The organism is Catellatospora sp. NPDC049111 (assembly GCF_040648615.1).
Taxonomy (GTDB): domain Bacteria; phylum Actinomycetota; class Actinomycetes; order Mycobacteriales; family Micromonosporaceae; genus Catellatospora; species Catellatospora aurea.
On the sequence record NZ_JBEZEB010000026.1, the window covers coordinates 56,885 to 108,668 of the forward strand.

The window sequence follows — 51,784 nt, forward strand, 5'->3', positions numbered from 1 at the left end:
ACCGGCTCGGCCAGGGCTGACCGAGCCGGTAGGAGCGAATGCCTTCAAGACGCCGGCAGACCGGAAGAGGCGCGACCGATACCGACGGCGACACACTGTCCCGATTAGACTGCCGGATTCCACAGGTAGTGGGGAATCGAAGCGGGGGCGGGAATGAGCATCGACGATCGGATCGAACGGGCCAGGGAGGTCTATGCGCGGGCGGTGTTCGGAGGCGATACCGGAGCGCTGGGCGAGGCCGAACGGGGCCTGGATGCGGTCGAGGCTGATACCGCGTTGGCGCGTGGGCTGATCCTGCATGCGCGGTTCCAGAGCGCGGCCGTCGACGCCGCCGAGGATCCGGCGGAACTGCCGCTGTTCGAGCGCGCGTTCGAGCTGTACCGGGCCCTGGGCGACACACGCGGCGAGGCCGAGGCGTTGTTCTGGATCGGTTGCGTCCATCAGTTCATCCGGCGTGACGACGAGACCGCGGTGCCGTACCTCGAGCGGGCCGACCGGCTGGCGGCGCAGACCGGCGACAAGCCGACGCAGGCGGAGGCGCTGCGGCACCTGGGCATCGCGGCGCACGCGGCCGGCCGGCTGGACGAGGCGCGCGAGCGGCTGGAGGAGTCGTCCCGGCTGCGGCGCGAGGTGGGGGCGCTGCCGGGCGTGGCTTCCAACATGATCGGGCTGGCCTACATCGCCGCCGCGCAGGACCGCCGCACGGACGCGCTGGCGATTCTCGACGAGGCGGCCGCCATCGCCGGCGCGCACGGTGCCCACGCGATCGTGCGCCACATCGAGCAGGCCAGGATCCGGATTTAGACAGTCCGGGCCGCGCAGCGCCGGCGTCCGAATGCCGCCATCGGCGGCACGCCGGAACCGTGGTGCCGTGACCGTGAACGTTCGCCGTGTCGAGTGAAACCGCGCGGGCCGGCGGCCTCGCGGTCGCCGCGAATCCGGTTCGACGGCCATCCGGGCCCGGCCTACGATGCGGCGATGGGTTCCCCACCGACTGTCCGGCCGGCCCAGGTCGAGGACATCGCCCAGATGGCGCGCGTTCATGTGCGGTGCTGGCAGGAGACGTATCGGGGACTCATGCCGGATGCGGTCCTTGATGATCCGGGTTTCCCGACTGTTCGGGAGCGGTTCTGGACTGCCGCGTTGACCGATGAGCGGTACCGCGGGAACCGGTCGGCTGTGGCCGAGCGGGACGGCGGGTTGATCGGGATCGCGATGTCGGGACCGCCGCTGGACGTTGCGGCGGGGTGGCAGAGGCAGCTGTATGTGCTTTACGTGTACGCAGCCGACCACGGCACGGGTGTCGGGCCGGCACTGTTGCGGGCGGTGATCGACCCGGCAGAGTCGGCGGCGCTGTGGGTCGCCGATCCGAATCCTCGCGCGCAGGCGTTCTACCGCAGGCACGGCTTCGTCGCCGACGGGACGGCCCTGGTCGAAGACGGGGTACGGGAGATCCGCATGGTCCGCGCTGCGCGGGAGCCGTCGCCGGTGTGAGCGCGAGCGGTGCCGCCGGCACGATACGCGGCTGTGCGGGACGAGAAGATTCCTGCGTACGGCTTGACCGAGCCAGGAAATCTTTATTGGTTGAAGCTTGAAATCTGACGTGGCCGGTATAGAATTTCTGCTGACGGCGCAAGAGGCAACTTGCGGCCGATATCCTTACGGAGGTGTGTTGATCATGATCATGCGATTCGATCCGTTCCGCGACCTCGACCGGCTCGCCGGTGAGGTGTTCGGCGCGGCCCGCACGCCCGCGCTGATGCCGATGGACTGCCTGCGCACCGGCGACACGTTCGTCGTGCGGTTCGACATGCCCGGCATCGACGTCGACAGCCTCGACGTGTCCGCGGAGAACAACACTCTGACCGTGCGCGGTGAGCGCCGCCGCCGCGACCCCGAGGACGCCGCCTACCTCGTGTCGGAGCTGCCCTCCGGCAGCTACAGCCGCCAGCTGGTGCTGGGCGACGGACTCGACGTCGAGGCGATCAGCGCCGAATACCGCGACGGGGTGCTGACCCTGAGGATCCCCGTGGCCGAGCGCGCCAAGCCGCGCCGCATCGAGGTCTCCCACGGGGACCAGAAGACCCTCGGCACCACCGCCGGCCAGCGGATGATCACCGTCGAGGGTGGCGACAGCCGTACCGAACGCCGCCAGGTGAGCGCGGGCGCGCACACCTGATCAACCCGGTCCGCGAGCCCGGGCGGCGCCGACCTGGTGCGCCGACCCGGGCACCGGCCCCACCATGGAGGCGACTGTGGCCGAGCAGACACCGAAACGGCTCGCGGCGGCACTGGGTGACGCCGACTTCCCCGCCTACGCGATGGGCACGGCGGCGGAGGCGATCGGCGTGACTCCCGCGTTCCTGCGTGCCGTGGAGACCGCAGGCCTGTTCGCCTCCCACCGCTCCGGTGGCGGTCACCGCCGCTACAGCCGCGACGACCTCGAACGCGCCGATCGCGCGCGGATCCTGGCCGACGAAGGCCTGCGACTCGACGCCGTCGTGCGCATCGTCGACCTGGAGTACCGGCTGGCCGCCGCCAACGCCATGATCGCGATCCTGCAGAGCCGGCTGGCAGCCCCGCCGCAGCAGCCCTGAAGCGGGACCCATCCGGCTTCCCGGGGTCGACGGTTCGCCGGGAGGGGAGCCGTGTACATCGATGCCGAACACGAGCGCCGGCCGACACCGCCGGCCGCGCCGCTGGAAGTCACCGTCACGACAGGGACCGTGCGCGTGCGCGGTGAGGCGGATCTGTCCAACGAGCACCTGGTGGTCACGGCACTCGCCGACGCCATCACCGCCGGGACCCGTGACGTGCACCTGGATCTGACCGGGCTCGACTTCATCAGCTGCCGTGCCTGGCGGCTGCTTCTCCAGGCCAGCGAGCCGATGCGGCGAGCCGACGGACGGCTTCACGTCCACCTGAGGCCGGACGGCGTGGTCCGGCAGGTCGTGGACGTGCTCGCGCCCTGGGCGACGCCGGGTGTCGTGATCACCAGCAGTCGTTAGCGGCGGCCTACGCCGACTCGTCCAACGGCCACACCTCGACGACTCCGTGCGCGATCGCGCACGGAGTCGCGGACACGGCTTCGATCGCCTCCTCGATCGAGGCAGCCTCGATGAGGGCGAACCCGGCCACCGGAAGCGAGGCCGACATGAACGGGCCTTTCTCGACCACCACCCCGGCGGCGTCATGATTTCTCACCTGCACAGGCGAGCCGGCGATCCCCGACTCGGCACCGGCGTCGCGCAGCCGGGCATCATGGGCATGCGCCCGCGCGCGCAGCTCCGCAGCGGTACGGTCGTATCCGGCCTCGTCGCCGTATCCGATGGTCAAAAACTTCGCCATGACGGGTCCTTCCGTGGCAGAGGTCACCGAACCGGACCGGCCGGTGACACCTACCAACTCACCGTTCAGGCGGGCGGGCAAACCTACGAACCATGCCCGCGAGCTCCGCCGGCCCGCTGAGCCACGGGCGTTTTGCCCGGCGGCAGCCGCGCCCCTCGCGGCCGGATCTCACGTCCCGGCTGGTGAGGCCTTCACCACGTAGATGCACGCATCGACCCCTCCGCCCGGCGTGTGCACTCGGGCGACGACTCGCTCGTACTGCGGACCTTCGAATTCGTCGAGCCTCGCCCAATGAGCGGGCAGGTCGCGGGACTCGAATACGTGGACGCCGACGCGCCCGCCGCCGGGGTCGACGGCAAGCCCGGGGAACCCGAGGGCGCTGCCCCATCCGGCGTCCACGAGCCGGCCGTGCACGTGGCCCGGGAACCAGCGGCCGTCAAGGCCGTGCAGGTGATGATGGTTCGGCTTGCCCGGCGCGAGACTTCCGTACGTCGCCAGGCGGTGAGTCGGCCCTAGATCATCACTCACCGGACCAGACTATCCCCTGCCTTCACCGCCGGCCGGCGAAGCCGCGTGCGCCTGGCGTCTGCGCCCCGCCGCCACGTGCGCCCCGGCCCGGGGGAAGTCGTAGAGCTGCTGCTCGTACACGTCGAGCACGAGGTCCACGGTCGATGCCGGGACGCCGCGAGTGGCCAGCACGACGCGCAGCCAGTCCAGGAACGTCGTGAACAGCTCGGGGTCGTCGACGAACAGCCCCGCGCACAGGAACTCGACGATCTGGCCGAGGTCGAATTCGGTCGCCTCGCGCTGGAGCGGGCTGTAGCCGGCCAGTGCCGGGAAGCGTTGCGACAGGTCGTCCATCGCGGCGGCGACGAGCTGGGGGTTGCGCTTGGCGATCAGGATGTGCTCGTCGTCGCTGACGAACGACTCCCGCAGCGGGTCGGATCCGGCTATGGCGGGCAGCCAGGACCGCAGCAGCTCGACCGCGTCACCGGCGTCGGCTGCCACGCGGTCGGCGCCGAGTTTGCGGCCCCAGCGCGCTGCCGGGCCGAACCCGCGCCCGCCGGCCAGCACGGGTATCCCGGCGGCCTGCGCCGCTTCGATGACGCGATGTGCGGCGACCAGCCGCGTCGGCACCGAGCAGCTGACCGCAACGACGTCGGGACCGTGCCGGTGCAGGTAGGAGATCAGGTGGGGGCCGGGGACGCTGGCGCCCAGGAATCGCACGTCCCAGCCGTCCCAGCGGGCGACCTCCGCGAACAGCCGGGCGGGAAGGGCGTGCCATTCGCCGTCCACGCACGCGGTCACCAGTACACCGCGGGTGGTGGAGGTCTGCGGCCGGTGGCGGGCGGCCAGCGCGGCGACGACCTGTTCGCTGACATGGGTCGCGGCGTGCTCCTGCGCGACGCTCCACTCGTTGCGCGCCCACAGGTCACCGATGCGGGCCTGGGTCGGCGCGACCAGGTCCAGCAGGACGTCACGTGGCGGCACGCCGCGTTCGGCCAGGGCGAGGGCGAAGTCGACGGCGCTCGCCTGGGCGCCGTCGTCGACCAGCGCCAGGTACTGCTCGCGGTCTGCGGGGGATACGGCTGCGGTCATGGCCGGGTGTCCTTTGCGCCGGTCGCGGTGTCGGGTGGGGGCTCAGCCTGGATGACGAGCACGGCGATGTCGTCCTGGAGCCGGTCGCCGACCCAGTCGGTGACACGCTGGGCGACGCGTTCGGCGATGACGGCCGCGGGCGCGCCCCGGTATGCCTGGATCTCGGCGGCCAGCCGCTCGGGGCCGAACAGGGGGTGCTCGGTGGAACGGCCGCGGGCTTCGGTGACCCCGTCGGTGTAGAGGACGAGGGTCTGACCGGACCGCAGCGTCAGCCGGGTCTCCCCGAACGGTGCGTCATTCAGCAGCCCGATGGCCGTGCCGGACAGCTCGACCTCCGCCACGGTGCCGTCGGTGTGGAGCAGCAGGGGTGCCGCGTGGCCGCCCGTGGCGAGCGTGACGGTGACCTCGGCGTCGGCTCCGGTGGCCATCGTGCCGACGACGAGGGTGGCCATGGTCGGTTCGTCGCCGGCGAGAGTCGCCTGGTTGAGCAGGTCGAGCAGCCGCAGCGGGCGGCGCTCGGTCAGCCAGAGGGCGCGCAGGCTCTGCCGGGTGTTGCCGGACTGCACCGCCGCCTCGATGCCCTTGCCGCACACGTCGCCGAGCACGAACATCCAGGTGCCGCTGCCGTCGCCGGCGGGGCGTACGTCGTAGAAGTCGCCGCCGATGCGCAGCCGTTCCCAGGCGGGACGGTAGGCGGCTCCGAGCGCGACGCCGGGCACCTGCGGCAGTGCGGGCGGTTCGACGCTGCGCTGGACCGCTTCGGCGGCGTCGGCCTGCGCGGCGTACAGGGTGGCCGCACTGATGGCCGCGCCGGCGCGGGCGGCGAACTGCCGCACCAGGTGCACCTCGACGGTCTCGAACGGGGCGCGGCCGGCGTGCCGGGCCAGCACGAGTGCCCCGGCCGGGCTGGTGTGGCCCGGCAGTGGCACGACCATCGCGGAACCGACGGTGCCGAAGCCGGGTGCCAGCAGCGCGGCGATGTCGTCGCCGAGCCGGGGATCGTCGAGCACGCTGAGGCCGGTCATGGCCTGGTCGAGGGCGCTGTCGGGGCGCAGTGTCCGGCGGGACAGGCAGCCGGTGGTCTCGGTGCGGTCGTCGGGACCGACGTCGACACGGAACCAGGCCAGTTCACGCTCGTCGTCGAGCACGACGACGGCGCAGTCGGCCAGGGCGGGTACGGCCAGCACGGCCGTGGTCCGTGCCGCGCGGACCCGGTTGAGGCAGGAGCCGAGCCGGCGGCCGGCCTCGGCCAGGAACGCCGAGCGCCACCGTTCGGCCAGCAGCGCGTCGACGCGCATGACCTGGTCGGTGACGTCGCGTACGTACCAGCGGGTCCATTCGCCGGTCGGCGTGCCGCGGCCGCGCAGGCGGCGTTCGTCGAGGTCGAGGTCGAAGGAGCCGGGCGGTCCCTGTAGGACGCCGGCCAGCGGGAGGGTGGTCACGGTGTGGCCGACGGTGAGGCCGAGGGTGTTCACGGCGGCGGTGTTGGCGACCCGGACGACGCCTGCCCGGTCGACCATGAAGATCATCTCGTCGGAGCCGTCGAGCAGTTCGGCCCAGGGCGTTCCCGGGTGCACGTCGGGCGAACCCGCGGCGGCCGCCGGCTCGGCGACATCGAGGCCGGTGAACACGTGTACGTCGGAAGAGTCAGACGTGGAGGGATGAGGCGACCGCACCGTCGTGATCTCTTCTCGCATTCACCCACCCTGCCACGGCCGCCGCGGCACAGCGCATGGCCGCGGACTTTTCCGGCGTATACCCGGTCCCCGACCTCGCAATCGTGACGCCGGTCACTTTCAGGGAGCGTCGTACGGTGGCCGTAAACTGCCCGCGCCCCTGAAAGCCGGACGAGGCGGCAGCCTGGAATACGGATGCATCGGCATCGAGGCGTGACCTGCCGCCGGCCGGGTGCCGATGACTGGAAATCGCGGGTCGCGGGTACGTCAGCGGATGCCCGATCGAGGAGGCCGCGATGAGCCAGACGCCAGAAGAGCCGGAAATCGTCCGCGAGGACGACGAGGCCGAGATTCGCGAGCAGCGCGGACGCACCCCGCACCCGATCGAACCGGCGGAAGGGCCGGACGATCCGGAGTACACCGGCGGCTGACGGCGCCCGCGTTGCCGCAGCGCCCCGTCAGAAGGTCCGGATGGCGATTTCGGCGGGCGGGGGGTCGTGGGCCACCTGGCGGGACATGGGGGCACAGGTCTACGGTCGCGGCCGGGCGGACGCCGCCAGCGGTCCCGACGACCCGCGGATCACGAGCCGGGTGGGCAGCAGCACCGGGGCGGCGGGCGGCGGTCCCTCGTGGAACAACAGGTGAACGGCCTGGGCACCCTTGTCGTCGTGCGGCTGCCGCACGGTGGTCAAGGGTGGCCGCGCCGTGGCGGCGTCGGGCACATCGTCGAACCCGACTACGGACAGCTCGCCGGGAACGGTCAGACCGCGCTCGATCGCGGCCGAGATCGCGCCGAGGGCGAGCCGGTCCCCCATCGCCAGGATGGCCGTGGGCGGCTGCGGCAGGTCGAGCAGTGCGGCGGCCGCGGCGGCGCCGTCGCGTTCCTCGACTCCGGCGGCCGCGACGACGACGGCGGAACCGCCGGTGTCGAGCGCGGGCGCCAGGCCGTCGCGGTATCCGGCCAGGCGGGCACGGTTGGCGACGTAGTCGGTCGGGGCGGCCAGGCCCGCCGGGGCGATCCCGGGCGCGGACCCTCTGGCCAGCGGGAAGCTGATGACGCCGTAGTGCCGGTGGCCGAGCGCGGCGAGGTGGGCGGCCGCGGAACGGGCGGCGGCCCGGTCGTCTATGCCCACGTACGGCTCGCCTTCGGCGACCGGGGCGTCCAGGCCGATGACGGGCAGTCGGCGGGCGCGCAGCAGCTCGGTGCGCTCGGGTTCGAGCGGGTCGCAGAACGCGACGAACCCGTCGACCAGTGCCGAGGAGACGATGTCGGGCCGGCCGGGTTCGGTCCGCGGCACGAGGACCAGCGATGAGCCGTGCTCGCCGCAGGCGCGGGCGACTCCCGCCATGGTCAGCCGCGCGGTGGCGTCCTCGAACAGGTACTGCAGCGGCTCGTGGACGATGAAGCCGACGGCGCCGGTCCGCCCGCGGCGGAAGGTGTTAGCGAGCGGGTCGGGTCCGGGATATCCGGCTTCGCGTGCGGCGGCGAGGATCCTGTCGCGCAGTTCGGGGCGCAGCTGATCGGGCCGGTTAAACGCGTTGCTGATGGTGGCCTGGCTGACGCCGAGGGCACGGGCCAGGTCGGTCATCCGGGGCCGCGGAGCTGTACCCATGTGATCACTCTCTGAGCTGCAGGTGTCTTCTTATACGTATAACTGAGCTTGTTGGCGCGTTCTGATACGTATAAGTTTACCGCGTGGCCCTCGCCTCGAGCACCGCCGCCCGCAAGATCCCCCTCGCCGACTGGTCCCGGCCCGCGGCGGCGTTCGCGGTCAACGGCGTGCTCTACGGCAGCCTGCTGACCCGCTACCCCGAGATCGCGGACCGGGTGGGGGCCAGCGAGAGCGAGTTCGGCGCCGCGCTGTTCGCAGCGGCCATAGGCGGCCTGCTCGGCTCGCTCGTCGCACCGGCGCTGACCCGGGTCGCCCGGGAGTCGGGCGCGACGCTGGTCGCCGGTGCGGGATACGCCCTGTTGGCCGTCACCGTCGTCGGGGCGCCCGACCTGTTCCTGCTCGCGGCCGCGCTGCTGCTGGCCAACCTGTTCGACGGCGCGCACGACGTGACGATGAACGCCGCCGCGGTCAAGGTCCAGCAGGTCGCCGGCAGCCCGCTCATGGGCCGCATGCACGCCACCTGGTCGCTGTCGCTGACCGGGGCGGGGCTGCTCGGCGCCGCCGCGGTGGGTCTGGGCATCCCGGTCCTGGTTCACCTCGGCGTGGTGGCGGCCGTCGTGCTCGCGGTGCAGTTCGCGGCGACCACGTGGCGGCCACGCGCCGGTGTCGCGGCCGGCCCGCCGCCCATGCCGACCCCGCGGCGGCCGGACGTGCCAGCGCAGCGGGGCCGGGCGGTCCGGCTGCGGCACGTGCTGCCGGTGCTGGCCGTGGCGGCGCTGGCGGCCAGCTATGTGGAAAGCCCCGGGCAGGAGTGGACGGGGCTGCTGCTCAGCCGAGGGCTGGACGCCGCACCGAAGCTGGCCGCAGTCGCACCGGTGCTGTTCGCCGCCGGGCTGGTGCTGTCCCGCCTGGTTCTCGACCCCGCCCAGCGGCGGTGGGGTGCGCGGGCGGTCGCCGCCGGCAGCGGCGTGACGATGGTCCTGGCGGTGCTCGCCGGGTTCGCCGTCACCCTGGCCGAAGGGCCGGCCGGCGCGGCGCTGGTCGCGATCGCCGCGGCCGGGATCGGCGCCGGGCCGGTGTTCCCGCTGCTGTTCGGGGCCGGCGACCAGCTGTCGGCGCGGCACGGCATCCCCGCCGCGCGTACGGCGTCGATGGTCTCGGCCCTGTCGCGGGTCGGCGCGATCTCGGCGCCGGTCGTGGTGGGTCCGCTCACCGAGGCGTTCGGGATGGCGATGGTGTTCGCCGTCATGGCCGCAGGAGCGCTGCTGGTGCTGCTGGCGCTGCCGCGCGCGGTCCGGTGAGCACCGGAAACCGACAACCGAGGTCCACGATGTAGTACACCAGACTGGGCGGCACGGGCCTGGTGGTGTCCCGGCTCGGCCTCGGCTGCATCGGTTTCGGCGAACCGGACCGGGGCGCGTGTGCCGGCGGTGCCATAGAGCGCCGCGTCCATCTCCACCGTCCCCGAACCCGCGCCGCTGCGGCTACTCGGCGAGCAGCGCGGTCAGGCGCCCGGCGAACAGCTGCGCCTCGATGTCGCTCACCTCGATGCCCAGCTCGTGGACCAGCGTCCGCTGGGTGCACACCACCCTGTCCTGTTCCCTGACCTCGGCCTCGGGAATCACCACGAGCTCGCCGTCGACCACGGCCAGGACGGGGTCGGTGTCCCGGGACCGCGCCAGCACCCGCACATCGTTCGCCGTCACCGTCGTCATGTGCTCACGGTACCGACGGCAGGTCACCGACCAGGGCGGAATGGCCGCGATCCGGCGCTGCCGACCGGTCCGCACGCCACCATCGGAAAGCTGACGCTCCCGGCCTCTGGCCCGGCCACCCGATGCCCGCCACAGTGTATGGATGTTCCGGTTGCTTCGCCGCATCGGCCAGTACGCGTTCTGCCTGATGTTCGTCGGCATCGGGCTCGTCGCGTTCGTCGTGTTCGACCGCGACGACGAGCGATGGTGGGTGGGCCCCGCGTTCGTGAGCGTGGGCGTGGTTCTGATGGTGGTGTTCTTCCTGTTCAACCGCTGGAGCGACCAGCGCGAAGCCATCCTCCGGCACGGAGTGGACGGCCGCGGTCTGGTGACCGGGGTGAAACCCACCGCCCAGTGGGACAGCAACGACGTGCGCTACTTCCGCCTGACCATGACCGTCGAGGTGCCGGGCCGCACGCCGTACCCGGCGACCGCCCGCCAGCCCTACCACCGGACCCGCTGGGACCGCATCCGCCCGGGCATCGTGGTGCCCGTCCGGGTCCATCCCCGCGATCCCAGCCGCGTCATGGTGGCGACCGACATGCTCAACAACCCGAGCCTGCGCCGCGAGCCGACCTGAACCGTCACAGGCAGTTGGGGAACCTCGCGCCGACGAGGTTGCAGTTCGTGCCCGGCACCCGGGTGCCGAACTGGTTGAAGAACCGCAGGTTCCACGTCGTGCCGGTGTCGCGCAGCACGCCGTAGCCGAACCGGTCCACCGTGATCAGCTCACCGATGGCGACGCCGTCGAGCAGCCTGCCGATCAGGGCGCTGTCCTGCCACGTCTTCGGGTCCAGCTCGGTGCCCGACGCGCCGACCGTCACCACCGGCGGGCGGTGGAACTGTGTGCTCGTCTCGAAGGTCAGCATCTGGTACAGGTGGATGTGGCCGGCCAGGACCAGGTCGATCCGCCGGTCGAGGATGCCGAGGCCGGTCGCCGCGACGGCGTCGGACAGGATCTCGTCGATCCATACCGGGTTGCCCGCCGCGGTCTCGCCGCGCACCGCCCAGATGGGAGTGTGGCTGAGCAGGAAGTTGTCGCCGTCCCGCACGAGGCTGTTGTTCACCTCGTTGAACTGCGCGGTGTACCGGGCGGGTCGCTGGGCCAGGGCGCAGGACGGCGGGTTCGCCTCGTCGGAGGCGCAGGAGGTGTCCATCAACAGCAGGCCCAGGGTGCCCGCGTCGATGCGTACCGGCCGGCTGAAGTCCTCCGGGTTCGGCGCGCCGCACGCCGTCAGGCTCGGTGTGGGGGCCAGGTAGCGGAACCAGACCTCGCCCGAGCGGCCGCAGGTCTCGTGGTTGCCGCGCACGAACACGAACGGCGCCTGCTCCAGCAGCCGTGCCGCCGGCTGGAAGAAGTCCGCGACGAGGCAGCCCCAGGTGTGCATGCTCGGGCTGGTGCCCGGTCCGCCGCAGAACGGCGACGGCGTCGGGCCCGGCCGGGACCGGTAGATGTAGTCGCCCAGGTGCACGACGAGGTTCGGCGGTGCCGGTTCGTTCGCGGCGTTGGTCGCGACGCGCTGGAACGGCCAGCCCTGCGGCGTGCAGGCCTGCGGGGTGCCGGTCGCCGGGATGCGGCATCCGGTGTCGCCGATCAGGGCGATGTTCGCCGGACGGCTGGTCGGCGAGCCGGGCTGGGTCCAGTTCGGCAGCGGCACGGCGCCGTTCGCGTTCGGCCGCAGCGGAACGGGGCTGGTCGCCGTGTCGATGCGGGCGGCGGTGGCGGTGGCGGCGACCCGCCGGGTGCAGACGGTGGCGGTGGTCGGGTAGAGGGCGACGGTGCTTTCGAGGACCATCTGGTGCCGTACGACCTGGGCGCCGGTCGTGACGACCAGGATCGGGCAGGTGCTCGCGGGGGTGGCGACCCGGACCTGGGCGCCGCCCGGGATCAGCTGGGTCCACGCCCAGGCCTCCTGCGTCGGCGCCCCCGGAGGCGGCGGGGTGGGTGGCGTTGTCGGACCGTAGCCGCCGCCGTCCCCGCGGCCGCCGGAGCGTCCGCCGCCGCCCTGCGCCGCCGGGTCCGGTGAGACCGTCGCCGAGGTGAGAACCGCCGCGACCAGCAGTCCGGCAATGAGCCCCCACCGCGCGACATGCCGAGGTTTCTTCACGCTGTTCCCCTCACGGTCACACCTTGTTTGATATTTGAGTCACTTGCACCATTCGCACCTTATTTACATTTCTGGGCGATTTCTTCGGTTTGGCCACTTGCCTCAGCACCGAGGACCTGCACCGTCCAGGACTTGTCTCTCACACCTGGGAGTCCCCCATTTGGACGGCAGGGACAAGGGACGCCCCTCACCGAGGGAGATCAGCCCTGATCGTCCACGCGAGACCGCACCGGTCGGCGCAGCGGGAGGGTGGGAGGTTCCCTGTGGGCATTCAAGAACGTCGCCGTGACGTTAGGCTCGTCCCAGGACCGCGCAACGCGGCCGCCTAACTCCCCAATGCCGAGGTCGCCACCCACGATGCCCGACATCCCCCACCCGACCGACGTCGTCGTGCTGACGGCCGTCGACATCGAGTACGCCGCGGTCCGAGACCTGCTGACCGGCCTGGAGCGGATCACCCATCCTCGGGGGACCGTGTTCGAGCGGGGCACGATCACCGGCTCCGGGGTGCGCATCGGGCTGGGCATGGTCGGCATGGGCAATCGCGCGGCGGCGGCGATCGCGGAGCGGGCGATAGCCACGTTCCGGCCGAGCGCGGTCGTCTTCGTCGGCATCGCCGGTGCCCGGCACACCGACCTGCACCTCGGTGACATCGTCGTCGGTTCCCGCATCTACGCCCTGCACGGCGGGAAGGTCACCGAGTCGGGGTACGAGAACCGGCCACGCTCCTGGGACGCCCCGCACGACCTGTTCCAGGAGGCCAACCACCTGCTGCACACTCGCTGGCGGGACCGGCTGCCCGCGGGCAGGCAGCCCGCCGACGGCGCCAAGGTGGTGTTCCGCCCGATCGCCGCGAGCGACGTCGTCGTGAACGCCGCCACAGGCGAACTCGCCGAGCAGGTCCGGGTCCTGTACGGCGACACCGCCGCGTTCGACATGGAGAGTTCGGGTGCCGCCGAGGCCGCCCAGCTCAACCAGAACCTGCCCATGCTGGTCGTGCGGGGCATCAGCGATCGTGTCGGCGAAAGCAAGGACGCGTCCGACCAGCACGGCTGGCGCGAGGTCGCGGCTGCCAACGCCGCCGCGTTCGCCGTGGCGCTGATCGCCGCACACGCGGAGAGCCAGGCGGCACGCCCGCAGCACCAGGCGGGACCACCGGAGACCGGTCGCCGTCCGCGGCCACGGAGCACGCCGAGGCGGGTTCTGTTGGCGCTCGGCGTCGTGCTGGCCGCTCTGGTACTGCCGAGCGCCTACCTGGCGACCGGTGCCGGGGATTCCGGCGTCACGTCCTCACCACGGCCGCAGGCCGCCACCACGATGCCCGCCGCGGCGTCGACACTCGCGGGTCAGGGGCAGCCGGTCGGCTCAGGCTCGGCGCGACCGGCCAGGCAGAGCAACTCGGCGTCGGCCGTCGTGAACACGGCGACCGCACCGACGGTCGGGCCGAAGCAGTCGGTGGTGGTGACTCCCCCGTCGGGCGGGCAAACAGCGCGGTTCATGCTCAGCGGGCACTGCGGTCCGCCGTGCGACTCGTCGGCTGACGCCGAGTACATCAACGTCTACTGGATGGTCGGCGGCGACAGCTGTCTCAGCCAGCAGGTCGAGACGCGCCCGGACGGCACCATCGAGCCGACGGCGCTGCGCAACGAAGGCGACGGGATCGTCGAGTTCGACGGCTGCCCGCCGCTGACCCTGCAGCCTGGCAGCACCTACACCCTGCGCTTCACGCTCTACGCGCTCAAGCCCGGCATGGACCGCACGGCGACGATCACCATCAGCTGACCGTCCCGGTCATTTGAAGGCCTGTATAGCACCGAAGACCAGACCGAGCACGACCAGCGTCTGCGGGATCAGCACCACGAGGATGATCCGCGGCATCACGCGCAGCGGCCTGATGTGTGCGGCGTAGATCCGGTCGAGCTGGTCCAGCAGCACCCGGCGATCGGCCTGGTATTTCACCTCCTGGGCCGCCCGCTCCGCCTCGGGCTGGGCGGACGCGCGCATCTGCTCGAGCTGCCCGGTGATGATGGTCAACGCTTCCCTGAGCGGCTTGGCCTCGGCGTCCTTGGCCTGCTGCGCCGCGTTGCGGAAGATGACCCCCGGCACGATCAGGAACAGCGGCACGCTGACGATGCTGACCCAGATGAGGAAGCCGACCGGCGAGGACAGTGTGAAGCCCAGGACCGATCCGATGACGGCGATCGCGAAGCTGAGCAGCAGCAGCGCCTGCCACACCGTGCGATAGACCTTGCCCAGCGGTTCCCAGCCGAAGTCACGGTCCTCGCCGGCCCAGTCGGCACGCTGCCGGCAGGCGTGCTTCAGCCCGGCCGCGACGTAGATCGCGTAGACGCCGCCGGTGATGAACGACAGCACGACCGCGAACGCCACGAACGCCACCAAGAAGTACAGCGCGTTGCCCCACAACCGTTCGTCGCTGGCCCACCAGTCCGCATAGGTGGCCTGCAGCCACCGCTCACGCTGCTCGCCGGACAGCCCCGGTGGCACGATCTTGGAGAAGAGGCCGCCGTCACGCTGCCACTGCACCAGCCCGAACGCGAGCAGCACCGAGGCGAGGATGATCACGACGGTGACCGAGGACCGGACCGCCCGGGCCCGGGCGCGGACCGCGCCGAGGAACGCCGTCAGGGAGTTCTCCTCGATGGCGGGTCCGAGCGTCGGGCCGGGCGTCCGGTCCTGCGCCGAGAACAGCCACTGCGGGATCAGACGCGGTTTGCCGTACGTGCGGGCCGCGTCGACGACCCCGTCACGGAAGTGCACGGGACGGGGTTGCAGGACCCCGGCACGCACGAGATCGGGCAGGCAGCGCCTCATGCGATTCCATTCGTGGCGCAGCAGGACCAGGCTCACCGAGATGGTGACCAGCAGCAGCCAGCTGGGAACGTCGCGCACCAGCGGGAACGCGGGCGCCGAATCGGGCACGCCGGGGAAGCTGAAGATCCGGCGCAGGTCGTCGCCGAGCTGGAAGTCCGATGCCGAACCGATCGTGTCCTGATACACGTTGACCAGTACCAACGCGACTGCGGCGAGGGCTCCGAAGAGCCAGAACCAGCGCGCCCGGTGCCACCGCGCCGGGATCGTGGCAACGAGGTCCTGCGGATCGAAGGCCTGCGCCAGCGGCCGCGGCGGTGCTTCGGCGCTGGGTGCCGCCAGGCGTTCGCGTACGTCTTGACTCATCTGGATCCCCACTTCAGAAACAGCGCCACCAGCTCCTCTGTGCGCTCGATCATCGGCCAGTGCCCGCAGTCGCGGATCTCGTGGCGGTTGGCGACGTCACACAGCCCGGCGGCGGTGACGATGTCCTCGGCGTTTATCAGCCGGTCGTGCGCTCCCCAGACCAGGTCCACCGGGTGCGGGATCGCGCCCACCATGGCCGGGAAGTCGATGCGGCGGGCGTCGAGCAGGACGCGCAGCACGGTCGGGCTGCCGGAGCCTTCCAGCGCGCGGGCCACGCAGTGCGGGTCGAGCGCGTGCGGCGCGGCGACGAACGGCCACAAAGCGAGCCGGCGCACCCACCGCGACGCGGCGAGCAGTCGCCGGGCCGCCGCGCTCACCGGGATCATGCCGACCAGGAACTGCGCAGCGACCGTCAGCCCGAGCCGTCCGCGGGTCAGCATCTGCCAGGGCCGCTGGGCGACGCCGACCGCACGGAACAGGGTGCCGCTGACCAGGATGGAACGCTGGAAGCGCATGCCGCCGTCGGCGGCGAGCAGGGCCGCGACCGTGCTGCCGATCGAGTGCGATACCAGCACGCAGTCGTCGAGGCCCCGGTGCCGCACGAAACGCGCGAGTTTGCGCGTCGCGCCGTGCACGTCGAAGCGGTCGCGGGTGCGGCTGTCGCCGAATCCCGGCACGTCGACAGCGATCGAGTACGCGTGCCGCGCGAGCTGCTCCTGCACGGTGCACCATTGCCGCCGCGCCCCACCGAGCCCGTGCACCAGCAGGAACCGGGGTGAGCTGTCACGGTGCTCCAGCCCGGCTTCGGTGTAGGCGATGTCCTCGAGTCGCCACTCAGCGGCGGTGCGCAGCACGCTGCACCCCCTCAGCCGCTGGCGCCGGGCGGTGTCCGCAAGCCGACATCACCTTCACGAGCACGAGTGTCGAGGCTGGTCGCCGCCCGACCGTGGGATTGCCGCGATCGGGAGCCGAACGCGGTTGGCCGCGTCCGTCCCGCCGGTCGACAATGGACCGACGGCACGAGGGAGAGGCGGTGGCTGCGGTGGCGGTCGCGGGAGGCGGTCCCGATCCAGCGCGCATCAACGACCTCGGCCAGCTGGTCACCGCACTGGCGGCGTTGCGGCGGCAGGCGGCCGGGCCCGGCCGGGTACAGGTGTCGGGGCGGGAGCTGGCGAAGCTGGTGAACCTGTCGTCCAGCACGCTGAACCCCTACCTGCGCGGTGACCGTCTCATCCCCCGTGACGTGCTGGAGGACGTGCTGAGGCAGCTCGGTGTGCCGCCGCAGCGGTGGCGGCCGTGGTTCGACGCGTGGGAGCGCGTGGCCGACACGCGTCGGGCCCGCCGCCTGCTCGCACCACCGGACCAGCCCAGGCAGGTGCCGCCACTGGCCGCGGCGCATCAGGTCGCCCGCTACCGGTTCACCGGCGATCCGTCCAGGGACGCCTTCGTCGGGATCGTCGCCGGGGACATCCGCCGGGTCGACTTCGCCGACGTGTGGGTCAACTCGGAGAACACGTCGATGGAGATGGCCCGGTTCGAGGAGCGGTCGCTGTCGGCGATCGTGCGCTACGGCGGTGCGGTGCGCGACGAGTTCGGGCGAGTCCTGCACGACCTGATCGCCGAGGAGCTGTCGGTCAAGGTGAACGGGCGGCGTCCGGTGGCGCCGGGCACGGCCGTCGTCACCGGACCCGGCGCCCTGGCGGCCTCCCACAACGTCCGGTACGTGCTTCATGTCGCCGCGGTGTCCGGCGAGCCCGGTGAGGGCTACCGTCCCGTGGCGGACCTGGGCCGGTGCACGACCAGCGCGCTGCGCGCCGCCGAGGACCTGGGCCTGCCCGGCGAGCCGGTCACCGGCATCCTGCTGCCGCTGTTCGGCGCGGGCGTCGGCGGCGGCGACCCGGCGCGGACCGCTGCGGTGGTCCTCGACGCGGTCGTGCATCATCTGGCGACGTCCCGGCCCGCGAACCTGCGCGCGATCTACGTGCTGGCCAGTACCGCCGCGGAGGTGGCCGCCTGTCACGAGGCGGCTGACGCGATCGCAGACCTGGTGTACGCCGGTCCGGACAGCTGACGGCGAGGCTGCCGGAGCGGGGCGCTTGTCTATCAGTTAACAATGTTGCAAACTCTTTGCGACCATTGTCGATATTCGATGCCGACGGCGCCGCCGGCACCCGTCCGGGACGGCTCTGGAGGTCGCGTGCTGCTCGTCTACTCCGGCCGTCACAAGGCGGCGTCCAGCTGGTCGCGGGCCATCCTGCGGGAGGCCTGCGGCCTGCTCGGCCTGAACATGTTCACCGTCATCGCGCCCGAGCAGTGGGCCCCCTACGGATCGCTGGCCGAACTCGTCCGGCAGGAACGGGTCGACCTGCTGTCGCTGACCAACATCGCGCAGCGCGACTACGAGACCCTGCCGGAGCGGCGCACCGTCAACGTCATCCGCGACCCGCGCGACATCGTGGTGTCGGGCTACTTCAGCCACCGCAACACCCACGGCGTACACGCGCTCGGGGTGACCTGGCACGAGCTCATCGACCACCGCAAGCGGCTGCTGGACCTGGACGTCCCGGACGGCCTGCTGGAGGAGATCGAGTTCAGCGGGTACTTCCTCGACCACATGGACACCTGGGACTACCACCAGCCCGAGGTGCTGGAGCTGCGGATGGAGGACCAGATCAGCGAGCAGGTGGCGACCTGGACGCAGATCTTCGACCACTACCGGCTGCTGGTGCCGCCGAGCGTGGTCGGCGAGCTGGTCCGCACCGCCGCCGTCCGGTGGCGGCTGGGCGCGCTGCGGGCCGAGCCGGGCAGGGCCAGGCTGCGCCGCGCGCTGCCCGTGTTCACCCTGGACCGGCTGCCGCGCTCGTTCGCGCGGCTCGCGGTGGAGCACTACACGTTCACCCGGCTGTCGGACTCGGCCCGCAGGCCGGGCGAGGTCGACGAGATGAACCACTACCGCAAGGGCGTGCCCGGCGACTGGCGCAACCACTTCGACGAGCGCCACCGCAAGGCCTTCCGCGCGCGGTACGGCGACCTCGCCGAACGGCTGGGCTACCCCGCCGCCTAGCGCTTGCGGCCGGCGGCGGAGTTCGCCACCCTGTCCGAATGCGCGCCCGGCTGCTGTGGAGGATCCTCGTCGTGCCGAGGCTCCTGCTCGCCGTCGGCGTCATCGTCTGGGCTGTCCTGAATGTCCTGCTGACGCCTCGGCGGCGCACGCCTCGACCGGTGCGGCTGGCACCCAGCTGCGACGATCCGGTCGCCGAGGCCCTCGCCGACGCCCGCCCTCTCCCCCGGCACCCGCAGGGCGACGCCGGACTCGATGTCGAAGACCTGCGCTGGATCGTCAGCGTCGCCGAGGTCGAGTCCGTCGACGAGCCCGGGTGGAACACGGTCGTCGGTCTGGACGACGCGGTGTCGTCGTACGCCGACGTCGCCGCCGACGGGCTGGCAGACGAGCTGGCCGACCAGCCCGGCGTCGACGCGGCACACCACGTGGACCGGGAGGCCGTGCTGGTGCGCAGCGTGCTGTCGCTGCCGGACGTGCACGCCGCGGCGATCCGCGCGCTGCTGGCGATCAACCGCAGTCCGCGTACGCCCCGGGACCGGCGGCTGCCACCGGCGGCGATGAACGCCCTGGCCGACGGCGTTGCCGCCGTGCTGGCCGAGCACGGGTTCACCGGGCGGCTCGCCGACGCGCACGGCACGCTGTTCTACCGGGTCCTGCCCGCCGATCATCTCGCCCAGACGGTGGAGCTGCGCGACGGCTCCGACCCCGGCGAGCACGGCGAAGGCACCCTCATCGTCACCGTCGGCGTCGTGGAGATCGGCACGGCGGACCCCGCCGAAGCGGTCTCGTCGGGTGCGGGCCTTCGCGATGTCCTGTCACGCGAACGTGTCCTGTCGGTGTCCTACGATGCGGTGCCCGCGACCGTGGACGGTGTCGCGAACGTCCTCACCGGCCGGGCGTTCGCCCTGCTGGAGTCCACCCGGACCCGGGCCGGCGTCGTCGACCGCTGGGTCGGCGGCCTGCCGTGGTCGGTGCCCGACCGGCTGTTCTGGGAGGCGGCCGACGTCGCCGCCCGCTGGGGTTTTCGCGGCCACGCCCGGGACCTGCTCAAACACGGGCCGCGAAGGTCGCCGCAGGCCCGTGCGGTGGCCGCGAGACACGGGCTGGACGGCTGACGGCGCGGGCCGGTCCGTCACGGATTACCTGTTCCGCGAGGTGATCGGTGCACCGAAGCAGGACAATGCGACTGGACCGGCTTGCACGACGGCGTGTGTCCATCGGTCCAGCGGAGGGAGTCGATCACCGAGGGCTGAGGAGGATCAGTCATGATCGGAATGCGTGTGTCGGGGGCCCTGCTCGCTGTCGGTTTGGCGGCCGGGGCCGTCGGCTGGACGACCACGGCGCAACGTCCTGCGGACCGGGTGGCGGTCGCCGCCGTGCAGCGGGAGGAACCACCGCAGGAGACCGTGACCGTGCTGGTCGAGCAACCGCTTCCGAACGTGCCGGGCAAGACGTTCACCTCGGCGATCGTGGACTTCCCGCCCGGCTCGCGCGCGGTCCCGCACCGCCACGGCCAGGCGTTCGTGTACGCGTACGTCCTCAACGGCGCGGTGCGCAGCCAGCTCGAGGGCCAGCCGGTGCAGACCTACAGCGCGGGCCAGAACTGGGTCGAGCCGCCAGGCGCCCACCACGTGCTCACCGAGAACACCAGCGCCACCGAACCGGCGAAATTGCTGGTCGTGTTCATATCCAACACCGGCGACCCGATCAGGGTCGCGGACTGATCAGCGGTCGGCGGGTCGTGAGGCGCGTCGGCTCACGATCACGGCTCGACCCTCCTGACGCGGTGCGCTGACGGGCAGATGGCAGTATCCGCCTGACACACGCAGGCGGATACTGCCGTCTGCCCCAGTACAGAACCAGGAGCACCCGCGTGGACCTCGACGCGATGATCGACGATCTCAGGACCCTCGTCGAGGTGGAGTCTCCCTCGCGCGACCACGAGGCGCTGACCGCCTCGGCCAAGACACTGGCCGCGGTGATCGAGCACCGGCTCGGCGGCCGGGCCGTGCTCGTCGACAGCGAAGCGGGTCCGCACGTGCACTGGAGCGGCGGCGGCGAGCCGCGGGTGCTGATCCTCGGCCACCACGACACCGTGTTCCCGATCGGCACGCTGCGGCGACGTCCGTTCCAGGTCCGCGACGGGCGCGCCACCGGGCCCGGGGTCTTCGACATGCTCGGCGGCCTGGTGCAGGCCATCCACGGCGTCGCGGCGCTGCCCGACCGGACCGGGGTGGAGATCCTGGTGAGCGCCGACGAGGAGGTCGGCTCCGGCAGTTCCCGGGCGCTCATCGAGCAGCGGGCGCTGGCCTGCGGCGCGGTGCTGGTCCTGGAAGGCGCGGCCGACGGCGGCGGCCTCAAGACCGGCCGCAAGGGCTGCGGCACGTTCCGGGTCACGGTCACCGGCCGGGCCGCCCACGCGGGCCTGGAGCCCGAGTCGGGCGTCAACGCCCTGGTCGAGGCCGCGCACCAGGTGCTCGCGATCGCGGCGATCGGCCGGCCGGACCTCGGCACGACCGTCACCCCGACCGTCGCCTCGGCGGGCACCACCGACAACGTCGTGCCGGCCGAGGCGAGGATCGTCGTCGACGTGCGGGTCGAGACGCCGGCCGAGGCCGACCGGGTCACGGCCGCGTTCGCGGCCCTCGCCCCGCGCCTGCCCGGCGCGACGGTCACCGTCGCCGGGGGCGTCGACCGGCCGCCGATGCCCGAGTCGGCGTCGGCGGAGCTGTTCGCGCTGGCCCAGCGGCTGATGCCGGGCGTGGCGGGCAGATCCGTCGGCGGGGGCAGCGACGGCAACTTCACGGCCGCGCTGGGTGTGCCGACCCTTGACGGGCTCGGCGCGGTCGGCGGCGGCGCGCACGCCGATCATGAGTACCTGCTGATCGACGCCATGCCGCAGCGGGCGAACCTGGTCGCCGGGCTGATCGCGGCGATCCGTTCGTCGTGACGCCGGTGACCTGGCCCGAGCGGGTCAGGTCACTGGACGTTGCGGACGGTGCCGCCGTCCACGCGCAGGGTCGCGCCGCTGATGTACGCGGCCAGCGGGCTGGCCAGGTACGCCACGGCGGAGGCGATCTCCTCGGGCCGGCCGAAGCGGCCCGTGTCGTTGGGCACCCAGGCCTGCGCCGCCGCCTGCTCGATCTCAGCCGGGTCGCCGGTCCAGCCCCTGCTCGGCGCGACCTTCAGCATCAGGTCGCGTACGCCGTCGACCATGATCGCGCCGGGGGCGACGGTGTTGGAGGTGACGCCGCTGCCAGACAGCTCGCGGGCCAGCGACACCGCCAGGTTGTGCCGGGCGGCGAGGGTCGCCGTGTAGTGGGGCTGGTCGGCGGTGGGCTGCACGGCCAGGCCGCCACCGATCTGGATCACCCGTCCCCAGCCGCGCTCGCGCATCGCGGGGACGAGCCGTTGGATCATCCGCACCCCGGAGATGACGTTGACCTCGTACAGGCGTGCCCAGTCGGCCGGGGTGGCCTGGCTCCAGGTGATGTGGTCGTACATGCCGGCGTTGTTGACCAGGATGTCGACGGGTCCGCCGGACAGCGCGGCCGTGGCCACGGCATCGGCTCCGGCGTCGTCGGCCAGGTCGCCGACCGCGATGTCGGCCCGGCCGCCCTCGGCCTCGATGAGGTCGGCGACCTTGCGGGCCCGCGCCTCGTCACGGCCGTGCACGACCACGGCGGCCCCTTCGGCGGCCAGCCCTCGGGCGATCGCCTCGCCCAGACCGGAGTTGCCGCCGGTGACCAGTGCCCGTTTGCCTGCCAGTCGCAGATCCATGATCCACCTCTTTCAGTTGCTCGGATCAGGTATGTCTACGACTGTAGACCCGTGGGCCCGGGAATGTCTACACTGGTAGACATGAGTGTGACCAACCAGCCGCGACGCCGCGACGCCGCAGCCACCCGTGAGGCGATCCTCAACTCCGCGATCGAGGCCTTCACCCGCGCCGGCTACGACGGGGCCGGCGTACGCGAGGTCGCGGCCGCCGCGGGAGTCACCGCCATGCTGGTCAACCGCTACTTCGGCTCCAAGGAACAGCTGTTCGCCGAAGCCGTCGACAGGTCGTTCACCGCACCCACCGTGGTCGGCGCCGACCCGGCCGAGCTGCCCGCGCAGCTCGCCGCCGCGCTGGTCGCCCGCACCGATCCCGCCGCCGAGCAGCTCAGCCCGTTCCTGCTCATGCTGCGCTCGGCCAACAACCCGCGGGCCGCCGAGATCATGCGCGAGGCGATCGGCAGGCACGTCGGCTCGCGGCTGACCGGCCAGCTCACCGGCCCGGACTCCGGCGAACGCGCCGAACTGGTGCTGTCCGTGATCGCCGGCGTCTGGCTGATGCGCAGCATCCTCGCCACCCCGGCGCTGACCGGCGCTGACCCCGGGCAGCTCGACGAACAGCTGACAGCCGTCATGCAGGTGCTGTGCCGACCGCACCCGGCGTGAGCGGCGGCTACCAGCCTTCGATGGCCCGGTCCTCCGCGAGCTCCCGCAGCCCGTCGGCGATCTCGTTGAGGTAACCGGACAGCACATCGTTGTCCAGGGGACAGTCCCGCCAGTGCGCCTGGGCCTGGTCGAGCAGGGCCAGCAGCTTGGCATTGCTCAGGCTCAGGCGGTCGTCGTGCAGGCTGCCGCGTACGCCGGCCCATTCCCAGTCGACCTCGCCGTCGTAGCGCTCGCCTTCGCAGATGGCGCGTTGCAGCCCGTAGGCGACGTCGATGTAGGCCTGCCAAGCGGCCTGCTGACGTGTCGTGGTGTTCACGGCCCCGACTCCCCCATGGCTTCCTCGGTACGAAGCGTTCTCTCCGACGGTACGCGGTCGCGGCCGCCCTGCCACTGCGCTCGGACGAGGCGAACGCCACCGGGGCGATATTGCGCCGGGAATCCCGCTTCCGGAGCACTGCGGCCGCGGATGTTAGCGGACCGTAAGCGAAAACGTTCACGATCGGCTAACGCGACCTCCGGATACTTGCTCGGGGCGGTCCGGCGAGGGAGGTCGTGTGCGCGTACTGGTGGTCGACGACGAGGAACTGATGGCCGCGGCCATCGCCGAGGGTCTGCGGCAGGAGTCCTTCGCCGTGGACGTGGCCCACGACGGTGCGCAGGTGCCGGCCGAGCTTGCCGAGGGCCGCCACGACGTGCTGATCCTGGGCCTGCCCCGGACGCAAGGCGACGAGGTCTGCCGCCGGGTCGCCGCGGCCGGGACCGGCGTACGGGTGCTGATGCTCACCGTCTTCGTCGCCGAGGCCGACCGGCTCGCCGCGCTCGCCGCGGGCGCCGACGACTGCCTGGGCAAGCCGTTCGTGTTCGCGGAGCTGGTGGCCCGGGTGCGGGCACTGGGGCCGCGGCTGGTCGGGACGGGTGCCACGATGGGCCACCGCTCGCCATGAAGACTTCGTGGCACGGCAGCCTGCGGGTGCGCCATACCCTCATGTTCGGGCTGATGTTCCTGCTGGCGGGCAGCGTGGTGCTCGGCGGCGTGATGATCCTGGTCCAGAACAGCATGGACTACAGCCTGGCGGTGGTCTTCGCCCGCAAGATGGAGAAGTACAGCCCGGCCGACAACGTGTGGGTGTCCGACGCGATCGCCACCGACGAGGTCTCCCGGCAGATCATCATGGACTCGATGCGCGAAAACCTCCTGTTCAAGGGCGGGTTGACGCTGCTGGGAGCCAGTCTGGCCGCGACGGCCGGGGCCTGGTGGCTGTCCGGGCGGCTGCTACGCCCCCTCAACACGATCACCGAGACGGCGCACCGGATCGCGGGGCGCACCCTGCACAAGCGGATCGAATTGGACGGTCCGCACAGCGAGGTGAAGAGCCTGGCCGACTCGTTCGACAGCATGCTCGACCGGCTCGACGAGGCGTTCGCGGGGCAGGGACGGTTCATCGCCAACGCCGCCCACGAGCTGAAGACCCCGATCGCGCTCAGCCGCACCCTGCTCGACGTGGCGATGGCCCGCCCGGACAGCACACCCCAGCTGCAGCGGCTCGGCGAGAACCTGCTCGCGGTCAACCTGCGCCACGAACGGCTGATCGACTCGCTGCTCACCCTGGCCAGGGCCGAGGACGCGGTGACCGACCGGCGGCCGGTCGACCTGGCGCAGCTGGCGGAGTACGCCCTCGACGTCACCGCGAAGGCGGCGGTGGACCAGCAGGTGCAGGTGCAGGCGCAGCTCGCGGCGGCGACGGTGGTCGGCGACCCGCTCCTGCTGGAGCAGCTGATCCGCAACCTGGTCGACAACGCGGTGCGCTACAACCACCGGCACGGCTTCGTATGGGTGCAGACGCTGGAAGAGGTCCGCCAGGCCGAGATCATCGTGACCAACACCGGTGCACTGATCTCCCCGCACGAGGTGCCCGCGCTGTTCGAGCCGTTCCGCCGGCTCACCGACCGGGTCGGTTCGGCCAGGGGCAGCGGCCTGGGCCTGTCCATCGTGCGCGCGGTCGCCCAGGCGCACGGCGGCGACGCGCTGGCCATCCCCCGCCCCGACGGGGGCCTGTCTGTGCGGGTGATCCTCCCCCGCGGCGACGCCGCACGGGCCTGAGCCCCGGCCACCGATCCACTTAGGATCATGTTAACGGAATGTGTACATTATCGTTAACACCCGGGTAACAACCCTTTTGGTGGACTGTGTACCGCGACGCCGGCGAACCCCCTCCGGCGTCGAGTAACCCAGCACCAAAGGAGAAGTGAATGCCGATCGACGGCAGACGTGTGAGCCGCCGTTCAGGGCGTGGCATCCGGTACGCGGCACTGGCCGCGTGCGGGCCGTTGCTGGTGGCGATGTTGGCGGCGTGCGGGTCCGGCGACCCCGAGACCACCGCCGAAGCCGACTCCGCCGCGAGCTCCGGCTCCGAAGGCCTGTGGGACGCCTACGACAGGCAGAAGCAGAACCTCGCCAAGTGCCTGAACGAGAAGGGCCTGCAGGTCACCTACCTCGGTCACGACACGTTGGCGGACTTCTCGGGCATCCCCGACGGCGATCCGACCCCCGAGATGATCGAGTGCTACGAGAAGTGGCCCGCGCTGGACGCCCCGGTGCTGGAGGTGCCCGAGAAGCCGAGCGAGGAGCGGCTGCGCGAGGACCGTGAGATCGCCAAGTGCATGCGCGAGAACGGCGTGCCGGACTGGCCCGATCCCGATCCGAACCCCGCCCCGATCGACGGGGCCACGCTGCGGCAGGCCAAGGAAGATCACAAGGCGCGGATGCAGCAGCCCGCGGTCAAGGCCGCGGCGAAGATCTGCATGCCCGACACCAGTGACCTGACGGGTGTCGGATGAGCCGGCGGTCGCGCCGGGTGCTGTTCGGCGTCGTCGCCGCCGCGGTGGTCGCCGCGGCGGCGGCGATGTCCGCCGGAGTCTTCTCCGGCGGTGTCGACGACAGCCCGGTCGGCGCTCCCACGGTCGACACGGTCCAGGTGACCCGGTCCACGATCACGGCGGCCACGGTCGTCGACGGCGAGATCGGCTTCGGCCTGCCGTCGGCGGTCACGTCCAAGGCGACCGGCACCCTGACCTGGCTCGCCCCGATCGGCAGCACGGTCAAGCGGGGACAGCCCCTGCTACGGGCGGACGACAAGCCCGTCGTGCTGCTCTACGGCGGGCTCCCCTTCTACCGGGTCCTGGCCGACGGGGCCGAAGGCCCGGACGTCGCCCAGCTCGAAAAGAACCTGACCGCGCTGAAGTACACCGGCTTCGAGGCCGACAAGACCTTCTCCGCGTCCACGGGAGCCGCCGTCAAGCGGTGGCAGAAGGACCTCGGGCTGCCGGTCACCGGCACGGTCGCGCCGACCGACGTGATCGTGGCACCCGGTCCGCTGCGGGTCGCCACCCATACGGCCCGGCTCGGCGCGCCGGCCGCCGGTGACGTCCTCACCGCCGGCCCGACCACCCGCGTGGTCACCGCGCAGGTGCCGGCCACCGCACCCGACCTGACCAAGAAGGGTGTCAAAGCCACCGTCACGCTGCCCGACGGCACCCCGGCAGAGGCGACGGTGGTCGGTGTGGTGCCGCCCACCGAAGGCGCCCCCGGGCAGACGCCCGCGGAGCAGGGCCAGCCCAAGGTCACCGTGGAGCTGGACCTGAAAGCGGCGACGGAGCCGGAGCCCGGCCCGGTGTCGGTCCGCTTCGTCACCGCCGAGCACGCCGACGTGCTCGTGGTGCCGATCCAGGCGCTGCTGGCCGTCGGCGAGCGCGGCTACGGCGTCGAGGTGCGCGACGGCACGACCAGCCGGATCGTGCCCGTGCAGACGGGGCTGTTCGCCGGCGGCAAGGTCGAGATCAGCGGCGACGGCATCGCCGAGGGCGTCACCGTGGGGGTCGCGCAGTGAACGTGGTCGAGCTGACGGACGTCACCAAGACCTACCCCGGCGGGGTACGGGCCGTGCGCGGCGTCAGCCTCGACATCGGATACGGCGAGGCGGTCGCCGTCGTCGGACGGTCCGGGTCGGGAAAGTCCAGCCTACTCAACCTGATCGGCACCCTGGACCGCCCGACCAGCGGCCAGGTCCGCGTCGGCGGATTCGACGTGGCGGCCCTGTCCGACCGGCAGCTGTCCGGGCTGCGGGGGGCCACGATCGGGTTCGTGTTCCAGCAGTTCCACCTGACCCCGGGTGTCGCGGTGCGGGAGGCGGTCGCCGACGGCCTGCTGTATGCGAGCGTGACCGCCCGGGAGCGGCTGCGGCGCGCCGACAACGCCCTGGACCGGGTCGGGCTGGGCCACCGGCTGCACCACCGCCCACACGAGCTGTCCGGCGGGGAACGGCAGCGGGTGGCGATCGCCCGCGCGCTCATCGGCGACCCGCCGCTGCTGCTGGCCGACGAACCCACCGGCAACCTCGACTCGGCCTCCGGCGAGACGGTGCTGGGCCTGCTGACGGAGCTGAACGCGGCAGGCACCACGGTCGTGGTCATCACCCACGACCGGGACCTGGCGGCGCGGCTGCCACGGCGGATCGAGGTGTCCGACGGCCTCGTCGTGCTCGACGAGCGCGAACCGGGCGCCGTGCGGGTCGGGGCGGGCGCATGAGCGCCCCGCCCCGCCCCGGGCGGCTGTCGCCGGGCGACGTGCTGCGGGTCGGCGCGGCCGGGCTGCGGTCACGGCGGCTGCGGGTGTTCCTGTCCGCGCTCGGCATCGCGATCGGCATCGCCGCGATGATCGCGGTGGTCGGCATCTCCAGTTCCAGCCAGGCCGAACTGGACCGGCAGCTCGATCAGCTGGGCACCAACCTGCTGACCGTCGAGCCGGGCAGGACCGCCGACGACAAACCGGCACAGCTTCCGCACGAGGCGATCCCGATGATCACCAGGGTCGCCTCGGTGGAGGCGGTGTCGGCGGTCGGGCTGCTGCCCGGCGTGCACGCGTATCGCAACGAGCACGTGCACCCGGCGCAGACCGGCAGCCTCACCGTGTACGCGGGACGGCTCGACCTGCCGGAGACCATCGGGTTGAGCCCGGTCAAAGGACGCTGGCTGAGCCATCCCACCGCCGACTTCCCGACGGCGGTGCTGGGCTGGACCGCGGCGCAGCGGCTCGGCATCGCCGACACCGCGGACCGGCCGCAGGTCGTGCTCGGCAGCCGGCGCTTCACCGTGGTGGGCGTGCTGCGGCCGGTGCCGCTGGCGCAGGACCTGGACCGCGCCGTGTTCGTCGGCTGGTCGGCGGCGGCCACCTACCTCGGTTTCGACGGGCACCCGACGACCGTCTACACCCGTACCGCCGAGGATGCGGTCGCCACGGTGCGCAAAGCCCTGCCGCGCACCGTGCGGCCGGGGGCGCCCAGCGAGGTCCTGGTCTCGCGGCCGTCGGACGCGCTGGCCGCCAAGAAGATCACCGAGAACACCTTCGGCGGTCTGCTGCTGGGCCTGGGTGCGGTGGCGCTGCTGGTCGGCGGGATCGGCGTGACGAACACGATGGTCATCTCGGTGCTCGAACGCCGGTCCGAGATCGGCCTGCGCCGGGCGCTCGGAGCCACCCGCGGCCAGATCCTGCTGCAGTTCCTGGTCGAGTCGCTGCTGCTGTCCGCGCTCGGCGGCCTGGGCGGCATCCTGATCGGGGTGGCGGTCACCGGCGGCTACGCGGCCACGCAGCACTGGCCGGCCGTGGTGCCGCTGTGGGCCACGGCGGGCGGGTTCGCCGCGACGCTGCTGATCGGGGCGGTCGCGGGACTGTACCCGGCGGTGCGGGCCGCCCGGCTCACCCCGACCGACGCGCTCGCGGGCGTCTGAGGTGGCCGGCGGCGAACCCGACCGGTTCGCCGCCGGCCGCCTCGGCGAGACTTGACGCAGCCGGTCGACGGGGAGGGCCATCGTGGACGACGCCGAACGCGGCTTCTGGGCTGCCTTGGAGTACCGAATCTGCCGGGAGGTCGAAGGCTTCCAGGATCCGCAGCTGCGATGGATGTGGTGCGACGGTCTGGATCCGCAGGTGTATGACCTGCACGGTGACCCGCCGTGTATCCGGGGCGTCGCCTACTTCGGCCCGAGCGGTCAGGAGCGCTGGCAGTTCACCCTCCTGATCGGGGACGCGCTCGGTGCTGCCGGCACCATCGACTGGACCTCCCTGCTACCCGCAGACGACACGACGGGCTGGCTCTCACCGCGCATTGACGAGCGAAGACTGGTACTGGATCCGGCTGGCGCGACGCGCGAACCCTAAGCCCGGTAGGCGTGTCCGCATATGGCTGGGCACTGACTGCCGGGCCTTGAGCGGGTAGCGTCCTGGCATGATTTTTGAGCGGGGGCAGACGATCGTCCGCCGAAACCTATACCCGGACGGTCGAGTCGGGTCGGTGCTGTGCGGGCGAGTGGTCAGCGACGACGAACAGGGGCTGGCGCTGTGGATCGAGGCGGGTTCACAGGTCATGCGGCGAGTTGACGGCACTGGACAGCCGACCCGGCAGCTGTCCCTGCTCAAGTCGCTGCGGATGACGACGATGCTCAGCCCGGGTACCTGGCAGCCTTTCCGGACTCTGATGCTGATGCCGCCTGGCGCGGCCCACTGCGTCTGGTGGAGCTGGCGACCTGACGGCACGTTCGAAGGCTGGTATGTCAACCTCGAGCGTCCGGTCACCCGGTGGGCCGGCGGGGTCGACGTCTACGACCAGGAACTCGACCTGCTGGTCTATCCGGACGGCCGGTGGTCATGGAAGGACGAGGACGCGTTCGCCGAGTACACCGGCCATCCGGCGTTCTGGGATGAAGCCGAGGCCGCTGAGGTCCGCGACGAGGGGGAACGGCTGCTTGCCCTCGCCCGCGCCGGGGCCGCGCCGTTCGACGGCCGATGGATGGACTTCCAGCCGGATCCGGCGTGGGGGCTGACATCGATGCCGCACTGGTGGGAGTTGCCGGCGGACGCGACCCACTGGAGTCCCGAGTATTTCAGGCAGTGACGGGTCCGAGGGCGACGACGCCGACTAGGCATCCGCCCACTATGGACATCCGAGGACGTTCCGTCGCCGCGAGCCACCACCAGTCATGAAGCCTTGCCAAGCACGCTCTCAGTCCCTTCCGATTACGGCACCTGCCGCGAGGGGGCCGTCAAGCCCGAGGTGCGCATGGAGGCGTGTCGTGAGCGGCGCGAACTCGGGCGGCGTCGGGCGAGTGGTGACCATGTAGAGGGTCAGCCGGCCGGTCACCGCCGCGGCCGTCACCCGCTCGCCGGGGGCGGCGTACGCCAGGGCGAGTCCGCGTGGCAGCACCGCCGGGCAGCCGAGCTTGCGGGCCAGCCGCACCGCCGTCTCCGCGGTTGCCGCCGTGCGGGGCTTGCCGCCGAGTTCGGACAGCCTGCGGTGCAGCGCCTCGGTGGACATGTCGTAGGTGTAGGTGACGACCGTGCGGCCCGCGAACGGGTGACGGCCCCGGCCGATGGTGACACCGGGCGGGATGAGCACGGCCAACCGGTCGACGGCCACCGGGACCGCGCCGACGGTCGCGGGCAGCCGCAGCTGGTTGGCGATCGCGACGAACGCGGCGTCCAGGGAGCCTTCACCGACCCACGCGACGAGCCGGTCGCCGTGGTCGACGACCTGGGTGACGGCGGCATCGGCGACGAGGTCGTCCAGGGCCGGGAACAGCCACGGCGCGAGGCTGCCGAAGGTGCCGACGGTCAGCGTGCGCGACTGCGCGGCCGCGCGGGTCCGGTCGAAGATCGCCTCCAGGTGGCCGAGCACGTGGGTCGCCTCGTGGCACAGCGCGCGGCCCGCGGCGGTCGGGCGTGCCCCGGTGGTGTCGCGGTCGAACAGGCGCTCGCCGATACGGCGTTCCAGGGCGGCGAGGCGGTTGCTGGCGGCCGGTTGGCTGATCATCAGTTCGCGCCCGGCGGCACCGAGCGAGCCGTGCCTGGCCACGGCCTCGATCAGGCGCAGGTCGTCCACCGACGGCAATGAGCTCATATGCACAGCTTATGAGCGCCGGTCACGGATCGCCGCCTACCGTCGAGCCGGGCCCGGTTCGAAGATCGAATACATGAACCCCCGCCGTGACATCGCCGCGATGCTGACCACCACCTTGATCACTTGGACGGGGCAGCGGGCCACCGCCGTCGCCCTGCCGCTGGTCGCCCTGGCCGAGACCGGTTCGGTCTGGACCACGGGCCTGGTCGGCGGTGCGGTCGGGCTGCCGGTGCTGACCTCGGCGTGGTGGGCGCGTCGACTGCGCCAGCGCCTGACCGGCGGCCGCGCGCTGGCCTGCGTGCTCGCGGTGCAGGTGGTCGGCCTGCTCGTGGTGCCCGTCGGGGTCGCGATGGGCGGGATCTCGGCAGCCCATCTCGCGGCCGCCGGGCTGATCACCGGCTGCGCGACCGCGCTGAGCGGGCCCGCCCAGCGGGCGCTGCTGGCCGACCTCGGCGACCGGGTCGGGCCGGACACTGCGACGAAGGCGCTGGCCTGGCAGGACTTCGTGCACCGGGTGACGATGATCTTCGCGCCGCCGCTGGCCGGGTGGGCCGTGGCCCAGGGCGCCACCATGCCCCTGCTGTGGGCCGAAGCCGCGGGCGTCGCCGTCGCCGCGCTGCTCATGCTCGGCGTACGCGGCACCGCGGCACCCACGGCCGACGCCGACCCCGCGCCACCGCTGCGCGACGTGCTGCGCCGGCACCGCGACATCCGCATCGGCGTCACCATGTCGGCCGTCGGCGGGCTGGTGTGGTTCGCGTTCACGCTCGGGCTGGCCATCCTCGGCGCGCAGACCGCCCGGCCCGGGGTGCTGGTGTCGGCCGCGCTGACCGGCTACGGGCTCGGCTCGCTGGCCGGAGCGCTGCTGGCACCCACCCTGGTGCCGAGGCTGCCGATGCTGGCCACGATGGCTACCGGCTGGGCGGCGCTGGGCGCCACATTCCTGGTGCTGCCCGCCCTGACCGGGTCGCTGACCCTGCTCGGGTGCGCGGCGGCGGCCGGCGGGTTCTTCATGCCGCTGGGCATCGGCGCACTGAACCGGCTCATCAGCACCACCACCGAAGGGGCCGACCGCCGGGCGGCGTTCGCCGCCGAAAGCCTGCTGCACGACGGCGCGGTCTCCACCGGGCTGCTGCTCGGCGGCGCGGTCATCGGCCTGGCCGGGGCGGGCCCGACGCTGGTCGCCGCCGGGGCGGTGCAGGTAGGCGTGGCAGTGCTGGCCCTGCCCCGCCGACCGCGCTTGTTCCGGGCCGCCACGTCGCCGGCAAACAATGATCGAATAAGCAAGGACCGATACCCTGGGGGTATCGGTTAGGCGATCTGCCGGCGGAGCCAGTTCGGGTCGGGGTTGACATGCGAGCTGCCGCCGATGACCACGGTCGGCACCGTCTCGTCGCCGCCCGTGATGGCCCGCACCGCGGCCGCGCCGTCCGGGTCGCGCCAGATGTCGACCCAGTGCGCCCGCCGCGCCCCGGACGGGCCGAGCCGGGCCCGCAGGCGCAGGCAGAACGGGCAGCCCGGCCGCCAGTACACGATGGGTTTGCCGTCCTCGGCGGCGCGGCGCTGCGCTTCGGCGGCCTCGATCGACCGGGGGAAGGCCAGCGGCGACTGCGTGACGGCGAGCAGGCCGAACAGCAGCCCGAGCACCGCCCCGGCGACCGGGGACCCGGTGACGAACTGCCGTGCCGCTATCGCCGCGCCGGTGACCGCGATCAGCAGCGGGACCATCCATCTACGCACCATGCGGCCGACGCTATCGGTCACGGCCCGCGCCGGATAACCCTCGTTCGGTCGACTCGCGGCGATCACCGCGTGACCTGGCACACGCCAACCCATTGATGGGTGACCATGTACACGGCATGATCTGCCCATGGACAGTCGTGAGAGTGGACGCTCCATCGAGCAGGCCGTGGCCGCAGCGGGCCTGGGCGAGCTGCACGGCCGTTACCGGCCCGCGGTGGCCGCGGAGATCGCCATCGCCGTGTGCTGCGCCGCGCTGGGACTCGTCCTGCTGGCGGCCGGCGCCGCGGACGGCGCGGGCGCGGTGGTCGCGATCGGCGCGGGCGTGCTCGCGCTCGCGGCGATCAGCGGCCTGGTCACCTGGCGCAAAGCCAATACGTGGCGTCACCTTTACACCGGCGGGACTCTGACCGTGGACCCCCAGGGGACGGTCACCTCGGTGGTGTCCTGGCACGACGTGGCGCACCTGCGGTACTGGACCAGGGTCACCAACCTGGGCACCGCATACGTCGAGGTGCCGATGTGCCGCCTGGACCTGAACAACGGCGAGGTCGTCGACCTGGGCAAGCCGCGCTACAAGGAGTTACCGGAAATCGTGTCGATCGTGGACGCGAACATCTCCGCGATCAAACTCCCTCTCAAAATCGAGGAGCTGCGCAGCACGGGGTCAGCGGCCTTCGGGCCGATCACGCTGGCCGCCGAGGGGGTGCGCTGGCGCGAGTCGCTGGTGCCGTGGCACGCCGTCACCAGGGTAGAGGCCGCCAAGACCCGCCTGAAGATCTGGACCGACGGCAACCGGCCGGTCGTCTCGCAGCTGCTCAGCGCGGTTCCCGAACTCACCGTGCTGATCCACATGTTCGGGCACTGGCAGGAGCTGCGGCCGGACCGACCCGGCACCCAGGCCGAGCCCGAGCAGAAGTCCTGATCGCACGCAGCAGAACACGAGCACGAACATTCGAACGCGGCGCACCGTCGCGATCGCCGCACGATTATGTCCGGTGATCACCGCCGCTTCACGCGGCCGCCACGCGTCCGTCGCCGCAACGACAGGGAACGCCCGCACGCTGCTGGCGATCCCGTCAGGAGGCGTGATGAAGACAGCGAACCTGATCGTCAACCCGGGCGCCGACGTCGGCACCGGCGGCGCCGGCACGCCGACCCCGGTGATCCCCGGATGGACCACCATCGAAGGCGTCGCGGCCGTCATCGCGTACGGCAGCAGCGGCTACCCGAGCGCGTCCAGCCCCGGGCCGACCGATCGCGGCGCGAACTTCCTCGGCGGCGGCGACTCGCCGCGCACCCGGCTCACGCAGCAGATCACGCTGCCGATGACGGCGCAGATCGACGCGGGCGCGGCGCTGTTCGACATCGGCGGCTGGCTGGGCGGCTACGCGGGCCAGGACGACGGCGTACGCCTGTCGGTCGAGTTCCTCGACGCCGCCGCCCGCCCACTCGGCGTGGTCGTGCTCGGCCCGGTCACCGCCGCCGAACGCGCGAACACGACCGGCCTGCTGCGCCGCGCCCAGACCGGCACCGTGCCGCCGGGCAGCCGCACCGCCCGGGTGCTGCTGCTGTTCACCCGCGACGGCAACGTCTCCAACGACGGCTACGCCGACAGCCTCTGGCTCATCCTGTCCACACCGGACGTGAACCTGCTCGTCAACCCGGGCGGTGACAGCGGGCCCGGCGGCAGCGGCGGCGCGACCGCGTCGATCCCCGGCTGGACGCACCTGGAGGGCGGCACCGCCGTCATCGCGTACGGCACCAGCGGCTACCCGACCGCGACGAGCCCCGGACCGGGCGACCGCGGCGCCAACTTCCTCGGCGGCGGCACCTCGGCCCGCAGCCGGATCGGGCAGAGCGTGACGCTGCCCGGCACCGCCGCGATCGACGCCGGCACCGCCCGCTACGACGTCGCTGCCTGGCTCGGCGGGTACGCCGACCAGAACGACACCGCGCAGCTGTCCGTGGCGTTCCGCAACGCGGCCGGGCAGACCCTGGCCACGGTGGTGCTCGGCCCGGTCACCGCCGCGCAGCGCGCGAACACCACCGGGATGCTGTCGCGCACCGCCGCCGGCACCGTGCCCGTGGGCAGCCGCACCGCGCAGGTCGAGCTGCTGTTCGTGCGCTCCGGCGGCACCTCCAACGACGGTTACGCCGACTCCCTGTCCCTGAGCATCACCGGAGGAGCCTGATGGCCCTGCACCGCCGCCAACTGCTGCAGGCCGCCGTCGGCGCGGGCGCGCTGGCCAGCGCGTGGCCGCTGGCCCGGGAACTCGGCCCGCAGGCCGCCTACGCCGCCGCGGCGGCACTGGGCGCGAGCTGGGATCCGGCCCCGTTCACCCTCGGCGTCGGCTCCGGCGACCCGCTGCCGACCAGCGTCGTGCTGTGGACCCGGCTGGCCCCGGACCCCCTGGCCGACGTGCAGCCGCTGCCCGACATCGTGCAGGTCGACTGGAGCGTCGCCACCGACGCGACGATGTCCAACGTGGTCGCGTCCGGGTCGGTCGCCGCGTCGGTGCTGCTCGGGCACAGCGTGCACGTCGTCGTCGACGGGCTGAGCGCCGGGCAGCGCTACCACTACCGGTTCCGGGCGCTGGGGCAGTACAGCCGGGTCGGGCGCACCAAGACCGCCCCGGTCGGCGCGGTCAACCTGGTCCGCTTCGCGTCGCTGAACTGCCAGAACTACCAGTCCGGCGAGTACCCGGGGATGCGTGACATCGCCGCGGACACCAACCTGGACTTCGTGGTGCACCTCGGCGACTACGTGTACGAGGGCTCGGAGCTGGGCACCGCGTACACCCTGACCGACTACCGCAAGCTGCACGCGCTGTACAAGGGGGACCCGCTGCTGCGCGACGTGCACGCCGCGCACCCGTTCTACCTGACCTGGGACGACCACGAGGTCGTCAACGACTACACCGGTTCGCGGGGCGCGGCGAGTTTCGTGGCCCGCCGCTCGGCGGCCTACCAGGGCTGGTACGAGCACCTGCCGCTGCGGCTGGAGGGCTCCGACACGGCGCTGCCCGACCCGCGGATCTACCGCCACCGCAGGTGGGGCGATCTGTTGGAGCTGGTCATCCTCGACCTGCGGCAGTACCGGACCGAGCAGAACCTGACCGGCGGGTCGATCCTGGGCGCGGCGCAGAAGCAGTGGGTCAAGGACCGGATCTCCCAGCGCAGCGGCGGCTGGCACTGCTGGGTCAACTCGATCTTCCTGAGCCAGCAGCGCAACCCCGACGGCGGCTACCTGTTCACCGACCAGTGGGACGGCTTCCGGGCCGAGCGCACGGAACTGCTCACCTACGCCCAGCAGCAGGGCATCGCCGACTTCGTGACGATCACCGGCGACTGGCACAGCGCGTTCGTGCAGGACGTGCGCCCCGACTTCGACAACCTGGCCGCGCCGGTCATCGGCACCGAGTTCGTGGCGCACTCGACGACCTCGGGGGCGTACTCGGCGAGCTGGAACGCGACCAACGGGCCGCGGCTCGGGCAGGTCAACCCGCACCTGCAGTACTTCGAGGGAAACCGGTACGGCTACGACCTGTACGAGGTGACCCCGCAGCGCTGGACGACCCGGCTGCGGGTGGTCAGCGACCGCGCGAACCCGAACGCCGCGGTCAGCACCCTCACCAGCTGGCACGTCGACCGGGGCCGCGCCGGGGCGTACGAGGACCCGGCGACCAAGGGCTCCGCCGCCCAGTACCGCCGCACCCCGTGACCTGCGGATCCGGCCAAGCTTGACAACGTACAACCGATTGGTTGTATATTCGAGAGGTGGCCGAGCCCAGCGAGGATCAAGCAGACGCCTTCTTCCACGCCCTGGCCGACCGGACCCGGCGCGACATCATGCGCCGCGTCCTGGCCGGGCAGCACTCGGTCTCCGCACTCGCGGCGAAGTACGACATGAGCTTCGCGGCGGTGCAGAAACACGTCGCCGTGCTGGAGAAGGCCGGCCTGCTCACCAAGCTGCGCAGCGGACGCGAGCAGCTGGTCAGCGGTGACGTGGCGGCGGTGCGCTCGGTGGCGTCCATGCTCGCCGAGCTGGAGCAGGTCTGGCGCGGCCGCATCGCCCGCATCGACGAACTCATCGCATCCGATACCGGCCAGGAGGACTGACCCATGCCCGTGACCGACGTCCAGCACGACCTCGACAACCTGACGCTGACCATCACCGCCGACTTCGCCGCCCCGGTGGCACGCGTCTGGCAGGTCTACGCCGACCCGCGCCAGCTGGAGAAGGTGTGGGGCCCACCGACCTACCCGGCGACCGTCGTCGAGCACGACCTGCGGCCCGGCGGCCGGGTCACCTACTACATGACCGGCCCCGAGGGCGACAAGCACGCCGGGTACTGGCTGGTCACCGCCGTGAACGAACCGTCGGACTTCTCCTTCGAGGACGGCTTCGCCGACCTGGACTTCACCCCGAACCCGGACCTGCCCGTGTCCCAGAACGTGTACACCTTCACCGCCCACGACGGCGGCACCCGCGCGACCTACGTGGGCACCTACCAGTCCGCAGAGGCGCTGCAGCAGGTGCTCGACATGGGCGTCGTCGAAGGCGCGTCCCTGGCGATCAACCAGATCGACGAGCTGATCGCGGCCTGAGCGCCGGATGTAACCCGCAGGACCGAGCGGCTCCGCGTGAGCGGCTCGGTCCTGCTGCTCTACGCTTCCGCCCATGTTCGCGGGCCTGGACGACATCGACTGGGAATCACTGACGCACGCCTACGGCTCCGCCGCGGACGTGCCCGACTGGCTGCGCGGCCTGGCCGACCCCGATCCGGCGGTCCGGGAGCAGTCCCTCGACGCCATGTACGGCGCGGTCCACCACCAGGGCGACGTCTACGACTCCACGGTCGCCGCGGTGCCGTTCCTGATCGAGGCCCTGACCGCGCCGGACCTGCCCGGCCGGGCCGGCATCGCCGAACTGCTCACCAGCATCGCCGACATCGACGGCTGGCAGGACGCAGCCGAACTGGACGAAGACGGATTAGAGATGCTCCGCGAGGCCACCCGCGCCAACGCGCTCGCCTGCGCCGCAGGGCCGGCCCTGGCCCGTCTCGTCGACGACCCCGACCCGGCGGTGCGGGCCGCCGCGCCGAAGCTGCTCGTCACCGTGGCCGCCACCATCCCGGACCTCGCCGCGCTGCTCATCAGCCTGCTCCGCACCGAGGACGACGCCGAGGCGCGCGGAGGACTGTTCGACGCCCTGGGCAGCCTCCCACCCGATGACGACACGATCGGCGAGCTGCTCGCCCTGGCCCGGTCCACACCGGCGTCCACGGCCCTGACCGCCCTGATCGCGGTGGCCCGCAGCGACCCGCACCGGGCTCCGCTGGACGGCGTCGCCGGACTCATCGACCGCGCCTACGCCGAGCAGGGGCCCGCCGTCGAGCCCGCCGGCTTCCAGACCGACACCCTGGTAGGCGCGATCCGGGTGATGCAGGAACAGGAGCAGCAGGGCCGCCGCGCGCCGCACTGCACCCGCCTGATCGAGGAACTGACCGATCCGCTCGGCCCGCGCGTGGCCGAACGGATCGCCATCGTCACGCCGCTGCTCGCGTCGCCGCACGACGACGTCGCCGGTGACGCGCTGTTCGCGGCGAACAAGCTGATCGATCGATGGCGTGGCGACTACCACGAGACGGTGACCCGGATCGCCGGACTCATCGACCGGTCCCCGCACCTGGCCCAGCGTGCCGCGGGCATGCTCAACAACTGGGGGCCGGTCGCCGCCCCCGCCGCCGGCGCGGCCGCCGGGCGTCTGGCCGCCCTCGACGCCCTCCCCTGGCGGGATGGACTGCCGGAATGGACCGTCCGGTACTCGCGCGATCTGCCCGGGCTGCACCCGTACGTCGAAATCCTCGCCGGGCTCGGCGACGAACGAGCGCTGCCGCTGCTGCTGACCGCGCTACGGCTGCCGCGGCGACCGCAGCCCACCGGATACCAGCTCGCCCACTATCCCGCGCACGCCGACCGGATCACCGCCGAAATCGTGCGGGTCTTCCCCGTGCTCTCGCCCGGCGACGAGACACCCCTCGAGTGGTACGGCTTCCAGACGGCGTTGCGGGCCTTCGGCCCCGCTGCCGCTCCCGCTGTCCCCCGCCTGCTCGCCTCGCCACTACGGGACTGGACCGCGGGCACACTCGGCCGGATCGGCCCGGCCGCGGCCGAGGCCCTACCCGCCCTCCGGGTGGCCGCGGCGAGCGACGATCCCCGGCTGGCCGTCGCGGCAGCCGGGGCGCTGTGGCACATCGACCGGTCGCCGGACACACTGGCACTGCTGACCGCCCAGCTGGACGGCCCGGCGGCCGGCGCGGCGTTCGAGGCGATCACTGAGATGGGACTCGCCGCCGCCACGGCCGCTCCGCTGATCGCGACCTACCTCGACGCGCCACCGGACCGGCACTGGTGGACGCCCGCACGAGCCGCTCTCGCGTGGTGGCGGCTGACCGGTGACGCCGAGCGGGTGGCGCCGGTGTTGACCGCCGCCTGGCACGGCAATCCGCAGACCCGCACGAAGATCGCGAGGGCGGCCACCGGTGCGCTGGCGGCCTTGCTGGAGCCGCTGTTCCGCGCCGAGCTCGAATCGAACCGAAGGCACAACGCCAGGGAGAACTCCTGGTCGAGCGGCCAGGTCACCGAGGACGAGCAGCTGCTGGGCCTATGCCGGGCAGTGGCCGGAAAGTCGACCTGATCGCCGCGGCGGCGGCCGTCGGGCGGCGCGTTCAGCCGAGCCGGGCGATGAACTTGACCTCGACCACCTGACCCGGGATCGCCAGCGCTGTCGTGCCGACCGTCGTATTGGCCACCTGCGGTTTGGCGTCCGCCCCGTAGAACTCGTCGCGGACCTCCTTCATCACGGCCAGAGCCGCCTGGATGTCGATGGCGAACACGACCTCCTCGACGACGTTGTCGAAGGTGCACCCGAAGTGTTCGAGGATCGTGCGGGCGTTGCGGTACGCCTGCGTCAGCTGGGCCTTCATCACCGCGTGCTCGACGGACTGCCGCCCGTCCGGCGCGGGCGACACCATGGTGCCGTCGGCCTCGTGGCCGAGTTGCCCCGAGATGTAGATCGTGTCGCCGACCTGCACCGCCTGGGCGTAACCGGCCGCCTTCTCCCACGGCACGCCCAGGTCGAAGGTCGATTTCTGAACACCCATCACAACCTCCTGGCCATCGTTCAAGAAAGTAATATATCGGACCAATCATCCAGTCGTGCCCGCATTGCCTGCGCCACCCTCGACCCGCTCCGCCCGCGCATCCGAGCCATCTGCCTGGTCAGCCGGCGTCGGCGCTCGCGGGGCAGCGAGCGGCAACGCGGTCAGCCACGATCCTGAGTGGACAGATGGTGAAGAACTTCGGCCAGTCGCTGTACGAGTTCGCCGTCGAGCGGGAGACCGTCGCGCCGCTGGGCATCCGGTATGTGCAGGCCGACCTGTGCGCTCTGCCCGACCTCGGCGCACCGTTCGATGCCGTCGTCGCCAGCATGGTCCTGCCCGCCATCCCGGACTGGACCGGCGTCATGCGGGCGTGCGTGGACGCGCTCAAACCCGGGCTGTTCGTGTTCACCGTCAACCACCCGTGCTTCGAGCAGCTGTGGCCGAGCTGGCGCGAGCACGGCGAGTACCGCACCCGCCGCTATCTCGCCGAGTACGAGATCCCCGGTCCCAGCGGCGTCGACTTTCACCGCACCATCGCGACCTACCTCAACCAGCTCGTCAGGCTGGGCTGCCAGGTCGCCGAGATCGCCGAACCCGGTCTCGACGCGGGTCCTAACCGATCGGCACCCCTAGCCCCCCGGTCTACTCCCGACCCACCCAGGTAGCGACACAGACCTCGTTGCCTTCCTGATCGGCCAGCACCCACCACTTCGGCGCGTGCTCGTCGGTCACCAGACGACCTCCGGCGGCGAGGGCGGCGGCGATCCGGGCCCCGGCCTGCTCGTGCGGGACGGCGATGTCGAGGTGTATGCGGTTGCGCTGCGGGCGCGGGTTGTCCATGCCCTGGAATCCGATACCCGGGCCACGACCTCGCGGGTCGAACAGGTAGTCGTCGCCGATCTGGCCATAGCCCAGCACCGCGCGCCAGAACGGCAGCACCTCCGCGCCGACGAGTGCGTCCATCGTGACGTTGACCAGCTGGACGGCGGCCGGATCCGCGACCAGACCCAGCTCCTTCGCGGCAGCCGAGATCCCGCGGGCCAGTGCGATGTCGCGGACCGTCATGCTCACGGTGACGCCCGCCTGCCGCAGATCGACCCTGAGCTGCTGTTCGGCAGGACCAGCGAGCCGGCCGATCTCGCCGACGAGCGCGATTCCCTCGGCAAGCGAAGCGGTCCGGAAGTGGGCCGACACCAGGTGGTACAGGACGCGCCAGTCCTCGACACCGTCAGCCGCGTGAAACTGCGCGGCGGTGATCCGCTCGGTCATGGGGCCAAGCTAACACCGAGCGGCACCCGGAACGCACGCCTACCGAGTAGGGTCGGCCCGTGCTGAACCCCCCACGCTGGCGCCTGCTGGACGAGGAAACCGGCGCCGACCTCACCGACTGCGCCGACATCGACGGGCTCTTCGTCGACCGTGTGTTCCCGCCGGAGCCGCTGTACGAGCGCTACACCCTGGTGAGCTGTGCACCGTCCGGGCCGCTGCGCGCCGCGATCGACGGCACAGGGCCGGGGTGGTTCGGCAATTTCCTCCTCGTGGGCGCGCACGTCGCGGGCCGGCCGGTGAGCGAACGCTGCGAAGATCAGTGCCCCGGATGCTACGAATTCATGGAAGAACTGCTCGACGTCCGGGTCGTCGGCCACCGGCCCGCCGCTGACGGGTCCGGCCTGCTCGACATCGATCTGGAAGGCCACCGCCGGGACGAAGAGAACAACCTCCGCGGCTCCGTCGCGCCTACTGTCTTCGGCTACCAGTTGACCGCCTGGTCCGCGGCGGAAGAGACCCCGCTCGGTGAATGCCGGAACATCACGGGCCTGTTCCACGAACGGCCGGAGATCTGGCCACCGGGTCCGCCGGTGACCCTGGTGGGTTGCCGCCCCGGGCTCGCCGGATCATTCCGCGCCGAACTGGCCCACTTACGCGCCGACGGCGTGGTCCACAAGATGGGCTGGGGAAAGCGGGTGTTCGGAACCGTCGTGGAGACCCGCCCGTCCACTGTCGGCGACGGCCTCGTCGACATCGCCTTGGACGCGCGGATCCCGGAGCCGTTTGCGGCCAACGAACGCCCGCTCTGGGACATGTGGCGCGCCGAAGGCCCGGCCGAGCCGAACCAGTGGGCGACGCTCGACCGCAGCCACCGCTACCTCTGGGTGCGCGCTGCCGCCGTCCACCGCGACCACGGCCCGGACAAGCCCGCGGACACGGTCTACCACCTGGACGGACGCCACGTCACCGACTATGACGCGTTCTACTGCGCGATCGGTGAGGCGGTCAACGGCCCCGGCGGCTGGTTCGGCGGTGACCTGTTCTGGCTCCACGACGTCGCCGCCGGTGGCGGCGGCGGCGCGACCCCCGGCTTCCGCCTGATCTGGCACGACTCCGAGGTCGCGCGCACCCACCTGGTTCCCGGCTACGACCGCATGAGCTGGCTTCCCGCCATCACCTTCGACGACCTGGTCCGATACCTCACGGCGGACGGCGTCCGGCTCGAACTACGCTGACTCGGCACCACCGGCGGCTCGAGGCAGGTCGCGTACCAGCTTGGCCACCATCTCGGTGTCCTGGTTGTTGCCCACGAACTCCGAGAACCCGCCGCCCGCGAAGGTCCAGCCGCCCTCGGCGACGATCGTCCTGAGCTTGTCCACGGGTATCCGGACGGCCGCCGCGGGCATCCTCCACTCCCCCACGACGACCTGTTCGACCCGCTCGGCGAGCGCATCGAGGCTGGCGAAATCGTCCGGCTCGGCATCGTCGGCCTGGAACCAGTCACCTTCGGACGCCACCCGCAGCAGCGTCGCCTCGGCCGCCTCCGGACCGTCGATGTCTTCCTCGATCCAGTCGTGTTCGAAGTAGGAGAAGCGGAGGAGGATGCTCTGCTCAGGCATCCTTGAATGGTACAAACGCCCAGGACGGCGGCGGAGCCGCTCAGCGGTTCCATGGCCAGGTCGCGGCGGCGGCCGGGAAACGGCGCAGATATTCCCCGTCCAGTTCGTCCAGGCGGATCTGCAACATGGCCCGGTCGCGTGGTATGCCGCGCTTGATGACGGTGCGGCCGACAGCGTGGGTCGTGGCCAGTTCCACCCGCAGCTCCGCGTCGCTGAGCTGCGCGGCCGGAGGGTAGGGGCGCACATCCTGCCGCGGCGACAGCGCGGTGGTCATGCCAGTTGCTCGACTCTGCTCGGCGACGATCACCCGAAGGCTTTTCCCCGGCCGGCTCCGGCTAAACCCCGACCCGGCCGCGGCGTCATGGCCCGGCCGGTGGTATCGATGCCAGGACCTGGCCTTCGCCGTCGCCGGGGTTCGCGGCGCTCGGCGACGGCTCGACGGGGGACGGCGGGGGCTCCTGAGACGACGGTGCGGTAGTCGGCGCCTGCGGCGAGGCGGCAGGACTTGTCTGTTCGCCCGGTAGCACCGGGCCGCCCGAGCCTGGCGCGACCGGCCCGGTCGCGCCGCTGGCGGCGGGCGCCGGAAGCCGGCTGCCTGAGGTGCTCAGCAACGTCGGCACGCAGGGCTTTCCGGCCAGTGTGAAGGCTGTGGGCAGCGGGTTGCTGCCGGCGTAGGCACCGCCGACCAGCATGACCGCCGACCTGCCGGGCTCTACGGTGCCCACCGTGTCGTTGGTGGCGGTGCGGTCGCGCTGCGCCCAGCCGTACGCGGCGTCGATGCGCTGGCCAGCCGGCACGGTGAACGCGACGGGCCCGGACACGGGTGTGTCCGTGGTGTTCGTGACGGTGAGGTTGGCCCGGTAGCGGCCCGCGTCGTCGGACAGCAGCCGGTACACCGCAGTGCAGGCGGCGGGGCTGGCCTGCGGCGCCGGCGGCGCCGCACTGAACTGCGGCGGCTCGGTCCGCGTGGCCACTGCCCAGACGACGCCGGCCCCGGCGAGCACGGCCGCGGCCGCCGCGGCGGTCAGGAACCGGCGGCGTCGGCGGGTGCCGGCCGGTCGCCACGGCAGGATGTGCGTGACCGCCTCGTCGTCGGCGGCCGGGACGGCGACGATGGCCGGGACCTCCTCGGGGGTGTGCGCGCGCAACGTCGCGGCGAGCTCGGCGGCGGAGGGCCGCCGGTCCGGCTGCTCGGACAGGCACGCGGCCACCGCTGCCGCGAGCTGCGGCGGCAGACCGGGCACGGCCGGCAGCGGCGTCGGCGGGCGGAGCAGCGGCGCGGTCATCAGCGCGACGGCGTTGTCCGCCCGCCACGGCAAGGTGCCGGCCAGCATCCGGTACAGCAGCACCCCGAGGGCGTAGACGTCGGCAGCGGGCTGCACGAGCCGGCCGTCGAGGCGTTCGGGTGACACGTACGCGGGTGTGCCGATGAGCTGGCCGTCGGCGTCGTACTCGTTGCTGCCCGGCGGGGCGCACAGCTCGAAGTCGATGATCTTCACCCCACCGGCGGGGAGCAGGACGTTGCCTGGGGCTATGTCACGGTGGACGATGCCCCGCGCGTGGGCGGCGGCGAGCCCGTCGGCGATCTGCGCGCCCACCTGAGCCGCCTGTTCCCACGGCAGTCTGATCTGCTCGGTCAGCACCTGCTTGAGCGCAATGCCGTCGATGAGTTCCATCACCAGGTACGCCGCGCTCAACCGGCGACCCTGGTGGACGAGCCCGTAGTCGTAGACGTCCGCGAGGTTCGGGTGGCGCAACCGGGCCAGAGCCTGGGCTTCGACCTGTAGCCGGTGCAGCGCCGCCTCGTCGTCGAGCAGATCGGTCTTGAGGAGTTTGACGGCGACCATACGTCCCAGCCGCTCGTCTCGGGCGTGCCAGACGGTGGCGCTGCCGCCGCGTCCCGCCGGTTCGGTCAGCAGGTAACGGCCCTCCAGCATGGCGCCTGCTTGCCACGGCGACGCTGCGGTGGTGGTCATGGGTGCCCTCCTTGCGGATACAGCGCGCCGATACCCCGCGGCCGGGCGCAGAAACCGGCCTGGATCGCCTGAAGCGGCTCTGAGCTGCACGGAAGGCCGCATACCAAGCAATGACACCTGTTGCAGCGGTGACGCTGATACGCCGCCCGTACCGAAATCTCTGCCGAGAAGGGCTTGACCTTGCCCCTGGGTCAACCCTCGACGATGGTCGGCATGAACGAGATGACGCAGGTCAACGACAAGATCACCGCTTTCCGCGAGGCGACCGGCGTGCCCGGCTACCTGATCGGCGTGTACCACGGCGGCCGGCGAACGGTGCTGGCTCAGGGAACAGCCAACCTGGCCACCGGTGCGCCGATGCGGGACGACACCGGGTTCCTGTTCGGATCCATCACCAAGGTCATGACAACGATGCTGGTGCTGCAGCAGGTGGACCGGGGACTGCTCGACCTGGACGCGCCGGTGGTCCGCTACCTGCCGGAGTTCCGGCTTACCACGCCCGGCGCCGACCGGATCCTGATCCGGCACCTGGTGACCCACACCAGCGGCATCGACGCCGACCTGTACTTCCCGGTCGCCGAAGGCCCAGGCGCGCTGGAGACCTACGTCGACGGGCTCGGCCGGCAGTGCGGGGCCCTGTTCGAGCCGGGCACGCTGATCAGCTACTCCAACGGCGGCATGATGATCGCCGGGCGGCTGCTGGAGGCGGTCACCGGCCTGCCCTACCACGAGCTGCTCGAACGGGAGATGTTCCAGGGCGTCGGCATGCACGGGTCGGCGACGTCGGCCCGGCAGGCGATCCTGCGCAGCACCGCGATCGGGCACTTCGCCGACCCCGCGACCGGCCGGGTGCGCCCGACCGGCATGTTCATGCTCCCCGACACCTGGGCGCCGGCCGGCGGCACCCCGATCGGCACGATCGACGACCTGCTCGCCCTGGGCCGCACCCACCTCGGCGGCAGCGTCGCACCGTCGGGGACGCGGGTCCTGTCAACGGAGGCGACCGCGCTGATGCGAACCGTGTCGCACGACATGGGCACCCCCAACGTGCCGCCGGTCGGCATGGGCTGGCTGCTGACGCCGTACGGCGGCACGACCGTGCTGTCCATGTCGGGGGCGTCGCCCGGCGGGGTGGCGGTGCTCGCGGTGGCCCCCGAACTCGACCTGGTGGTCGCGGCGTACGGCAACGACCCGCGTGCCCTGGCCCTGCACGACGAACTGCTGCCGTGGCTGGTGCGGCAGCTCTCGGCGAATCCGGAGCCGCCCGTGCCCCCGCTGGCCCCGGCACAGGCCGACCTCGCCCGCTACGCCGGCACGTACCGCTCCGACCAGCTGCGCGTCGACGTGCGCGTGGTGGACGGCGGATTGGAGGAGCACCTCACCTACGAGCCCGCCGACGCCGTCCAGGAGCAGGTGTTCACCGGGTTCGTGGGCGGCCCGTTCGAGGTGCCGCCGCTACGCTACGAACCGGTCGGCGACGGCCTGTTCGCCCCGGCCGGCCTGCCGCTGGACACCCTCGACGGATACGCCCGCCAGCTGCTCGTCTCCTACCACGGCGACGGCGACGACGGCCCCACGCACCGCTGCGCCGGCGGCCGGATGACCCGCCGGGTCACCACCACGACCCTCTGACAGGATGACCCCATGATCGACGAGCTGGCCGACGGCGAGGCACGAAACCTGCTGACCATCGGCCAGCTCGCCGACTACGCCGGAGTGACGATCAAGGCCGTCCGCCACTACCACGAACGCGACCTGCTGCCGGAGCCGTCCCGCGACGGTTCCGGCTACCGGCGCTACGGCGCACGCCACGCCGTCCAGCTCATCAAAATCAAGACCCTGGCCGAGGCCGGTGTGCCGCTCGCCCGGGTCAGGGAGCTGCTCGCCGCCGACCCGGCCGCGTTCACCGAGGCGATCGGCGAGGTCGAGCGCGACGTCCGCGACCACATCGACCGGCTGCACCGCACCCTCGACCGCATCGCCCGGCTGCGCGCAGGCGACCGGCTGTTCGTATCCGAACAGGTCGCCGACTACCTCGACCGCCTGCGCGCACTGGGTGTCGGCGAGCGCACGGTCCACCTCGAACGCGACCTGTGGATCATGATGCAGGCGCTGTCGCCGCAGACCGCCGACGGCTGGCTCACCGACAAGCTGGACGCCCTCGACGACCCCCAGTTCCAGGACATCTACCGCGACTACGACGCCGCCTACGGCTGGTCGCCCGACGACCCGCGCCTACCGGAGCTGGCCCGCCGGTCCCGGCGCTGGTACGACAGCCGCCAGCCGACTGCCGAAGCCGGTCTCGACAGCGACCCGGAGATCGTCGCGCTGGCCGCCGCGGCCGCCGCGGCGGCGTCGCCGGCCTGGGCCCGGCTGGGACAGCTGACACAGCAGGCCGACGGCCCGCTGTAGACCGCGGGCCACCTGCCTGTCCGTTGCCCGACGTCAAGGCGGCTGCTTAGGTGGAACCCATGCGGGCGGCATCGTCATGAGGGTGATCGTCCTCGGGGGGACCTGGTTCGTCGGGCGGGCCGTCGTCGCAGCGCTGGTGGCGGACGGTCACACGCCACTGGTGGTCCATCGAGGACATGCCGAGCCGACCGGCCTCGCCGACGCCGAACATCTTCACGCGGAGCGCCGGTCCTGGCCGGCTCACCGGGACGCCTTCGCGGCATTCGAGGCGGACGCGGCGATCGACGTCTCGGCCGAGAACGGGGCAGGCGCGCGAGCGGCGCTGGATGCTCTGCCCGCGGGCATCCGGCTCGTCGCCCTGTCCAGCATCGATGTCTACCGGGCCTACGAAGGGATGCTGGCTCGCCGGTACACCGACGCCGTCCCGCTGACCGAGGGCTCGGCGCTGCGCACCGCCCGCCATGTGGAGGGGCCGCACTGGGAGAACCTCGAACTGGAGGAGCAGTACCTCGCCGCCGGCGCCACGGTCCTGCGTCTCGGCGCGGTCTACGGAGAGCATGACTACCAGCGTCGCTTCGAGCCGGTCCTGCGGCGCATCAGAGCCGGACGCGCGCAACTGCCGGTCGGCGCGGGCAACTTCCTGTTCAGCCGCGTCTACGTGAGAGACGTCGCGCAAGCAGTGCTCGCTGCCCTCGCCTCGGAGCATGCGCGTGGCGAGTGTTTCAACATCGTCGAAGCGCAGACCGCTCCGATGGGTCTGCTCTACGAACAGATCATCGCCGCGGCCGGTGCCGATCTCGAACTGGTCCGCGTCGGCGACGAGGTGCTGCCCACAGATCTTCGCGCTGGCGGATTCATCGGCCAGCACGTCCTTGCCGGCGCGCAGAAAGCGCGCGAAGTGCTCGGGTGGCGGGACACCGACCCACACGCAGCGCTACGACGCTCCGTACGATGGCATGTCGAGCACCCGCCGCAGAACTGGGACACCGACTTCTCGGCCGACGACGCGGCGCTGCGTACGGCCTGAACGGGCCCGGTTCGGCTATTCCAGATGGCGGGCTGCGGGCGCGAGCCGGTCGATCTCGGCCAGGACGTGGTCGGCGAGCGGCCGGACCCCGGCGAACAGGTCGTCGTCCCAGCTCTCCTCGGCCTGCCCGAGGTAGATGGCCTTCGCGTGGGCCAGCACCGGCTGGTGTTCGGCCGGCAGGTGCGCGATCGCCCAGTCGGCGGCGGCGTCTTTGGAACGGACCTCGCCGGTGGCGAGCGTGACCCAGATCCGGGCGAAGGTGAGCAGGACGTTGCGGGTGTCGTCGGCGAGGTCGGCGAGTAGGCCGGGAATCCCGGCGACGATCGCGCACCGCAGATCGGCGGGCGGCACCGGGTCGAGCAGGTCGGCCGGCGGTGGCCCGAACAGCGCGGTGTCGCCGGCCAGCGCCATCGTGAGCAGCGGAGCGAGGTCGGGGCTGGGCTCGGGCTGGGGTACCTCTCCGCGCTCGTATTGCTCGCGTAGCCATTCCCCGTACAGGAAGTCGCAGGTCGGCGGGTATCGCCACGGGCGGACGTCGTCCTGGACGACGATGATCAGTTCGACGGGCCGGTCGGGTCCGCGCCGCGCGCGGCGTCCCGAGATGTCCAGCAGTCCGTCGATGATGCGGTGCCGCTGCTCGGTAGTCGCGCTACGGCGGGACACCGCGAGCACGTCGACGTCGCTTCGCGGCCGCAGGCCGCCGAGCACGGCGGAGCCGTGGAGGTACGCGCCGATCAGGTCCTCGCCCAGGACCGTGCGGACCAGCGAGACTACGTCGTGGGTCTGCTGACTGATCATGATCGGGCATGCTAATCGGCCCGGGATGGCCCCGACACCGGATTACCCACGCGTCCGGCAGCCCCCGTCATCGCGAATCGTGCAGGCGACGCGGCCGACACACCTACTCCGCTGCATCAATCGTCCGGTCCGGATTCACCGAATCACCATTGGCGGCCGCCTTTCGTGCGGCCCGGATGGCTTTCTCGACCGCCGGGTGCGGCAGGTCGGCCGGTCCCGACGTGTGGTCGTACACAAAACGTGGTCGGCGCTGGACGGCGGGTGACGACTCCCGGAAGGGTATGGGTTGCGCCCATTCCCCCGCCGGGTCCTTTGTGGTCCGACGCGTGCCACCGCACCCGTCCCTCCACAACGGAGCCGGGCCATCCGCGCTCAACGGAGTTGTGCATGCCCCGTCGAACGACCCTGACCCGTGGCGCCCTCGCAGCGCTCGCCGCGGTCGCCCTCACCGCCGCCGGACTCGGCTCCGCCGCACCGGCATTCGCCGCCCCTAACCACACCACCGTGGTCGCGGCAGTGCCGTCAGCGGCTTCGCCGGACATCAAGAACGGCACCGTGTACGCGATCCACGACGCCGGCACGAAGATCATCGCGGCGGGTGACTTCACCACCGTCCGCAACCGCGGCACCGAAGTGGACATCACCCGCAACTACATCCTCGCCTTCGACAAGGCCACCGGCACGGTCGACACCGCGTTCGTCCCGACCGTCAGCGACGAGGTCGCCGCGGTCATCGCCGGCCCCACCGCGGGCACGGTCTTCATCGCCGGCAAGTTCAACACCGTCAACGGCGTGACCCGGCGCAAGGTGGCCCTGCTCAACGTCAGCACCGGCGCGCTGGTCACCAGCTTCGCCGGCCCGGCGTTCAACGGCGCGGTCAAGGACCTCGCCCTGGCCGGCAGCAGGCTGCTCGTCGGCGGCATCTTCACCAACGCCGGCAACGCCAGCCTCGCCCGCGGCGGCCTCGCCTCGGTGAACGCGAGCACCGGCGCGCTGGACAGCTACCTGACCACGGCCCTGACCGAGAACCACAACTACGACGGCGTCAGCGGGGCGAGCGCCGGAGTCGGCGCGAGCAAACTGGCCCTGAACCCCAACGGCCAGCAGCTCGTCGTGGTCGGCAACTTCAAGAAGGCCGGCGGTGTGCTCCACGACCAGATCGTGAAGCTCGACCTGGGCGTGAGCTCGGCGAGCATCGCCGACTGGAACACCACCCGGTACACCCCGCGCTGTGCCTGGTGGGCGTTCGACTCCTACATGCGCGACCTGGCGTACTCCCCGGACGGCAGCTACTTCGTCGTCGTGACGACCGGCGCGCCGAACTCCGGCACGCTCTGCGACGCCGCTGCCCGCTGGGAGAACGCCGCCACAGGCGAGGACCTCCAGCCGACCTGGGTCGACTACGCGGGAGGCGACACCCTGCTGTCGGTCGGCATCACCGAGCAGGCCGTGTACGTCGGCGGCCACATCCGCTGGATGAACAACAGCTTCGGCGGCGACTCCGCCGGGCCCGGATCGGTCGGCCGGGCCAGCATCGCCGCGCTCGACCCGCTCAGCGGCCTCCCGCTGTCCTGGAACCCGGGCCGCCACCCGCGCGGCGTCGGCGTAGCCGAGATCCTGGCGACCTCGGACGGTCTCTGGCTGGGCTCGGACACCCCGTGGATCGGCAACTACCAGTACCGCCGCGAGCGGATCGCGTTCTTCCCGCTCGCCGGCGGCAACGCCCCGCACCCGACCACCACGGCCACGCTGCCCGGCAACGTGTACCAGGCGGGCGTCCCGGTGCCGACCAACGTGCTCTACCGGGTCAACGCGGGCGGTTCGGCGATCGCCGCGACGGACAACGGGCCGGACTGGGCCGGTGACGACGGCGGCAGCCCCAGCCCGTACCACAACGCGGTCAGCAACACCGCCGGCTACGGCACCGTGCCCAGTGTGGACAGCACCGTCCCGGCCGGGACGCCGACCGCGCTGTACTCGTCCGAGCGCTGGGACCCGGGTTCGGCTCCCGAGATGAGCTGGCAGTTCCCGGTGACCGTCGGCACCGAGGTCGAGGTCCGGCTGTACCTGGCCAACCGGTACGGCGGCACCGCGTCGGCCGGCTCGCGGGTCTTCAACGTGACGCTGGACGGAGCCACCGTGCTGGCGAACCTGGACCTGTCCGGCTCCGTCGGGCACGACGTCGGCACGATGCGCTCGTTCACCGTCGTCAGCGACGGCACGGTGGACATCGGCTTCGGGCACGTCGTCGAGAATCCGCTGATCAACGGCATCGAGATCGTCAAGACCGGGCCGCCGCCGGCCGGCAACGGCGACGAGGTGCAGGTCCGGTCGTACGACGGCGCGACCACGGTCGGCGCGGCGAGCGCGGTGGCCAACCCGGACAGCACCGCCTGGTCGACGGCCCGTGGCGGCTTCTGGGTGGGCGGCACGCTGTTCTACGGCATGAGCGGCTCGCTGTGGCGGCGTACCTTCAACGGCTCGACGTTCGGCACGGCGACCCTGGTGGACCCGTACCACGACGCTTACTGGGACACCGTGGAGACGGACTCCGGCGACTCCACCTACGCCGGGGTGGCCTCGAACTTCTACGCCGAGATCCCGAACGTGACCGCGATGTTCTACACCGCGGGCCGGCTGTACTACACCCTGTCCGGGCAGAGCGGCCTGTACTGGCGCTGGTTCACCCCCGACAGCGGGGTCGTCGGCGCGGACAAGTTCACCGTCGCCGGGGTGAGCGGCATGGCCGACGCGGGCGGCCTGTTCCTGTCCGGCACCACCCTCTACGAGGTCAACCGGAGCATCGGGACCATCGCCTCCACCGCCTGGAACGGCGGGGCGCCGACCGGCTCCTTCACCGTGCTCAGCGGCCCGTCCCTGGACGGGGCCGACTGGCGGGCGAAGGTGGTCTTCGTCGGCCCGTAAGGGCCGTCGCCGCGGGTGTGCGGGCCCGCAACGGGTGGGTCGGGCCCCGGCACCCCCCCTCCCCGGGAGCCGGTAACACCAGCATTGACCCCAGGGGCAG

56 protein-coding genes (1 of these 56 only partly in view) are annotated in these 51,784 nt (G+C 71.9%); 37 read left to right on the forward strand and 19 right to left on the reverse strand.

All coding sequences use genetic code 11. The features are described 5' to 3' along the window. The 6 genes from AB0B66_RS28600 to AB0B66_RS28625 all read left to right on the forward strand — a co-directional run. Positions 1–20 carry the end of a VOC family protein gene (locus tag AB0B66_RS28600; RefSeq protein WP_360535745.1) on the forward strand. 382 nt of this gene lie to the left of the window's left edge, so only the last 20 of its 402 coding nucleotides appear in the window; the start codon falls outside the window, past its left edge; the stop codon is at positions 18–20. Positions 21–153: 133 nt separating this feature from the next. Then, positions 154–804 carry a tetratricopeptide repeat protein gene (locus AB0B66_RS28605; protein WP_360535747.1) on the forward strand — a complete coding sequence of 217 codons (651 nt, stop codon included), beginning with the start codon at positions 154–156 and terminating at the stop codon, positions 802–804. 174 nt (positions 805–978) lie between these two features. After that, entirely contained in the window at positions 979–1,494 is a 516-nt protein-coding gene (locus tag AB0B66_RS28610) for a GNAT family N-acetyltransferase (protein ID WP_360535749.1), read from the forward strand. Positions 1,495–1,678: 184 nt separating this feature from the next. Then, positions 1,679–2,179, forward strand: a complete 501-nt coding sequence (locus AB0B66_RS28615) for an Hsp20/alpha crystallin family protein (protein ID WP_360535751.1) — start codon at positions 1,679–1,681, stop codon at positions 2,177–2,179. A gap of 76 nt (positions 2,180–2,255) precedes the next feature. Next, positions 2,256–2,597 carry a MerR family transcriptional regulator gene (locus AB0B66_RS28620; protein WP_360535753.1) on the forward strand — a complete coding sequence of 114 codons (342 nt, stop codon included), beginning with the start codon at positions 2,256–2,258 and terminating at the stop codon, positions 2,595–2,597. 51 nt (positions 2,598–2,648) lie between these two features. Continuing rightward, complete coding sequence (locus tag AB0B66_RS28625; RefSeq protein ID WP_360535755.1) at positions 2,649–3,008, forward strand: STAS domain-containing protein; 360 nt, start codon at positions 2,649–2,651, stop codon at positions 3,006–3,008. A 7-nt stretch (positions 3,009–3,015) separates the two neighbouring features. Here AB0B66_RS28625 and AB0B66_RS28630 read toward each other — a convergent pair whose 3' ends face one another. The 4 genes from AB0B66_RS28630 to AB0B66_RS28645 form a co-directional block, all read right to left on the reverse strand. Next, positions 3,016–3,348 (reverse strand): hypothetical protein, encoded by a 333-nt coding sequence (locus AB0B66_RS28630; RefSeq protein ID WP_360535757.1) that lies wholly within the window; start codon positions 3,346–3,348, stop codon positions 3,016–3,018. Between the two features lie 168 nt (positions 3,349–3,516). Continuing rightward, on the reverse strand, positions 3,517–3,876 hold the full coding sequence (locus tag AB0B66_RS28635) for a gamma-glutamylcyclotransferase (RefSeq protein WP_360535759.1): 360 nt from the start codon (positions 3,874–3,876) through the stop codon (positions 3,517–3,519). A 9-nt stretch (positions 3,877–3,885) separates the two neighbouring features. Beyond that, positions 3,886–4,947, reverse strand: coding sequence for a cobalamin-dependent protein (locus tag AB0B66_RS28640; protein WP_360535761.1), 1,062 nt, complete (start codon positions 4,945–4,947; stop codon positions 3,886–3,888). Beyond that, entirely contained in the window at positions 4,944–6,578 is a 1,635-nt protein-coding gene (locus AB0B66_RS28645) for a SpoIIE family protein phosphatase (protein WP_360535763.1), read from the reverse strand. Before AB0B66_RS28645 ends, AB0B66_RS28640 begins: the two co-directional genes overlap by 4 nt. Before the next feature lie 341 nt (positions 6,579–6,919). On the opposite strand from AB0B66_RS28645, the gene AB0B66_RS28650 reads away from it, so the two are divergent. Continuing rightward, positions 6,920–7,054, forward strand: a complete 135-nt coding sequence (locus AB0B66_RS28650; protein ID WP_275412025.1) for a hypothetical protein — start codon at positions 6,920–6,922, stop codon at positions 7,052–7,054. Between the two features lie 99 nt (positions 7,055–7,153). On the opposite strand, the gene AB0B66_RS28655 is transcribed toward AB0B66_RS28650, so the two are convergent. Beyond that, a complete protein-coding gene (locus AB0B66_RS28655; protein WP_360535765.1) occupies positions 7,154–8,236 on the reverse strand; it encodes a substrate-binding domain-containing protein in 1,083 nt (360 codons plus the stop codon). Positions 8,237–8,319: 83 nt separating this feature from the next. On the opposite strand from AB0B66_RS28655, the gene AB0B66_RS28660 reads away from it, so the two are divergent. Continuing rightward, positions 8,320–9,537 carry an MFS transporter gene (locus tag AB0B66_RS28660; RefSeq protein ID WP_360535767.1) on the forward strand — a complete coding sequence of 406 codons (1,218 nt, stop codon included), beginning with the start codon at positions 8,320–8,322 and terminating at the stop codon, positions 9,535–9,537. Between the two features lie 183 nt (positions 9,538–9,720). On the opposite strand, the gene AB0B66_RS28665 is transcribed toward AB0B66_RS28660, so the two are convergent. Then, positions 9,721–9,951, reverse strand: a complete 231-nt coding sequence (locus AB0B66_RS28665; RefSeq protein ID WP_203691689.1) for a hypothetical protein — start codon at positions 9,949–9,951, stop codon at positions 9,721–9,723. A 142-nt stretch (positions 9,952–10,093) separates the two neighbouring features. Here AB0B66_RS28665 and AB0B66_RS28670 point away from each other — a divergent pair, with 142 nt between their 5' ends. Continuing rightward, the gene (locus tag AB0B66_RS28670) at positions 10,094–10,570 is read left to right on the forward strand and encodes a DUF3592 domain-containing protein (protein WP_360535769.1); all 477 of its coding nucleotides are present in this window, start codon (positions 10,094–10,096) and stop codon (positions 10,568–10,570) included. 4 nt (positions 10,571–10,574) lie between these two features. On the opposite strand, the gene AB0B66_RS28675 is transcribed toward AB0B66_RS28670, so the two are convergent. Continuing rightward, positions 10,575–12,098 (reverse strand): metallophosphoesterase, encoded by a 1,524-nt coding sequence (locus tag AB0B66_RS28675; protein ID WP_360535771.1) that lies wholly within the window; start codon positions 12,096–12,098, stop codon positions 10,575–10,577. Positions 12,099–12,455: 357 nt separating this feature from the next. On the opposite strand from AB0B66_RS28675, the gene AB0B66_RS28680 reads away from it, so the two are divergent. After that, complete coding sequence (locus AB0B66_RS28680) at positions 12,456–13,880, forward strand: 5'-methylthioadenosine/S-adenosylhomocysteine nucleosidase (RefSeq protein ID WP_360535773.1); 1,425 nt, start codon at positions 12,456–12,458, stop codon at positions 13,878–13,880. Between the two features lie 9 nt (positions 13,881–13,889). Here the strand turns inward: AB0B66_RS28680 and AB0B66_RS28685 are convergent, their stop codons facing one another. Together AB0B66_RS28685 and AB0B66_RS28690 are read right to left on the reverse strand one after the other, a co-directional pair. Beyond that, positions 13,890–15,293, reverse strand: coding sequence for a hypothetical protein (locus AB0B66_RS28685; RefSeq protein ID WP_360535775.1), 1,404 nt, complete (start codon positions 15,291–15,293; stop codon positions 13,890–13,892). Further along, the gene (locus AB0B66_RS28690; protein WP_360535777.1) at positions 15,290–16,147 is read right to left on the reverse strand and encodes an alpha/beta hydrolase; all 858 of its coding nucleotides are present in this window, start codon (positions 16,145–16,147) and stop codon (positions 15,290–15,292) included. The genes AB0B66_RS28685 and AB0B66_RS28690 overlap by 4 nt, the downstream gene beginning before the upstream one ends. Before the next feature lie 179 nt (positions 16,148–16,326). Between AB0B66_RS28690 and AB0B66_RS28695 the strand changes: the two genes are divergently transcribed. The 5 genes from AB0B66_RS28695 (at position 16,327) to AB0B66_RS28715 (ending at position 21,307) form a co-directional block, all read left to right on the forward strand. After that, on the forward strand, positions 16,327–17,364 hold the full coding sequence (locus AB0B66_RS28695; protein ID WP_360535779.1) for a helix-turn-helix domain-containing protein: 1,038 nt from the start codon (positions 16,327–16,329) through the stop codon (positions 17,362–17,364). A 126-nt stretch (positions 17,365–17,490) separates the two neighbouring features. Beyond that, complete coding sequence (locus AB0B66_RS28700) at positions 17,491–18,357, forward strand: sulfotransferase domain-containing protein (RefSeq protein WP_360535781.1); 867 nt, start codon at positions 17,491–17,493, stop codon at positions 18,355–18,357. Positions 18,358–18,395: 38 nt separating this feature from the next. Beyond that, on the forward strand, positions 18,396–19,472 hold the full coding sequence (locus tag AB0B66_RS28705; protein WP_360535783.1) for a hypothetical protein: 1,077 nt from the start codon (positions 18,396–18,398) through the stop codon (positions 19,470–19,472). A gap of 150 nt (positions 19,473–19,622) precedes the next feature. After that, positions 19,623–20,081: a cupin domain-containing protein gene (locus tag AB0B66_RS28710; protein ID WP_360535785.1), complete on the forward strand. Its 459-nt coding sequence runs from the start codon at positions 19,623–19,625 to the stop codon at positions 20,079–20,081. A 149-nt stretch (positions 20,082–20,230) separates the two neighbouring features. Further along, positions 20,231–21,307, forward strand: a complete 1,077-nt coding sequence (locus AB0B66_RS28715) for a M20 family metallopeptidase (protein WP_360535787.1) — start codon at positions 20,231–20,233, stop codon at positions 21,305–21,307. A gap of 29 nt (positions 21,308–21,336) precedes the next feature. Here the strand turns inward: AB0B66_RS28715 and AB0B66_RS28720 are convergent, their stop codons facing one another. Further along, positions 21,337–22,137: an SDR family NAD(P)-dependent oxidoreductase gene (locus AB0B66_RS28720; protein ID WP_360535789.1), complete on the reverse strand. Its 801-nt coding sequence runs from the start codon at positions 22,135–22,137 to the stop codon at positions 21,337–21,339. Positions 22,138–22,218: 81 nt separating this feature from the next. Between AB0B66_RS28720 and AB0B66_RS28725 the strand changes: the two genes are divergently transcribed. Beyond that, positions 22,219–22,800, forward strand: a complete 582-nt coding sequence (locus AB0B66_RS28725; RefSeq protein WP_360535791.1) for a TetR family transcriptional regulator — start codon at positions 22,219–22,221, stop codon at positions 22,798–22,800. A gap of 7 nt (positions 22,801–22,807) precedes the next feature. On the opposite strand, the gene AB0B66_RS28730 is transcribed toward AB0B66_RS28725, so the two are convergent. Then, positions 22,808–23,116 (reverse strand): hypothetical protein, encoded by a 309-nt coding sequence (locus AB0B66_RS28730; RefSeq protein ID WP_360535793.1) that lies wholly within the window; start codon positions 23,114–23,116, stop codon positions 22,808–22,810. A 238-nt stretch (positions 23,117–23,354) separates the two neighbouring features. Between AB0B66_RS28730 and AB0B66_RS28735 the strand changes: the two genes are divergently transcribed. The 8 genes from AB0B66_RS28735 (at position 23,355) to AB0B66_RS28770 (ending at position 29,747) form a co-directional block, all read left to right on the forward strand. Further along, positions 23,355–23,744 carry a response regulator gene (locus AB0B66_RS28735; protein WP_360535795.1) on the forward strand — a complete coding sequence of 130 codons (390 nt, stop codon included), beginning with the start codon at positions 23,355–23,357 and terminating at the stop codon, positions 23,742–23,744. Then, positions 23,741–24,901, forward strand: a complete 1,161-nt coding sequence (locus tag AB0B66_RS28740; RefSeq protein ID WP_360535797.1) for an ATP-binding protein — start codon at positions 23,741–23,743, stop codon at positions 24,899–24,901. Before AB0B66_RS28735 ends, AB0B66_RS28740 begins: the two co-directional genes overlap by 4 nt. 149 nt (positions 24,902–25,050) lie before the next feature. Beyond that, positions 25,051–25,638 carry a hypothetical protein gene (locus tag AB0B66_RS28745; protein ID WP_360535799.1) on the forward strand — a complete coding sequence of 196 codons (588 nt, stop codon included), beginning with the start codon at positions 25,051–25,053 and terminating at the stop codon, positions 25,636–25,638. Next, positions 25,635–26,687 carry a peptidoglycan-binding domain-containing protein gene (locus AB0B66_RS28750; RefSeq protein ID WP_360535801.1) on the forward strand — a complete coding sequence of 351 codons (1,053 nt, stop codon included), beginning with the start codon at positions 25,635–25,637 and terminating at the stop codon, positions 26,685–26,687. The genes AB0B66_RS28745 and AB0B66_RS28750 overlap by 4 nt, the downstream gene beginning before the upstream one ends. Positions 26,688–26,689: 2 nt before the next feature. Beyond that, positions 26,690–27,385 (forward strand): ABC transporter ATP-binding protein, encoded by a 696-nt coding sequence (locus tag AB0B66_RS28755; protein ID WP_360535803.1) that lies wholly within the window; start codon positions 26,690–26,692, stop codon positions 27,383–27,385. Further along, the gene (locus AB0B66_RS28760) at positions 27,382–28,584 is read left to right on the forward strand and encodes an ABC transporter permease (protein ID WP_360535805.1); all 1,203 of its coding nucleotides are present in this window, start codon (positions 27,382–27,384) and stop codon (positions 28,582–28,584) included. The genes AB0B66_RS28755 and AB0B66_RS28760 overlap by 4 nt, the downstream gene beginning before the upstream one ends. A gap of 82 nt (positions 28,585–28,666) precedes the next feature. Further along, the gene (locus AB0B66_RS28765; RefSeq protein WP_360535807.1) at positions 28,667–29,014 is read left to right on the forward strand and encodes a hypothetical protein; all 348 of its coding nucleotides are present in this window, start codon (positions 28,667–28,669) and stop codon (positions 29,012–29,014) included. A 148-nt stretch (positions 29,015–29,162) separates the two neighbouring features. Beyond that, positions 29,163–29,747 (forward strand): DUF402 domain-containing protein, encoded by a 585-nt coding sequence (locus tag AB0B66_RS28770; protein ID WP_360535809.1) that lies wholly within the window; start codon positions 29,163–29,165, stop codon positions 29,745–29,747. Positions 29,748–29,855: 108 nt separating this feature from the next. On the opposite strand, the gene AB0B66_RS28775 is transcribed toward AB0B66_RS28770, so the two are convergent. Next, a complete protein-coding gene (locus AB0B66_RS28775) occupies positions 29,856–30,749 on the reverse strand; it encodes a LysR family transcriptional regulator (RefSeq protein WP_360535811.1) in 894 nt (297 codons plus the stop codon). A 73-nt stretch (positions 30,750–30,822) separates the two neighbouring features. On the opposite strand from AB0B66_RS28775, the gene AB0B66_RS28780 reads away from it, so the two are divergent. Next, a complete protein-coding gene (locus tag AB0B66_RS28780) occupies positions 30,823–32,064 on the forward strand; it encodes an MFS transporter (RefSeq protein WP_360535813.1) in 1,242 nt (413 codons plus the stop codon). Here the strand turns inward: AB0B66_RS28780 and AB0B66_RS28785 are convergent. Next, positions 32,061–32,492: a glutaredoxin domain-containing protein gene (locus tag AB0B66_RS28785; protein ID WP_360535815.1), complete on the reverse strand. Its 432-nt coding sequence runs from the start codon at positions 32,490–32,492 to the stop codon at positions 32,061–32,063. The genes AB0B66_RS28780 and AB0B66_RS28785 overlap by 4 nt on opposite strands. A gap of 127 nt (positions 32,493–32,619) precedes the next feature. Here AB0B66_RS28785 and AB0B66_RS28790 point away from each other — a divergent pair, with 127 nt between their 5' ends. From AB0B66_RS28790 to AB0B66_RS28815, 6 genes are all read left to right on the forward strand, one after another. Then, entirely contained in the window at positions 32,620–33,414 is a 795-nt protein-coding gene (locus AB0B66_RS28790) for a DUF6585 family protein (RefSeq protein ID WP_360535817.1), read from the forward strand. 166 nt (positions 33,415–33,580) lie between these two features. Next, entirely contained in the window at positions 33,581–34,684 is a 1,104-nt protein-coding gene (locus AB0B66_RS28795; RefSeq protein WP_360535819.1) for a hypothetical protein, read from the forward strand. Continuing rightward, positions 34,684–36,213: an alkaline phosphatase D family protein gene (locus tag AB0B66_RS28800; protein ID WP_360535821.1), complete on the forward strand. Its 1,530-nt coding sequence runs from the start codon at positions 34,684–34,686 to the stop codon at positions 36,211–36,213. Before AB0B66_RS28795 ends, AB0B66_RS28800 begins: the two co-directional genes overlap by 1 nt. A 56-nt stretch (positions 36,214–36,269) precedes the next feature. Beyond that, positions 36,270–36,611 (forward strand): metalloregulator ArsR/SmtB family transcription factor, encoded by a 342-nt coding sequence (locus AB0B66_RS28805; protein WP_360535823.1) that lies wholly within the window; start codon positions 36,270–36,272, stop codon positions 36,609–36,611. Positions 36,612–36,614: 3 nt separating this feature from the next. Further along, entirely contained in the window at positions 36,615–37,100 is a 486-nt protein-coding gene (locus tag AB0B66_RS28810; protein ID WP_360535825.1) for an SRPBCC domain-containing protein, read from the forward strand. Positions 37,101–37,173: 73 nt separating this feature from the next. Then, on the forward strand, positions 37,174–39,192 hold the full coding sequence (locus AB0B66_RS28815; RefSeq protein ID WP_360535827.1) for a hypothetical protein: 2,019 nt from the start codon (positions 37,174–37,176) through the stop codon (positions 39,190–39,192). A 31-nt stretch (positions 39,193–39,223) separates the two neighbouring features. Here the strand turns inward: AB0B66_RS28815 and AB0B66_RS28820 are convergent, their stop codons facing one another. Continuing rightward, on the reverse strand, positions 39,224–39,658 hold the full coding sequence (locus tag AB0B66_RS28820) for a Rid family hydrolase (RefSeq protein WP_360535829.1): 435 nt from the start codon (positions 39,656–39,658) through the stop codon (positions 39,224–39,226). Between the two features lie 185 nt (positions 39,659–39,843). On the opposite strand from AB0B66_RS28820, the gene AB0B66_RS28825 reads away from it, so the two are divergent. Then, positions 39,844–40,323, forward strand: coding sequence for a class I SAM-dependent methyltransferase (locus tag AB0B66_RS28825; protein ID WP_360535831.1), 480 nt, complete (start codon positions 39,844–39,846; stop codon positions 40,321–40,323). Here the strand turns inward: AB0B66_RS28825 and AB0B66_RS28830 are convergent. Further along, positions 40,301–40,927 (reverse strand): VOC family protein, encoded by a 627-nt coding sequence (locus tag AB0B66_RS28830; protein ID WP_360535833.1) that lies wholly within the window; start codon positions 40,925–40,927, stop codon positions 40,301–40,303. The genes AB0B66_RS28825 and AB0B66_RS28830 overlap by 23 nt on opposite strands. A gap of 59 nt (positions 40,928–40,986) precedes the next feature. Here AB0B66_RS28830 and AB0B66_RS28835 point away from each other — a divergent pair, with 59 nt between their 5' ends. Further along, positions 40,987–42,162, forward strand: a complete 1,176-nt coding sequence (locus AB0B66_RS28835; RefSeq protein ID WP_360535835.1) for a hypothetical protein — start codon at positions 40,987–40,989, stop codon at positions 42,160–42,162. Here the strand turns inward: AB0B66_RS28835 and AB0B66_RS28840 are convergent. The 3 genes from AB0B66_RS28840 to AB0B66_RS28850 all read right to left on the reverse strand — a co-directional run bounded on the left by AB0B66_RS28840 (position 42,154) and on the right by AB0B66_RS28850 (position 44,522). Then, a complete protein-coding gene (locus AB0B66_RS28840; RefSeq protein WP_360535837.1) occupies positions 42,154–42,546 on the reverse strand; it encodes a hypothetical protein in 393 nt (130 codons plus the stop codon). The two genes, AB0B66_RS28835 and AB0B66_RS28840, sit on opposite strands and share 9 nt — an antisense overlap. Before the next feature lie 40 nt (positions 42,547–42,586). Further along, positions 42,587–42,820: a DUF6158 family protein gene (locus AB0B66_RS28845; RefSeq protein WP_360535839.1), complete on the reverse strand. Its 234-nt coding sequence runs from the start codon at positions 42,818–42,820 to the stop codon at positions 42,587–42,589. A gap of 85 nt (positions 42,821–42,905) precedes the next feature. Beyond that, the gene (locus AB0B66_RS28850) at positions 42,906–44,522 is read right to left on the reverse strand and encodes a serine/threonine-protein kinase (RefSeq protein ID WP_360535841.1); all 1,617 of its coding nucleotides are present in this window, start codon (positions 44,520–44,522) and stop codon (positions 42,906–42,908) included. Between the two features lie 213 nt (positions 44,523–44,735). Here AB0B66_RS28850 and AB0B66_RS28855 point away from each other — a divergent pair, with 213 nt between their 5' ends. The 3 genes from AB0B66_RS28855 (at position 44,736) to AB0B66_RS28865 (ending at position 47,961) form a co-directional block, all read left to right on the forward strand. Further along, positions 44,736–46,154 carry a serine hydrolase domain-containing protein gene (locus tag AB0B66_RS28855; RefSeq protein ID WP_360535843.1) on the forward strand — a complete coding sequence of 473 codons (1,419 nt, stop codon included), beginning with the start codon at positions 44,736–44,738 and terminating at the stop codon, positions 46,152–46,154. Between the two features lie 12 nt (positions 46,155–46,166). Then, a complete protein-coding gene (locus AB0B66_RS28860) occupies positions 46,167–46,934 on the forward strand; it encodes a MerR family transcriptional regulator (RefSeq protein ID WP_360535845.1) in 768 nt (255 codons plus the stop codon). A gap of 82 nt (positions 46,935–47,016) precedes the next feature. Then, complete coding sequence (locus AB0B66_RS28865; RefSeq protein WP_360535847.1) at positions 47,017–47,961, forward strand: NAD-dependent epimerase/dehydratase family protein; 945 nt, start codon at positions 47,017–47,019, stop codon at positions 47,959–47,961. Between the two features lie 15 nt (positions 47,962–47,976). Here the strand turns inward: AB0B66_RS28865 and AB0B66_RS28870 are convergent, their stop codons facing one another. Next, positions 47,977–48,759: an aminoglycoside adenylyltransferase family protein gene (locus AB0B66_RS28870; RefSeq protein ID WP_360535849.1), complete on the reverse strand. Its 783-nt coding sequence runs from the start codon at positions 48,757–48,759 to the stop codon at positions 47,977–47,979. 387 nt (positions 48,760–49,146) lie between these two features. On the opposite strand from AB0B66_RS28870, the gene AB0B66_RS28875 reads away from it, so the two are divergent. Further along, complete coding sequence (locus tag AB0B66_RS28875; protein WP_360535851.1) at positions 49,147–51,684, forward strand: malectin domain-containing carbohydrate-binding protein; 2,538 nt, start codon at positions 49,147–49,149, stop codon at positions 51,682–51,684. The last annotated feature ends 100 nt before the right edge of the window (positions 51,685–51,784 follow it).

Excerpts from the sequence above, each read along its gene's own strand:
- AB0B66_RS28870 (WP_360535849.1), bottom strand. The coding sequence starts at position 48,759 with ATGATCAGTCAGCAGACCCACGACGTAGTCTCGCTGGTCCGCACGGTC.
- AB0B66_RS28665 (WP_203691689.1), bottom strand. The coding sequence starts at position 9,951 with ATGACGACGGTGACGGCGAACGATGTGCGGGTGCTGGCGCGGTCCCGG.
- AB0B66_RS28740 (WP_360535797.1), top strand. The coding sequence starts at position 23,741 with ATGAAGACTTCGTGGCACGGCAGCCTGCGGGTGCGCCATACCCTCATG.
- AB0B66_RS28790 (WP_360535817.1), top strand. The coding sequence starts at position 32,620 with ATGGACAGTCGTGAGAGTGGACGCTCCATCGAGCAGGCCGTGGCCGCA.
- AB0B66_RS28785 (WP_360535815.1), bottom strand. The coding sequence starts at position 32,492 with ATGGTGCGTAGATGGATGGTCCCGCTGCTGATCGCGGTCACCGGCGCG.
- AB0B66_RS28840 (WP_360535837.1), bottom strand. The coding sequence starts at position 42,546 with ATGCCTGAGCAGAGCATCCTCCTCCGCTTCTCCTACTTCGAACACGAC.
- AB0B66_RS28745 (WP_360535799.1), top strand. The coding sequence starts at position 25,051 with ATGCCGATCGACGGCAGACGTGTGAGCCGCCGTTCAGGGCGTGGCATC.
- AB0B66_RS28795 (WP_360535819.1), top strand. The coding sequence starts at position 33,581 with ATGAAGACAGCGAACCTGATCGTCAACCCGGGCGCCGACGTCGGCACC.
- AB0B66_RS28820 (WP_360535829.1), bottom strand. The coding sequence starts at position 39,658 with ATGGGTGTTCAGAAATCGACCTTCGACCTGGGCGTGCCGTGGGAGAAG.
- AB0B66_RS28850 (WP_360535841.1), bottom strand. The coding sequence starts at position 44,522 with ATGACCACCACCGCAGCGTCGCCGTGGCAAGCAGGCGCCATGCTGGAG.
- AB0B66_RS28670 (WP_360535769.1), top strand. The coding sequence starts at position 10,094 with ATGTTCCGGTTGCTTCGCCGCATCGGCCAGTACGCGTTCTGCCTGATG.
- AB0B66_RS28845 (WP_360535839.1), bottom strand. The coding sequence starts at position 42,820 with ATGACCACCGCGCTGTCGCCGCGGCAGGATGTGCGCCCCTACCCTCCG.
- AB0B66_RS28610 (WP_360535749.1), top strand. The coding sequence starts at position 979 with ATGGGTTCCCCACCGACTGTCCGGCCGGCCCAGGTCGAGGACATCGCC.
- AB0B66_RS28615 (WP_360535751.1), top strand. The coding sequence starts at position 1,679 with ATGATCATGCGATTCGATCCGTTCCGCGACCTCGACCGGCTCGCCGGT.
- AB0B66_RS28750 (WP_360535801.1), top strand. The coding sequence starts at position 25,635 with ATGAGCCGGCGGTCGCGCCGGGTGCTGTTCGGCGTCGTCGCCGCCGCG.
- AB0B66_RS28780 (WP_360535813.1), top strand. The coding sequence starts at position 30,823 with ATGAACCCCCGCCGTGACATCGCCGCGATGCTGACCACCACCTTGATC.
- AB0B66_RS28875 (WP_360535851.1), top strand. The coding sequence starts at position 49,147 with ATGCCCCGTCGAACGACCCTGACCCGTGGCGCCCTCGCAGCGCTCGCC.
- AB0B66_RS28760 (WP_360535805.1), top strand. The coding sequence starts at position 27,382 with ATGAGCGCCCCGCCCCGCCCCGGGCGGCTGTCGCCGGGCGACGTGCTG.
- AB0B66_RS28640 (WP_360535761.1), bottom strand. The coding sequence starts at position 4,947 with ATGACCGCAGCCGTATCCCCCGCAGACCGCGAGCAGTACCTGGCGCTG.
- AB0B66_RS28605 (WP_360535747.1), top strand. The coding sequence starts at position 154 with ATGAGCATCGACGATCGGATCGAACGGGCCAGGGAGGTCTATGCGCGG.
- AB0B66_RS28800 (WP_360535821.1), top strand. The coding sequence starts at position 34,684 with ATGGCCCTGCACCGCCGCCAACTGCTGCAGGCCGCCGTCGGCGCGGGC.
- AB0B66_RS28860 (WP_360535845.1), top strand. The coding sequence starts at position 46,167 with ATGATCGACGAGCTGGCCGACGGCGAGGCACGAAACCTGCTGACCATC.
- AB0B66_RS28810 (WP_360535825.1), top strand. The coding sequence starts at position 36,615 with ATGCCCGTGACCGACGTCCAGCACGACCTCGACAACCTGACGCTGACC.
- AB0B66_RS28720 (WP_360535789.1), bottom strand. The coding sequence starts at position 22,137 with ATGGATCTGCGACTGGCAGGCAAACGGGCACTGGTCACCGGCGGCAAC.
- AB0B66_RS28830 (WP_360535833.1), bottom strand. The coding sequence starts at position 40,927 with ATGACCGAGCGGATCACCGCCGCGCAGTTTCACGCGGCTGACGGTGTC.
- AB0B66_RS28680 (WP_360535773.1), top strand. The coding sequence starts at position 12,456 with ATGCCCGACATCCCCCACCCGACCGACGTCGTCGTGCTGACGGCCGTC.
- AB0B66_RS28775 (WP_360535811.1), bottom strand. The coding sequence starts at position 30,749 with ATGAGCTCATTGCCGTCGGTGGACGACCTGCGCCTGATCGAGGCCGTG.
- AB0B66_RS28655 (WP_360535765.1), bottom strand. The coding sequence starts at position 8,236 with ATGGGTACAGCTCCGCGGCCCCGGATGACCGACCTGGCCCGTGCCCTC.
- AB0B66_RS28685 (WP_360535775.1), bottom strand. The coding sequence starts at position 15,293 with ATGAGTCAAGACGTACGCGAACGCCTGGCGGCACCCAGCGCCGAAGCA.
- AB0B66_RS28630 (WP_360535757.1), bottom strand. The coding sequence starts at position 3,348 with ATGGCGAAGTTTTTGACCATCGGATACGGCGACGAGGCCGGATACGAC.
- AB0B66_RS28815 (WP_360535827.1), top strand. The coding sequence starts at position 37,174 with ATGTTCGCGGGCCTGGACGACATCGACTGGGAATCACTGACGCACGCC.
- AB0B66_RS28710 (WP_360535785.1), top strand. The coding sequence starts at position 19,623 with ATGATCGGAATGCGTGTGTCGGGGGCCCTGCTCGCTGTCGGTTTGGCG.
- AB0B66_RS28825 (WP_360535831.1), top strand. The coding sequence starts at position 39,844 with ATGGTGAAGAACTTCGGCCAGTCGCTGTACGAGTTCGCCGTCGAGCGG.
- AB0B66_RS28725 (WP_360535791.1), top strand. The coding sequence starts at position 22,219 with ATGAGTGTGACCAACCAGCCGCGACGCCGCGACGCCGCAGCCACCCGT.
- AB0B66_RS28650 (WP_275412025.1), top strand. The coding sequence starts at position 6,920 with ATGAGCCAGACGCCAGAAGAGCCGGAAATCGTCCGCGAGGACGACGAG.
- AB0B66_RS28705 (WP_360535783.1), top strand. The coding sequence starts at position 18,396 with ATGCGCGCCCGGCTGCTGTGGAGGATCCTCGTCGTGCCGAGGCTCCTG.
- AB0B66_RS28855 (WP_360535843.1), top strand. The coding sequence starts at position 44,736 with ATGAACGAGATGACGCAGGTCAACGACAAGATCACCGCTTTCCGCGAG.